The following is a 56,162-nucleotide window of genomic DNA, read 5'->3' as shown; positions in this document are numbered from 1 at the left end:
GCTGCCAGGTGCGCGACTCGTGGCCGTCCTCCGGCAGCCCGGGGCGTTCGATCTGCAACGGCGGTGGCGGGTTGCGGTTGATCGCGCGCAGCAACTCGAAGCTGCGCCTGGCCCGCTCCGGGTCGCGCTCCAGGCCATTGGCGCGGTAGCGCTCCAGGCGATAGGCGGCGTCCTGCACCAGCGCCTGGCGCTCGCGCGGCAGCTCGGTGAAGGCGGGGCTCTGCAGCTGCGCGGTGTCGGCGCTCACGGCCAGCACCTGCTGCTGTTCGGCATGGTCCAGCGGTTTGGCCCGCTCCAGCAGCTCGCGCTCGCGCGATGGGCGGTAGTCGGTACGCGCCACCAGCCCGGACTGTTTCACCGCCTTGACCGTGTCGGTGGGGATCGCCGTGAGCGGGAACTGCGAGGTCAGGTCCAGGCTCGGCCGTGCCACCTGCAGCAGTTCGAGCAGGCGATACGAGCAGTTTTCGTCGAAGAAGAAATAGTCGAACTGGATCTGCTTGAGTTCCCAGATGTGCTCGACCATGCGCCCGGTTTCCTCGGGCGTGAGGTTCAGCCGGTATTCCCACAGGTCGCGGTTTTCCAGGCTGCGGTATTCGGACAGCTTCTCCTGGTAGGGCACCAGCGCGAACAGGCCGGGGTAGCCGCCCATCAGGCCCTTCCAGGCATACAGGATGCTGTTGTCGTTGCCCTCGATGTAGGCGCCGAAGTTGATCGCGTAGCTCAGCAGTGCGGTGTTGTCGCTCTGCACGTCGGCCTGGTCGATACGCAGCAGCGTGTGCCCGAACATCGACGAGGGGCTGTTCAGGTAGGCCGCCGGGAAGATCATCACCGCGCTGTGCGGCGACACGTCCGAGTACCACTGGGTGTAGGCCTTGCAGTCCGGCGCCGGCAGGTCGGTGAGCTGCAACTGCTCGCGCAGCCAGCGGGTGCGCGCCGGGAATACGCATTGCGCGTGCTGGTCGCCCAGGCTGGCCGGGGCGTACAGCGCCTCATAGGTGGCGCGCAGTTCCTGGTCAGGGTGGTGCGCACCGTCCTTGGCCAGGAAGAATTTGGGGTCGTCCACGTAGCTGCGCCATCCGCCGAGCTTGGCGGTTTCGTAATGGCCCAGGGAGATCCAGTAGCGGTCGTTGGCCAGTGCGTGCAGACGAGCATCGTCCAGCACGGTGGCAGCGTGCAGCGGGGCGCAGGCACAGAGCGCCAGGTAGGCAAGGCGTTTGAGCATGTCGGGCAACTACGTCTGAATGATGCCGATAGAGGCGGGCAAACAAACCCGCCCCGTGGTCGGGGCGGGTGTGCCGAGCTTAGGCCGGGGTTGCGTATTTGGCCAGACGGGCGTCGCTTTTCAGGACGGCAAGGGTGTTGGTGTGAACATCTTCAGCGGTAGCGTCGGCTGTGGTGAAGATTTCCTGGAAGTGCTGGTGGGTCACGGCCGCGAAGTGCGCACGGTCTTCCGGTGCGACGCCCAGTACCACCGCGTAGGTGGTCAGTGCTTCGCCCTGGCCTTGCGCCATGTCTTCGGACAGCTCGTTCATCATGCCATTCATGGCGAACCAGGATTTGCCGCCATAGGTCAGCGACGCATTGGTGGAGCAGCCGTTGGTGCCCGAGGTCATGCCGAAGGTGGCGTTGCCCGAGGTACCGTTGGTGGTGGATGCGAGGAAGTGAGCCGGCGTGCCGCGTTGGCCCTCGAACAGCATGTTGCCCCAGCCGCAGTCCGGGCCGCCAGGCGCCTGGGCCATGGCGTTGAGCGAAACCGCGGTGAACAGAGTACCCAGAAGAATCCGTTTCATAGCATTGTTCTCTTTCTGATGTTCAAACCAAAGGTCAGGGTTATCTGGCATGTCTGTAGGACTAGTTGCCAGGACGGGTCGGTTGTTTACCCAGCCGCGCAGTTTGGAGTTTAGGCACGATCTAAGGGTTCCGTGATTAATTGCAAAAGATTGCTTGAAATAATTGACGCGGAGCAGGTTTTCGACCCTGCGCGCTAAAGCGTTGAAGAGCCTTGCAAGCCGGGCGCAGGCGGCGCCAGAATGCCGTCATCCGCCCCGCCGAAGTAAGGAAGCCCGATGCCCGATCCTGTTGCTGCGAGCCTGCGTCTTGCGCCCGAAGCCCTGACCCGGCCGTTTTCCGCTGAACAGTTCGATTTTTCCACCACCAATGATCTGGAGCCCTTTCGCGGTGTGCTAGGCCAGGAACGTGCAGTCGAAGCCTTGCAGTTCGGCGTCGCCATGCCACGCCCCGGTTACAACGTGTTTGTCATGGGCGAGCCGGGCACCGGCCGCTTCTCGTTCGTCAAGCGCTACCTCAAGGCAGAAGGCAAGCGCCTGCAGACGCCGTCCGACTGGCTGTACGTCAACAACTTCGACGAGCCCCGCGAGCCCAAGGCGTTCGAGCTGCCGGCCGGCAGTGCCGGGGCCTTCATCGCCGATATCGGGGGCCTGATCGACAACCTGCTGGCGACCTTTCCGGCGGTGTTCGAGCACCCGTCCTATCAGCAGAAGAAAAGCGCCATCGACCGCGCCTTCAACCAGCGCTACGACCGTGCCCTGGATGTGATCGAGCGCGCCTCGCTGGAAAAGGACGTGGCCCTGTACCGCGACAGCAGCAACGTCGCCTTCACCCCAATGGCCGATGGCAAGGCGCTGGACGAGGCCGAGTTCGCCCAGTTGCCTGAGGCCGAGCGCGAGCGCTTCCACGAGGACATCGCCGCGCTGGAAGAGCGCCTCAACGAAGAGCTCGCCAGCCTGCCGCAGTGGAAGCGCGAGTCGAACAACCAGCTGCGCCAGCTCAACGAAGAAACCATCACCCTGGCCCTGCAGCCCTTGCTGGCCCCGCTGTCGGAGAAGTACGCCGAGAACGCTGCGGTGTGCGCCTACCTGCAGGCCATGCAGGTCAACCTGCTGCGCACCGTGGTCGAGCAACTGGTCGACGACAGCAAGACCGACGCGGTGGCGCGCAAGATGCTCGAAGAGCAGTACGCCCCCAGCCTGGTGGTCGGCCATCACGCCAGCGGCGGCGCGCCCGTGGTGTTCGAGCCGCACCCTACCTACGACAACCTGTTCGGCCGCATCGAATACGGCAACGACCAGGGCGCGCTGTACACCACCTATCGCCAGTTGCGCCCGGGGGCGCTGCACCGCGCCAATGGCGGGTTCCTGATTCTGGAAGCCGAGAAGATGCTCGGCGAGCCGTTCGTGTGGGATGCGCTCAAGCGCGCCCTGCAATCGCGCAAGCTGAAGATGGAGTCGCCGCTGGGCGAGTTCGGTCGCCTGGCCACCGTGACCCTCACCCCGCAGATGATCCCGCTGCAGGTCAAGGTGATCATCATCGGCGCCCGCCAGCTGTACTACGCGCTGCAGGACCACGACCCGGACTTCCAGGAGATGTTCCGGGTGCTGGTGGACTTCGACGAAGACATTCCCATGGTCGAGGAGAGCCTGGAGCAGTTCGCCCAGTTGCTCAAGACCCGCACCAGCGAGGAGGGCATGGCCCCGCTGACCGCCGATGCGGTGGCGCGCCTGGCCACCTACAGCGCCCGCCTGGCCGAGCACCAGGGGCGCCTGTCGGCGCGCATCGGCGACCTGTTCCAGCTGGTCAGCGAGGCGGATTTCATTCGCCACCTGGCCAACGACGAGATGACCGACGCCGGGCACATCGAGCGGGCGCTCAAGGCCAAGGCCACGCGTACCGGGCGGGTATCGGCGCGGATTCTCGACGACATGCTGGCCGGGATCATCCTGATCGACACCGAAGGCGCGGCGGTGGGCAAGTGCAACGGCCTGACCGTGCTGGAGGTGGGCGATTCGGCGTTCGGCGTGCCGGCGCGGATTTCCGCCACGGTGTACCCGGGCGGCAGCGGCATCGTGGATATCGAGCGTGAGGTCAACCTGGGCCAGCCGATCCACTCCAAGGGCGTGATGATCCTCACCGGGTACCTGGGCAGCCGCTATGCCCAGGAGTTCCCCCTGGCCATTTCGGCCAGCATCGCGCTGGAGCAGTCCTACGGCTATGTGGATGGCGACAGCGCATCGCTGGGCGAGGCCTGCACGCTGATCTCGGCCCTGTCGAAAACCCCGCTCAAGCAGTGCTTTGCGATCACCGGCTCGATCAACCAGTTCGGTGAAGTGCAGGCGGTGGGCGGGGTCAACGAGAAGATCGAGGGCTTCTTCCGCCTGTGCGAGGCTCGTGGCCTGACCGGTGAGCAGGGCGCGATCATCCCGCGGGCCAACGTGGCCACGCTGATGCTCGACGAGCGCGTGCTGCAGGCGGTGCGCGCCGGGCAATTCCATGTCTACGCAGTCAGCCAGGCCGACGAGGCCCTGAGCCTGCTGGTGGGCGAGCCGGCCGGGCAGCCGAACGAGGAGGGCGAGTTCCCCGAAGGCAGCATCAATGCGCGGGTAGTCGAGCGGTTGCGGGTGATTGCCGAGATGATCAGCGAAGAGGACCTCAAGGAAGCCGAGAAGGAGCAGGCCGAAGAGGCGCTGGCGCAGGTGAAGCCTTCCTGACCGCGTTGGGTTCTTCGCCGGCAATGCCGGCTCCTACATGTGGGAGTCGGCATTACGGGCGAAGGGGGCAGTTCGGCGCATGGCACATGACCGCTCGGCGCCGACCGCTTGTCGCCGGCGGATTTCTTCTATCCTCAAGGCATGGACCGTCGTGCGCAAAAGGATCGAAACCAGCCTGGCCACAGGCTACGCAACGCCTCACCGAGGACCGTCGCCATGCCGCGTACCCTCAGCCTTACCCGTCAATGCCTGGGCCTGGTGACCCGCATTGAGTGCCGTATCCGCCCGCTGGCCGGTGACACCGGCATGTGGACACTGCTGTTCGCCGCCGGCATGGCCGGCGAGCAACCCTCCGCGATCAAGGCCCAGGGGCCGTTTCACGGGCCGTTCGTGGCCGAGTCGGTGCTCAGCGCGATTGTCGACAGCCTGACCCTGCACGGCTACCAGGTGGCCGACGACCCGCAGATCTGGTGCGTGCACCTGCAGGCGCAGCTGCGTCGCATCAACGGCGAACGGGTTCACCATGTGGGTGACCTGCAGTCCAACCCCGACACCTGAGCCGACCGTTCATCCTCCGGCCTGTGGCAGCGTGTCGCGGGCTTTTCCTGTCACAGGTGGCTGCTATACTCGCGCTCGTTTTTTTCCAGCCACCTGGTGATCTGCTCAATGGAACGCTTTATCGAAAATGCGATGTACGCCTCGCGCTGGCTGCTCGCACCCATCTATTTTGGCCTGTCCCTGGGGCTGCTGGCGTTGGCGCTGAAGTTCTTTCAGGAGATCTTCCATGTGCTGCCCAACGTCTTCTCGCTGGCCGAGTCCGACCTCATCCTGGTACTGCTGTCGCTGATCGACATGGCCCTGGTGGGCGGCCTGCTGGTGATGGTGATGATCTCGGGCTACGAGAACTTCGTGTCGCAGCTGGATATCGCCGAAGGCACCGAAAAGCTCAACTGGCTGGGCAAGATGGACTCTTCCTCGCTGAAGATGAAGGTGGCCGCCTCGATCGTGGCGATCTCCTCCATCCACCTGCTGCGGGTGTTCATGGACGCGCGCAACATCGAGACCCAGTACCTGATGTGGTACGTGATCATCCACATGACCTTCGTGGTCTCGGCGTTCGCCATGGGCTACCTGGACAAGATGACCAAGCACTGACCTGCGGGGTATCACGCCTTGTCAGCCGCCCGTCCGTTGCATAACGGACGGGCGGTTGCGTTTCTGGCTTGTGCTTTGGTCGATGCTGTACAAAAAATGAACGGCCTGTGGAATGTTCCAGTAGCGAGGTATCGCAATGAACCTGCATGAACTGAACAGCGAGGCCAGGGCCGGCCGGGTGGACGAACTGAACCTGATCGCCATCGAAGGGGGGGACTTCGTGCTCGAGGCCCGGGTCAAGGGCAAGGCGCACCCGTTGCTGGATGCCAAGGGTGTACGTCTCAAGGTGCACTCGGTGGTCGATGGCCAGCGCCTGCTCAATGGCTTGCCCGCCGTGCCGCTGCACCTGGTGCACTGGTCGGTGCAGGACGAGATGTGCGGCCTGCACGGCACCCCCGAAGAAGACCTCAAGGTGCCGATGCCGCGACGTACTGCCTGGTAGCTGAACTGCTTTGCCGCAGTGTGCTAGGCTGCTTGCCCTTTTCACAGCGGGCGCGGCTTTTGTGCGCCCTGTAGCGGAGCAGAAACATGTCCGAACTCAACCTGTCCACCGACGAAACCCGCGTCAGCTACGGCATTGGCCGTCAGCTGGGTGGCCAGCTGCGTGACAACCCGCCACCGGGCGTCAACCTGGACGCGATCCTGGCCGGTCTGACCGACGCCTTCAATGGCCAGGCCAGCCGCGTCAGCGAAGAAGACCTGTCGGCCAGCTTCAAGGTCATCCGTGAAATCATGCAGGCCGAAGCGGCTGCCAAGGCCGAAGCGGCCGCTGGCGAAGGCAAGGCCTTCCTGGCCGAGAACGCCAAGCGTGACGGCATCACCACCCTTGCCTCGGGCCTGCAGTTCGAAGTACTGACTGCCGGTGAAGGCGCCAAGCCAAGCCGTGAAGACAGCGTGCGCACCCACTACCACGGCACCCTGATCGACGGCACCGTGTTCGACAGCTCCTACGAGCGTGGCCAGCCGGCAGAATTCCCGGTCGGCGGCGTGATCGCTGGCTGGACCGAGGCCCTGCAACTGATGAACGCGGGCAGCAAATGGCGCCTGTACGTACCGAGCGAGCTGGCTTACGGCGCCCAGGGCGTTGGCAGCATCCCGCCGCACAGCGTGCTGGTGTTCGACGTCGAGCTGCTGGACGTACTGTAAGTACGTCGCAGGACCTTGCGGCCCTCATCGCGGGTCAAGCCCGCTCCCACAGGTACACTGCCAGTCTCATGATTGCAGTGATCCTTGTGGGAGCGGGCTTGACCCGCGATGCTTTCAGTTCCACTGCGCGCCACCCCCAGGGCGCAACGCCCGGGCATAGCAGAACAGGAACAGATTCCTCACCAGCTCCTTGAGCACCACAGGCTCGCTCGAATTCAACCCGTGAAGATCCAGGTCGCCCTGGTCGCGCAGTTCGCCCAGCGCGTCTTCTTCGAGCACGGCGCATACCTCGCCGGTTTCGCGGTGCAGGATGCGCAGGTACGGATGGGGGCGGTCAAGCCAGGCGTCTATCAGATAAGTCATGGCTATTCTCCTTGAAAGCGTTCAATGAGAATAATTCTTATTATCAAAATAGCAAGTGACTATTGGATTTTTCTTGCGATTACCGCCGGGCGGTAGGGTCGAGGCTGCGAGTGCAGCCCCGGGCAGGCAGGGGTCAGACCTTGCGCACGAATTCCGATTTCAGCTTCATCGGGCCGATGCCGTCGATCTTGCAGTCGATGTCGTGGTCGCCGTCGCACAGGCGGATGTTCTTGACCTTGGTGCCAACCTTGACCACCAGCGAGGTGCCCTTGACCTTGAGGTCCTTGATCACGGTGATGGTGTCGCCGTCCTGCAGGACGTTGCCCACCGAATCCTTCTTCACCGCTTCGTCGCTGGCCGCTTCGGCTTCACCGCTGGCCGACCACTCGTGGGCGCACTCGGGGCAGATCAGCTGGCTGGCGTCTTCGTAGGTGTATTCGGAGTTGCATTTGGGGCAGGGTGGCAAAGTGCTCACTACGGTTCCTCAGGACTACGTGCAGAAAACCCACATTGTATAGGGTTTTGCCGGCCAGAGGAAAAGCAGGCCCATCGAGCGATGGGCCGGGCAGGGGATCAGTGCGTGCGGGCGACGGCGAATTCGCTGAGTTCGACCAGCGCATCGCGGTATTCGCTGGCCGGCAGCACGTCCAGGCAGGCGATGGCACGGGCCACGTAGTCACGCGCCATCTGTGCGGTGTACTCCAGCGCGCCGGCGGCCTCCACTGCGTTGCGGATGCTCTCCAGGTCTTCAAGGCCACCTTTCTGGATGGCCTGGCGCACCAGCGCCGCCTGCTCGGGGGTGCCTTCGCGCATGGTGTAGATCAGCGGCAGGGTCGGCTTGCCTTCGGCCAGGTCGTCACCGACGTTCTTGCCCAGGGTCTCGGCGTCGCCCTTGTAGTCGAGCAGGTCGTCGACCAGCTGGAAGGCCACGCCCAGGTGGTCGCCGAAGGTACGCAGGGCTTCGCGCTGTTCGTCGCTGGCGCCGGCCAGTGCGGCGGCGCTGTGGGTGGAGGCTTCGAACAGCATGGCGGTCTTGCCGCGGATGACGTCCATGTAGACTTCCTCGGTGGTGCTGGCGTCGCGAATGCGCGACAGCTGCAGCACTTCACCCTCGGCAATCACTCGGGTGGCCTTGGAGAGGATCTGCATGACCGGCATCGAGCCCAGCTCGACCATCATCTCGAACGAGCGCGAGTACAGGAAGTCGCCCACCAGCACGCTTGGCGCGTTGCCCCACAGGGCATTGGCGGTAGAGCGGCCACGGCGCATGCCCGACATGTCGACCACGTCGTCATGCAGCAGGGTGGCGGTGTGCAGGAACTCGATGGTGGCTGCCAGCAGGCGCAGGTCGTCGCCTTCGCGGCCCAGTGCCTTGCCGCACAGCAACACCAGCAGCGGGCGCAGACGCTTGCCCCCGGCCGAGGTAATATAGTCGCCGATTTTCGATACCAGCGGCACACGCGAAGTCAGCTGCTTCTTGATGATCTCGTCAACGGCGCTGAAGTCGTCCGCTACCGCACGGTAGAAAGCTTGGGGTTGCATCGGCCACAGGTGCTCCATAAGGGTTGCGCGGCATGCTAGGTTGCGGGTCCCGGCGTGTCAAGGCGCACTGCCCGTGGGGTCAATGGCCACACTTGCAAGGCAAAGCTGGCTTGCGTACAATCGCGCACCCTGAACTTCCTGGGCAGCACCTGCCTTACGCAATTGCACTGGGCCGTTCCAGCCCTATGCAGCCATGCCAGCCAATACTCTTCCTATAAAGAGCTGGGTGAGCAGGATTATCGGAGAAATACCCATGTACGCAGTAATTGTTACCGGTGGCAAGCAGTACAAAGTCGCCGAAGGTGAATACCTGAAAATCGAAAAACTGGAAGTCGCCACTGGCGAATCCGTGACTTTCGACCGCGTTCTGTTGGTTGCCAATGGCGACGACGTGAACATCGGCGCTCCAGTCGTTGCTGGTGCCAAGGTTGTTGCTGAAGTGATCTCGCAAGGTCGTCACGACAAAGTGCGCATCATCAAGTTCCGCCGCCGTAAGCACCACATGAAGCGTATGGGCCACCGCCAGTGGTTCACCGAAATCAAGATCACCGGTATTTCGGCTTAATCGCCCAAATCCCCATTTCTGGAGAATTGAACCATGGCACACAAAAAAGCTGGTGGTAGTACCCGTAACGGTCGCGACTCAGAAGCCAAACGCCTTGGCGTGAAGATGTATGGCGGCCAGGCTATCATCCCGGGCAACATCATCGTGCGTCAGCGCGGCACCCAATTCCACGCTGGCTACGGCGTTGGCATGGGCAAGGATCACACCCTGTTCGCCAAGATCGCGGGTAAGATCAAGTTCGAAGTAAAAGGCGCCTTCGGTCGTCGTTACGTGAGCGTCGTTGCCGAGTAATCGCGCGATCGCTGGAAAAGCCCTGTCTCGCGACGGGGCTTTTTCGTTTGTGGGGTGAGTCTCTTGCAAAGCTGTTTGTATGGGCTGCCGGCGCTGGTGTTCTGGCCGTATCGGGGCCGCCGCGCTCACTTTTGCAAGAGCCTTATGTCTTTGTGTCACTCAGCTCGTCCAACTGACGAGAGGCGGTTTTTATGAAGTTTGTTGACGAAGTATCGATCAAGGTCAAGGCCGGTGACGGCGGTAACGGTTGCATGAGCTTCCGCCGCGAGAAGTTCATCGAGAACGGTGGCCCCAACGGTGGCGATGGTGGCGACGGCGGCTCGGTGTACATGGTTGCCGACGAAAACCTCAATACCCTGGTCGACTACCGCTACACCCGTCACTTCGAGGCCCAGCGCGGCTCCAATGGCGGCAGCACCGACTGCACCGGCAAGAAGGGCGACGACCTGATCCTGCGCGTGCCGGTCGGCACCACCGTGATCGACGCGGGCACCCAGGAAGTGATCGGCGACCTGGTCAAGGCCGGGCAGAAACTGATGGTGGTGCAGGGCGGCTGGCACGGCCTGGGCAACACCCGTTTCAAGTCCAGCACCAACCGTGCGCCACGCCAGACCACCCCGGGCAAGCCCGGCGAGCAGCGTGACCTGAAACTGGAAATGAAAGTGCTGGCCGACGTCGGCCTGCTGGGCTTGCCCAATGCCGGCAAATCCACCTTCATCCGTTCGGTGTCGGCCGCCAAGCCGAAAGTCGCCGACTACCCGTTCACCACCCTGGTGCCGAACCTGGGCGTGGTCAGCGTCGACCGCTGGAAGAGCTTCGTCATCGCCGACATCCCCGGCCTGATCGAAGGCGCTTCGGAAGGCGCCGGCCTGGGTATCCGCTTCCTCAAGCACCTGGCGCGTACCCGCCTGCTGCTGCACCTCGTCGACCTGGCCCCGCTGGATGAAAGCAGCAGCGCCGACGCCGCCGAAGTCATCGTCAACGAGCTGACCCGCTTCAGCCCGTCGCTGGCCGAGCGTGACCGCTGGCTGGTGCTGAACAAGACCGACATGCTGATGGACGACGAGCGCGACGAGCGCGTCAAGGAAGTGGTCGAGCGCCTGCAGTGGGAAGGCCCGGTGTACGTGATCTCGGCGATCTCCAAGCAGGGCACCGAGCAGCTCAGCCGCGACATCATGCGCTACCTCGAAGACCGTGCCGACCGCCTGGCGGCCGACCCGGCCTACCGCGACGAGCTGGCCGACCTCGACCAGCGCATCGAAGACGAGGCCCGTGCCCAGCTGCAGGCCCTGGACGACGCGCGCGCCCTGCGCCGTACCGGCGTCAAGAGCGTGCACGACATCGGCGACGATGATGACGATGACGACTGGGAAGACGACGAAGACGGCCCGGAAATCATTTACGTGCGCGACTGATTCGTTGCAGTACACTAAACGCCGCTTTTTCAAGCGGCGTTTTGGTATCTAAAGATCTCTATAGGTTGGAAGAAGATGCGGAGCAAGGTGACGGGTGCGCAGCGCTGGGTCGTGAAAATCGGCAGCGCGTTGCTGACGGCGGATGGCAAGGGCCTGGACCGCGCGGCGATGGGCGTGTGGGTCGAGCAGATGGTGGCCCTGCATGAGGCAGGGGTCGAGTTGGTGCTGGTCTCTTCGGGGGCCGTGGCTGCCGGCATGAGCCGCCTGGGCTGGAGCAAGCGACCGAGTGCGATGAACGAGCTGCAGGCTGCCGCCTCCATCGGCCAGATGGGCCTGGTGCAGGCCTGGGAGTCGAGCTTTGCCGAGCATGGCCGGCACACCGCGCAGATTCTGCTGACCCACGACGACCTCTCCGACCGCAAGCGTTACCTCAACGCCCGCAGCACCCTGCGCACCCTGGTGGAGCTGGGCGTGGTACCGGTGATCAACGAGAACGACACCGTGGTCACCGACGAGATCCGCTTCGGCGACAACGACACCCTGGCCGCACTGGTGGCCAACCTGGTGGAAGCCGACCTGCTGGTGATCCTCACCGACCGCGACGGCATGTTCGATGCCGACCCGCGCAACAACCCCGAAGCTCAGCTGATCTACGAGGCGCGCGCCGATGACCCGGCGCTGGACGCCGTGGCCGGCGGCACCGGTGGCGCACTGGGGCGTGGCGGCATGCAGACCAAGCTGCGTGCGGCGCGCCTGGCCGCGCGGTCGGGGGCGCACACCATCATCGTCGGCGGGCGCATCGAGCGCGTGCTCGACCGCCTCAAGGCCGGCGAGCGCCTGGGCACCTTGCTCTCGCCCGAGCGCGGCATGCTCGCGGCACGCAAGCAATGGCTGGCCGGGCACCTGCAGACCCGCGGCACCCTGGTGCTGGACGCCGGTGCGGTGCAGGCCTTGCGCCAGGCCAACAAGAGCCTGCTGCCGGTGGGCGTCAAGACCGTGCAGGGCAGTTTCCGGCGTGGCGAGATGGTCGTGTGCGTAGGGCCGGACGGCCTTGAGGTGGCCCGCGGCCTGGCCAACTACAGCGCGCTGGAAGCGCAGAAGATCATCGGCCAGTCATCCGAGGCCATCGAGGCCGTGCTGGGCTACAGCGCCGAGCCGGAACTGGTGCACCGCGACAACCTGATTCTGGTATGAGGAAATGAGCGTGATCAAAGGGATTTTTGCAGCCGCCTTGCTGGCCTTGCCGATGCTGGCCGGTGCCGAGGAAATCGGCCAGGTGTCGACGGTGTTCAAGTTCGTCGGGCCCAACGACCGCATCGTGGTCGAGGCGTTCGACGACCCCAAGGTGGAGGGCGTGACCTGCTACCTGTCGCGCGCCAAGACCGGCGGCGTGAAGGGTGGGCTGGGGTTGGCCGAAGATCGTGCCGAGGCGTCGATCGCCTGCCGTCAGGTGGGGCCGATTCGCTTCAAGGGCGAGCTCAAGGATGGCGATGAAGTGTTCAAGGAGCGCACCTCGCTGGTGTTCAAGACCATGCAGGTGGTGCGCTTTCTGGACAAGAAGCGCAACACGCTGGTGTACCTGGTGTACAGCGACCGCCTGATCGAAGGCAGCCCGCAGAACGCGGTGACGGCGATTCCGATTCTGCCTTGGGCAGAATAAGACCGCGTTTAATCCATCGCGGGTCGAGCCCGCTCCCACAGGTTCAATGGTGCCCTCTGTGGGAGCGGGCTTGACCCGCGATGGGGCCCAAAGGGCCCCCAAGGCCGTCAGATCGACGCCGGCTCAACCTCCACTTCCCGCACCTCGACCTTCACCTGATCGCGACGGCTGATGTACTTCCAGTCCGCCTCGTCGATGTAGATCCCGTTCGGCCCGCTACCGCCCTCCAGGTCGATTGCCACGTGCGCCGATACCTGCGGCTTCACGCTCGCCAGAATCGGCACGAAGCCCAACTGCAGGCTGGTCTCCAGCAATGCCGCCTGGTTGCGTTCGTCGATGTCGGCCGCCTCGTCCAGGTAGTACGGCAGGCGCACGCGCCCGGCCTGGTCGCGGTCCATCAGGTGCAGCAACAGGTACATGTTGGTCAGCGCCTTGATGGTCATGGTGGTGCCGTTGGAGGCCGCGCCATCGATGTCGGTATGGATGATCGGCTGGCCGCCCACCTTGGTGATCTCGAACGCCAGCTCGAACAGGTCCTTCAGGCCCAGCTGGTTGTGGTTGGCTGCCACCAGCCGCGCCAGGTACTCCTTGGCCTCTTCGTTCTTGTTGTCCTGCTCGGCGCTCTGGCTCAGGTCGAACACCGACAGGGTCTCGCCTTCCTCGTACTGGCCGGCACTGTGGATGATCTGGTCGATGTGCTTGAGCGCTTCCTTGTTCGGCGCCAGCACGATGCGAAAGCTCTGCAGGTTGGATACCTGGCGCTTGTTGATCTCGCGGTTGAACAGTGCCAGCTGGTGCTCGAGGCTGTCGTAGTCGCTGCGGATGTTGCGCAGGGTACGCGCGATGTCGGTCACCGCCGCGCGCCGCGCCTTGCCCAGGGTCAGGGCTTCGTCGGTACGGTGCGCATAGGCGTTGATCAGCAGCTGCAGGCGGCGCTCCATGTCGTCTTCGCTGTCGAACTTGGCCACGCCCTTGAGGCGTACCTGGGCGTACAGCGCCTCGATCTGGCCATCCACCCGCAGCAGGCCCTGCCAGCTGTCCTGGTAGTCGTTGAGCAGCGGCAGCAGGTTGTCCATGGAGTCGTCGACCGGGTCCATGAACGGCGTGCCGAACGGCAGGTCGGCCGGCAGCAGCTGGCGACGGCGCAGGGCGTCGTCGAGGGTGCGCTGCTTGGCCTCCATGTCGGCGATCTGGCGACCGACCAGTTGCAGCTTGGCCGACAGTTGCTGCACGCGCTCGGTGAACGCGTCGCTGGAGCGCTTGAGCTCGTCCTGGGCCGCCTCCATCTGCGCCAGCTGCTCCAGCTTGTCGCCTTCCTCGGCCGACAGGGTCTGGGTACGGCGGTAGTCTTCCAGGGCCTTTTGCGCATCCAGCACCTGCTGGTAAAGCGCTTCGGTCTGGGTCTTGCTCGCGGCGCGGTCGGCGGCCACGGCTTGCTGGGTCTTGAGCTGCTTGAGCTCTTTTTCCAGGCGCTCCTTCTGGTCGCGCAGCGCGGCGCGGTCGGCCAGAGCCTGCAAGGCCGGCGGCTCGATATGGCTGAGGTCGATGGACAGCCCCGGCGCCTCGAAGCGCTCGCCCTTGAAGCCGTCGAGTACCGCTTCCAGGGACTTGACCCACACGTCGCTGTCATCCAGCTCGATGCCGCGCTCGCCCAGCGGCAGGCTGAACAGCGCACCGTTGAACAGGCGCATCAGGCGCTCGACGTCCTGCTGCGAGAACTCTTCGCGCAGGCGTGCATAGCTGTTGTTGTCGGCATGGTCGAGCTGCTGCTTGACCGACTTCAGGCGTTTCTCCAGGTCGCGCAGGCGCTCTTCCAGGTCCTCGGCGCTGAACTGGCGCGACTGCGCCAGGGCACCGGCCAGTTCGTCGTGGGCGTCCTTGGCGGCCAGCAGCTGCTGCTCCAGCACCTTGACGTCATCCACCAGCGCGAAGCGGTGCTTGAGCACCGACAGTTCGCCCAGCCAGCGCTGGATACCGGTCATTTCGCGTTCCAGGCGCATCAGCTCCTGGGTGCCGCCGCGCTGGTTGTTCTGCAGCGCGTCCTGCTCGTGGCTGTAGTGCTCGGCCTGCAGCACCAGTTCTTCCTTGCGTGCGCCGGCGTAGTCCTGCCAGGTGCCGAGCAACTGGTCGAGCAGCGGTGACAGGCGGTGCAGCTTGCCGCGCAGGATGTCGCGCTGGGCCACGCCATTGGCCAGGGCCTCGACCAGCGGGCCGGCGGCTACCAGCGAGTTGTAGTCCTGTTCCATGCGCCGCACGTCGCGGAAGGCTTCTTCGCAGGCGGCGATGTAGTCGACGCTGCCCGAGCGCAGGCTGTGCTCGAACGCATCGAGGAACAGCTGCTTGAGCTTGGCCGCGGTAATCTCGCGCATGTGCAGCAGGTTGATGAACAGGGCGCGGAAGGTCTTCAGGCTCTGCTCGCTGGTGGAGCGCAGCGGAATCAGGGTCAGGTCCAGCGGCACCGAGGTGTGCCCGCCCACCAGCAGCCGGCGCAGTTCGTCGGGCTTGAGCTCGTAGGCTTTCAGGCCGTTGCGCTCCAGGTTGGTGAACAGCTCCTTCTGGCGCAGGCAGGTGTCGTTCTTCTGGTAGTGGCCCAGGTCCAGCTCGCCGGCATAGGCGAAGAACTGGTGGCCGAAGCCGCCGCCAGGACCGCGCCCGACCACGCCGATCACGTGCGGGCCGTGGGGCAGGTTGACCTCGCAGAGGATGTAGCTGGTGTCGCTGGCGAAGTAGAAGCGGCGTGACTGCTCCAGGCTGTACTTGCCGAAGCTCATGTCCGACATGCGCGCCAGGATCGGGAACTGCAGGGCGTTGATCGACGCACTCTTGCCCAGGTTGTTGGCGCCGTACACCGACAGCGGGTGCTCCAGCGGGAACAGGCCCAGGCTGTAGCCGGCGGTGTTGAGCAATGCAAAGCGGCGAATGCCGTAGCGGTCCTGGCTCATGCGTCAATCTCCTGTTGCTCTTGGGCAATGGCACGGGCCAAGGCGTCTTCTTCGCTTTCCTCGAACGGGCTCAGGTCGAGCGGGTCGTCGGTCCTGTTCAGCTCTTCAGGGGTTTCTTCCACCACCAGCACCGGGGTCGGCAGCGGCAAGGCACTGTGCAGGCTGGCGGCCAGGTCGCGGTCCTGCTGCACCGACAGGCACACGTCGAGGAAGCGGTGCATCGGCGGCAGGAAGCGGTAGATACCGTTGTCTTCGCTGGCAAAGCCGAGCTGGGTCATGCGGCGCATGATCTTCTCTTCCAGCTCGTCGGGGGTCTGCACCTCGGCCTGCAGGAACAGGTCGCGGTACTTTTCCAGCAGCGAGGGCAGCTCGTCGCGCCCCAGGCTGCCGCCGTCGAGCACCGACATCGGGTCGCGGCCCTGGTCGGCCAGGTGCTCCACCAGGATGAAGGTGAACAGCGACAGGCGCTGGGCGGTCTTGTTGACCTGGGCAGCAGCCAGTTCCGGCACGAAGTAGTAGAAGCCGCGGGTGTCGCACACCAGTTCGAAGCCCAGGGCCTTGAACAGGCCGCGGTACTGGTCCTGGAAGTTCGACAGCTGGGCGTACAGCTCCGGGTCGCGCCGGCTGATGTGGAAGCCCTTGAACAGCTCGCGGAAGATCGGTGCGAGCTGGGACAGTTCGGAAAGATCAAGATGCATGGGTAGGGCTCGCAGTAGGCTCGGGCGACGGTTCGCGGCTTGAAGTCAGGGCGAACGAGCGCAGGCTGACCAGGTGTTCCTGAGTGGTGTACTCGCGGCGCTCCAGGCGCGCGCGGGTAAAGCGTTTTTCCCGCGACAGGCGCGAGAACCAGTACAGCAGTTCGTCGGTGGCGCCTTCGGGCTCCTGCTCCAGCAGCCACACCATCAGGTCGGGCAGCGGCAGGGCGTCTTCGCAGCGCTCGAGCATTTCCTTGACCGTGCGCGGTGCACGCGGCGCGGCGCCCTTGTGGCTCTTGTGCGCCTTGGGGAACTGCGCCGGCTTGGCTTCGAAGCGGGCCAGGGCATACACGTAGGCCTCGACCTGGCTGGCGCTGCCGAGGAAGGTGCTCTGCGGGCGGGTGAACAGCGGCATGGCCGCCTGCGGCACGGCGTCGATGCCCTTGCGCCGGATCACCGACAGCGCCAGTGCGGCGCCACGGGTCACGGCGTTGTGCCGGCGTGCCTCTTCACGCAGCGGCAGCAGCAGCTCGCGGGCGTGGCGCAGGGTCAGCTGGGCGCTGGTCTGCATCTCGAGGATGCGTGCGTGGGTGCGCAGCAGCATGTCGTCGTCGACCAGGTGGCCCAGTCGCGCCTGCTCGCCCAGCAGGCGCAACAGCACGGTCTCGACCTTGCGCACGCCCTGTTCGAAGGCGCCGTCGGCGTTCACCAGCTGGATCATCGGCTCGACGTATTCGTCCCAGGTGGCCAGCACTTCGGCGTAGCGCTGGCGCAGCGGGATCTGCCGGTCGCTGGTCTTGGCCCGCTCGGCCACCGCCACCAGCGCCTGCTCGTCGTTGTCGAGTTTTTTCAGCACGTCACGCACGCGCATGTCGAGCAGACGCAGCTGGCGCGCCAGGTCGTTGCCGTCGCGGATGTCGAAGGCGTCCTGGATATGCCCGGCCAGTCGCTCGAGGTGGCGCAGGTAGGCTTCGATCTCCAGGCACAGGCCCAGGCGGTGCTCGCGCCGCAGGTAGGCCAGGAAGTCGTGGATCTGGGCGTTGAGCTCGAAGCGGTTCGGGCTCTTGGCCACCGGGACCAGGATGTCCAGGCGAATCCACACGTCCAGCAGGTTGGTGATGTCCTGGGGCGTACTGTCGAGCTGTTGTGCGGCCAGTTGCCCGCGCAGCTCGGCCAGGCTCAGGGTGCCCCCGTCGAAGCGCTCGCACAACGGCTCGAGCAGGGCCCAGTGTTCGGCTAGGGCGCGCAGGACGCGCTTGGGTTCGATCATTGGCGGGTCGACTCGCTGCCAAGTAAAAGCGCCGATTGTACTGCATCAGGGGGGGATCGATTCACCCCCTGATCGTTTGCCGGTGTTGTCGGGCGGTTTTGTGCCTGCAACGGCGGCGTAACGGCGGTAGAATGCTCGCCCCGACTTCTCCACAGATGGCCGCCCTTTGCTTACCGAGTCCCGCCGCCGCGCCTACCTGAACGCCATGCAAGTGGTGCACTGGCTGCCGCGCGCCGAACTGCCGTTCGCCGCGCCATCGCGTCCCGAGCTGCTGCGGGTACCCGAACCGCTGGTCGAGGCGCCGGTGGTGCTGCCGGCAGTGGTGGCCAAGGCGTCTGCACCGGCTGCCAAGCCGGCCGAGCGGCCAAAAATCGAGATTCCGCGACCGACGGTCAGCGCCAAGCCGGCCAGCAAGCCGGTGCTCGATGCCGAAGAAACCGCCGCCGTGGTCAAGCCGGTGCTGGTACCGCCGCCCCGCTTTGCCTTGCAGTTGCTGCGTGCCGGCGATTGCCTGGTGCTGGTGGAGCTGGTCACCGGCCAGCCGTTCCAGAGCCGCGACCCGTCCTACCTGCTGCTCAAGGACATGCTGCGCGCCGCCGGCCTGCCCGACAGCCCGCAGATCATCGGCGAGCCGGTACGCTGGCCGTTGCTGGTGCGCGGCACTCTCGACCAGGGCCCGCTGGCGGCGCGTGATTTTGTCCAGGGTTTCATCCAGGCCCGCCTTGAAGAGGCGCCCTGCAGCTGCCTGTGGCTGGTCGGCCTGCCGGCGGTGCGCTTTGCCGGTGAAGCCGACGAGCAGGCGTACTACCGCGAATTGCCGGTGGAGGGCCTGGGCAACTGCTGGGCCTTGCCTGGCCTTGAACTGTTGATGGACGAGCCCGCCCGCAAGGCGCACGTCTGGCAAGCCATGCGCCGGCTGATGGCGCGCTGGAAACCACGCAATGAGTGACAACATCAGTTTTCGCCGCATGACCGAGGCGGATCTGGATGCCGTGCTGAAGATCGAATACGCCGCCTTCAGCCACCCGTGGACCCGGGGGATCTTTCTCGACGGGCTGAAGAACTACGAAATCTGGCTGATGTTCGAAGGCCAGCAGCAGGTGGGCCACGGCGTGATCAACGTGATCATCGACGAGGCGCACCTGCTCAACATCACCGTCAAGCCCGAAAGCCAGGGCCGTGGCCTGGGCCTGCGCCTGCTCGAAGAGCTGATGAAGCGCGCCTACGCCAGCAACGGCCGCGAGTGCTTCCTCGAAGTGCGCGCCAGCAACCAGTCGGCGTATCGCCTGTACGAGCGCTTCGGCTTCAACGAGATCGGCCGGCGACGCGACTACTACCCGGTGGCAGGTGGCCGCGAAGACGCGCTGGTGATGGCCTGCACGCTGTTCGAAGAATAACCCTTCAGCGCTCGCGCTTGCCGTCCAGCGGGTCGCGACGCGCCAGTTCGGCCTCGTCCAGGCCGTTGCCGCCGCCAATGTCATCTTCGTCGACTACGCTCAGGTCCCAGTCGGCCGGGTGGTCGCCGCCGACTTCATCGGCTGAGCGGGCGCCGTCTTCGGGGATCAGGGTTTCGGGCGTCAGGTCATCGTCGCTGGGGTCGTAGTGCGTGTCGGTCACCGGTGGGTCTTGATCGAAGTCCAGCGGCTGCACCGAGCCCATCTGGTCCTCGATGGTATCGATCGGTGCGGGTTCCGGGGCATGCGGCGGGCGATGTGATTCGGTCATGTCTATTCTCCTGCGGGTGGCCTGTAAGGGGTGGACCGGCCACTGGCGGGAAGATTCAAAGGCGTGACCCGAACGGGGTGGCGCCAGTCACACATGCGCATTCCCATGAGGCTTGACCATGCACGATCTACAAGAACTGATTGATAACAACGCGCGCTGGGCCGATGCGATCAAGCAGGAAGATCCGGACTTCTTCGCCAAGCTGGCGCGTCAGCAGACTCCGGAATTCCTCTGGATCGGCTGTTCGGATGCGCGGGTGCCGGCCAACGAGATCGTCGGCATGCTGCCGGGCGACCTGTTCGTGCACCGCAACGTGGCGAACGTGGTGCTGCACACCGACCTCAACTGCCTGTCGGTGATCCAGTACGCGGTGGACGTACTCAAGGTCAAGCACATCCTGGTGACCGGGCACTACGGTTGCGGCGGCGTGCGGGCCTCGATGCAGGACCGTCAGCTGGGCCTGATCGACGGCTGGCTTCGGGCGATTCGCGACGTGTACTACGAGCATCGTGTGGAGTTGTCCAAGCTGGCGACCGAGGAAGAGCAGGTCGACCGCCTGTGCGAGCTGAACGTGATCCAGCAGGTGGCGAACGTGGGGCACACCAGCATCGTGCAGAACGCCTGGCATCGCGGGCAGAGCCTGTCGATCCATGGGTGCATCTACGGGATCAAGGACGGCCTGTGGAAAAGCCTGAACACCACCATCAGCGGGTTCGAGCAGCTGCCGCCGCAGTACCGGTTGCGTCCGCAGGACTGACCGCCCATTGGCTGTTGCAGGAGCCAGCCTGGCTGGCGAAGGCCGCGCTACCTGTCCGTGGTGCGGCCTTCGCCGGCAACGCCGGCTCCTACAGGTTGCGTAACGCCCGCGTCATCACCCCCGTATTGCACTTGGCATGGGCCTGCTCCGGCGTCATCTGGCGTACCGTGCGGAAAAACAGCCCGCAGGTCTGCTTCTTCTCCTTCACCTGCCATTTTTGCGTGCATGCCCCCAGCGTGGCACTTGCATCCGCCTTCGGGTTGCGCCCCATTCCCGCCTGCCAGCACGCCGCGCTCAAGTCCTGCCCCATCATCCGCAAACCCGCCGCATCTGCCTTGTCCGGGTCGTTGTCGTTGTTCTTCGGGTCGGCGGCGTACCAGATCGCGCTCGGGTGATTCGCGCCCAGCACCGGCACGTTGCGCCCAGGCACCGGGCTGATGCTCACCAGCCCCAGTACCTTCACCTCTGGCCCGTACTGCTGCTGCACCCAGCTGCGCACCGGCGCACCGAACGCCACCATCGGCAGGCTGGCGCCGTCAGCGGCCGCAGTCATGTCCCTGACCATGCGCACCTGGTAGTCGGTGAAATACCCGTACACCCCTTCAAGGTCCTTGCCGGCACTGGCTGGCGCGGCAATCGGCGCGATGTCCACGATGGTCTGGTAGGCCGGGGTGTGTTGCGCCGGCACGCCGTTGAAGGGCAGCAGCTGGGCCCAGCGGTCGGTGGTGTTGGAGCGCAGGTAGTCCTGGGCCTGGGTCAGCGAGTAGTCCGGCGGAAAGTGCAGCAGCTCGATGCTGCGCCGGTTCTCCAGAGCCATGCCCAACGGCAGGAACAACGCCCAGTTGTACGCCCACTTGCCCTCGCGATTGAGCCGGTCGGCACCTGCATAGGCCAGTTCGCCGCTGTCGAGCAGGGCCTTGAGCGGGGCCGCGTAGGTGGTCGGTACGCCGCTGATGTCGGCATGCAGCTGGTCGTGCTCGCGACGCACCGTCACCGTGGCGGTCGGGTAGCCATCGCGCTGCACGCTCTGGGTCAGGTAGTGCTCCACGGTGCGCTCCAGCGACCAGTCGCGAAAGCAGATCACCCCGCAGTTGTTGGGGTAGGCGAATAGGCGGGTCACGCGCTGCGCATCGCCCAGCGGTACGCGGGCGTCGGCCAGCACGGCGCTGCTGGCGGCAAGGGCGATCAGGCCCAGGGCAAAAGGTGTACGCATGTTCAACTCCTTGTCGATGAACTCCCGATGTGCGGAAGGCTTGCCATACTGGGGTAGTTCTCAGGACGAGGGGAAGGGGGCAGGACCATGAAGGGGTATCCGGGCATTGCACTGTTCGCCGGGCTGTTGAGCGTGTTGCCGGCCCATGCCGACGAGCGCGACCTGTGGTCGTTCGCGCAGTGGACGGGCAGCCACGATACGCGCGCGTTTCGCGAAATGCTGGTGCAGGCGCGGCTGTATGGGGTAGTGCCGTTGTACCAGCTGCTGCGCTCGGCCAGCGACTGGCGCCTGTGCAACGCCGAGCCGTTCGCCGTGGCGCCGCCCGACCAATGGCCGGCGGTACGCTCGACCCTGCACTTGCTCAAGACCCTGGGCGAGCAGCAGCGCCTGAAAACCTACGAAGTGGTCTCGGCCTATCGCAACCCCACCCTCAACCGCTGCGCCGGTGGTGCCCGCGACAGTGCGCATACCCGCGCCTTCGCGGTCGACCTGCTGCTGCCGGCGTGGGCCGATCCGCGACCATTGTGCGAGTTCTGGCAGACCCAGGGCCAGGCCTGGAACATGGGGCTTGGGCGCTACCCGTCGGGGCGCATCCATATCGACACCGCCGGCTACCGCACCTGGGGCGGCGACCTGAGTGCCGACTCGTCGTTTTGCCCGCGCCTGGCGCCCAGCTCCTGAACAGCTCGGCGATGGCGGGGCGAGGAACTCCTGGGCCCCGCAAGGTACGGAAGTAGTTCACCCCCTGCACATCAACCCGCCCCGAGGAACCGCCCAATGCTCGAATCGACCTGGACTGCGCTCAAGCATCATCAGCGTGTGCGCGAGATCGTCGTGGTGCTGGCCAACTTCGGCGCCCAGGACGTGTTGTTCCGCCTGGGGCTGGGCAGGCTGCTGGGGGAGGCCGAAACGGTGGCCGGCCTGCCCGCCGACGAAGGCATCCCGCAACGCGTGCGGCGGGCGCTGGAGGCGCTGGGCCCGACCTTCGTCAAGCTCGGGCAGATCCTCTCCAGCCGCAGCGACATATTGCCGGCGGCATGGATCGACGAGTTGCAGGCCCTGCACAGCAGCGCCGCTACCTTGCCCTGGGCGCAGCTGCAGGCCCAGGTGCTCGAAGACCTGGGCGCCGAACTGGACCAGGTATTCGCCGAGTTCGACACCACCCCGCTGGCGGCGGCGTCCATGGCCCAGGTGTATCGGGCACGCCTGCTCGGGGGCGAGGAGGTGGTGGTCAAGGTTCAGCGTCCGGGGCTGCGGCGCAAGATGACCGCCGACCTGCAACTGCTCGAAAGCGTTGCGCAACTGGTCGAGCAAAACACCGCCCTGGCCGACTACCAGCCGCGCAAGATGGTGCGGCAACTGGCCCGGGCCATGCTCGAAGAGCTGGACTTCACCCAGGAAGGCAGCCACTGCGACGCGGTGGCGGCCAATTTCGCCAGCCAGCCGCACATCGTCATTCCGCGCATCTACTGGGCCCACAGCAGCGAGCGGCTGCTGGTGCAGCAGTACCTGCCCAGCCATACCCCGCTGGAGCGCGAGGCGCTGATCGAGCAGGGCCTGGACCCGAGCCTGCTGGCCAGCCGCGGCGCCGTCGCGTTCATCAAGATGCTGCTGGAGGACGGGCTGTTCCATGGCGACCCGCACCCGGGCAACCTCAAGGCCATGGACGACAACCGCGTGGGCTTCATCGACTTCGGCATGGTCGGGCGCCTTGGCGAGCGCCGTCGGCTGGAGGTGATGACGTTCATGCGCGCCCTGACCGAGGGCAACAGCGATGCACTGGTGACGGTGCTGGTGGACTGGAACGACGACGGCGTGCGCAACATGCCCGCCATCGAGCAGGCGGCCGGCGAGTACATGGCGCGTCACGGCGGCAAGGCGCTGAAGATGGGCGCGCTGATCGAGGATTTTCTGGGGCTGATGCGCGAATACCGCCTGCTGCTGCCGCCCGACCTGCTGGTGCTGTTCAAGGCCCTGGTGACCGCCGACGGCGTACTGACCCGGCTGGACCCGCAACTGGACCTGGTGGCCACCGCCAGACCGGCGATCAGGGCTCAGCTCAAGGCGCAGCTGAGCTGGAAGATTGCCAGGCGCCTGGGGCTCGATGGCCTGGAACTGGGACGCGGCCTGCTCGGCGAATTGCCGCAGCTGACACGGCTGCTGGTGAACCGCTTCAAGCATGGTGTGCTGGAGATGCGCGTCGATGTGCCGGGGCTGGAGCGCCTGGAGCGTTCGTTGCGCCTGGCCTCGACGCGGCTGTCGCTGGCGTTGCTGATCAGTGCGCTGGTGATTGCCTTCGGCCCGCAGATCGCCGCTGCCGGGCCGGTGTGGCTGGGCTTGCCCGCCGTCAGCTGGCTGGCGGCGATCGCCACCCTGGGCGGCTTGCTGGCGTTTTTGCGCAGCCTGTTCAAGAGCCCGTGAGCCAGTCGGCAAAGCGCCGCTGCGCCGTGCCGGCAGCGAAGGGCTCGGGGCTCAGCAGGTAGTAGGCCGAACCGTCCTCGGTGAACCCGTAGGGCGCCACCAGTTGCCCGCTGTCGAGTTCGTCCTGCACCATCATGCGCGAGGCCAGCGCCACGCCCAGCCCGGCCAGGGCTGCCTGGATGCACAGGTAGAAGTGTTCGTAGCCGGCGCGGCTGCTGCCCCTGGCCGACTGGCCGCTCAGGCGCAGCCAGTGCTTCCAGGCGTCGGGACGGGTGGCGCTGTGCAGCAGGCGGGTACCGGCAAAGCCCTTGTCGGGCAGTGCCAGGTCGGCGCGACACACCGGCCCTACTGCCTCGTTGCAGAGCTTGAGGCTGTGCAGGCTGGCATCCCAGTGGAAGTCGTCGCGGCGCAGCGCCAGGTCGATGCCGCTGCGGGCAAAGTCCACCGGCCCGCCGGCGGCCACCAGGTGCAGCTGGATGTCCGGGTGCGCGGCATGGAACGCCGGCAGCCGCGGGATCAGCCACTTCATCGCGATGGTCGGCTCGCATGACAGCACCAGCACGTTGTCGCGGGCCTGCTGCAGGCGTTGCACGCTGGCGTGCAGCTGCTCGAACACCGACAGGGTGGTGTCGTGCAGGGCGCGCCCGGCCGGCGTGAGGAAAATGGCGCGGTTGCGCCGCTCGAACAACTGCACCCCCAGGGATTCTTCCAGCAGACGCACCTGACGGCTCACCGCACCGTGGGTGACGTTGAGCTGTTGGGCGGCGCGCACGAAGCTTTCGGTCTGGGCGGCGACGTCGAAATAGCGAAAGGCGGCGAGGGCGGGCAGTTTCATATGTGTGAGGAAAACTAGCGGATTTGCGCCACTATAAATCGCTTTTTTGCCGTGCTGAAGCTTTCGATAATGGCGCTGCGCAGAATCATCTGCGTCATTTCATGGAGTATCGACGGTGGGTGAATTGCTGGCGGTGGCCTTGATTACCGTGTTGGCGGTGATCAGCCCGGGGGCGGACTTTGCCATGGTGACACGCAGCAGCTATGCGTTTGGCAGGCGCAGCGGATTGCTCGCCGCCCTGGGGATTGCCTGCGGCGTGCAGGTGCATGTGGTGTACACGGTGCTGGGGGTGGCAGTGCTGATCAGCCAGTCGCCGGGGCTGTTCATGGCCATGAAGGTGGTGGGGGCAGGGTACCTGATCTACCTGGGGTATCGGTCGCTGCGCACTCGTGCGCCGGTGGCCCTGGAGGGCGCGGCGGGGGGGACGGGGCGCGGTGCATGGGGGGCGTTCGCATCGGGCTTTCTGACCAATGCGCTGAACCCCAAGACCATGCTGTTCGTGGTCAGCGCCTACAGCCAGGTGGTGCAGCCGGGGGCCTCGCTGGGGCTCAACTTTGCCTATGGGGCGTTCATGTCGCTGGCGCATTGGGTGTGGTTCAGCCTGGTGGCGCTGTTCTTTTCGCGGGAGGCGTTGCGCCAGGCGATGCTGCGCCGCCAGCGCATGGTGGACCGGGTGATCGGGGTGGCGTTGATCGGCCTGGGGGTGGCGGTGGTGTTCGTGAATGTGCGCTGAGCGCCTGGCCGCTGCGCTGGCTTGCCAGCGAAAGGCGCACCACCGATCCCGCCATTGCATCTCCCACCAGCGGCGCCATAAGATATAACCATTCTCATTTAGTGCCGCCGACATGAAAGCCACCCCACCCGCCGACAGTCTCGCTTCGTTGTACAAGGGCTACCACGGCTGGCTGCTGGTGTGGCTGCGCCAACGCCTGGACTGCCCGCACAACGCTGCCGACACGGCCCAGGACACTTTCATGCGCCTGCTCAGCGCCGGCAGCTATGTGGCCCCGCGCGAGCCGCGGGCGTTCCTGGCTACCGTGGCGCGGCGTCTGCTGATCGACCGCGGGCGCCGGCAGAAGCTCGAACAGGCCTACCGCGAAGCGCTCGCCCGGCATGTCGAGTACCTCGACCAGGCACCTTCTCCCGAGCAGATGCTGGCCGCCCTCCAGGCCCTGGAGCACATCGCCCGCGCCCTCGACCTGATGAGCGTGCGCGCCCGCGAAGTGTTCATCCTGCGTCACCTCGAAGGGCTCAGCCATGCCGAGATCGCCGCACGCCTGAACGTCTCGACCAAGACGGTGCAGAACCACCTGGTGCAGGCCCTGCTGCACTGCCACGCTGCCACAGATCCTGCCCTGTGAACCTGCCTGCGGCCACGCTGCGCAAGGCTGCCGAATGGCTGGTGCGCCTGGACGACAGCGCCAGTGCCGGCGACCAGCAGGCCTTCGAGGCATGGCTGGCCAGCGACCCGCAGCACCTGGAGGCCGTGCGCCAGTTGCAGGGCAGCCTCGCGCCACTGCGTGAACTGCCCCGTGCGCCGGCCCGCGCGGCGCTCAAGCGCATTGCGCCGCAACCCCGTGGCAAGCGCGCGCTCAAGGCGCTGGCAATCAGCCTGGGCCTGCTGCTGCCGGCCGGCCTGGTGCTGCAGCACTATCCGCCGGCTTATCTGATGGCCGATATCCGTACCGGCAGCGGCCAGTGGGCTACACAGCAATTGCCGGACGGCAGCCGCATCAGCCTGGATGGCCGGTCGGCGGTCGACCTGCAGTTCGACGCCCAATCGCGCACCCTGCGCCTGCTCAGCGGCGAGATCCTGCTGGATGTGGCCAAGGACGCCAGTCGCCCGTTCCGCGTGGTCACCGAACACGGCAGCATCCGTGCCCTGGGCACCCGCTTCATGGTCGAGCGCAGCGAGCACAGCACACGCCTGGCCATGCTCGAGTCGAGCACCGAGGTCAAGAGCGCCGGCAGCAGCCGCACGGTCAGCGCCGGCCAGCAGGTGCGCTTCGACGCCACTGGCATCCAGCCACTCCAGGCGGTCGACGCCGCCGGGCTGGAGCAGGCCTGGGCCAGCCACCAGATGATGGTCAAGGAGCAGCCGCTGGGCGAGGTGCTGGAGCGCCTGGCACGCAATCACGGCGGCTACCTGCTGTTCGATGCCAAGGCGCTGGCGCACCTGAACGTGACCGCCGTGTTGCCCGCCGACGACAGCGAGCGGGCGTTGCGCCTGCTGGCGCGCAGCTTCCCGATCCGGGTGCAGCACTACACCCCGTGGGTCACGCGAGTCACTCTTGAATAGAAATCCTTATCAAACGCTTCCAGTTCCCGTTACCTGTGCGTCCTTGTATTAGCCAATACATCGGAGAGTCGGGAACATGCCTTCACACAAGCCCCTCAAGCCCAGCCGCGCCCTGGCGCTGGCGGTTCATCTAGCCCTCGGCACGCTGCCGCTGCTGGCCCTGCAGCCGGCGCATGCGCAGCAGCAGGTGCAGCGCTATGCCATCCCGGCCGGGGCGCTGGGCGACGTGCTGAGCCGTTATGCCCGCGAGTCGGGGGTGGCCATTTCGTTCAATGCCGGCCAGGTCGCCAACCTGTCCAGCGCCGGGCTGCAGGGCAACTATGCCCTGCAGGACGGCTTCGCCGCGCTGCTGTACGGCCACGGCCTGCAGGCCCAGGCCAGCAGCGACGGCTACGTGCTGGTGGCGCTGCCGGCGGCCAACGGCGCGGTGGAGCTGGGCGCCACCAGTATCAACGGGCAGGTGCTGGGGAGCACCACCGAGGGTACCGGCTCCTACACCACCGGGCCGATGCAGACGGCCACCAAGCTGCCCCTGAGCATCCGCGAAACCCCGCAGTCGGTGAGTGTGATCACCCGCCAGCGCATGGACGACCAGGACATGCAGAGCCTGGAAGATGTGCTCAAGAACACCCCCGGCATGTCCATGACCAAGGACGGCCCGCAGCGCCCGACCTTCTATGCTCGCGGCTTCACCGTCGAGAACCTGATGAACGACGGGCTCTCCAACGACCTGTCGCATTACCTCTCGCGGGACATGAACTCCACGCCCGACATGGCGATCTACGACCACGTCGAGGTGGTGCGCGGCGCCACCGGCCTGATGCAGGGCTCGGGCACGCCGTCGGCGGCGATCAACATGGTGCGCAAGCGCCCCACGGCCGACCCGCGCCTGAGCATCACCGGCAGTGCCGGCAGCTGGGACAACTACCGTACCGAGGTCGACGGCTCCGGCGCGCTCAACGACAGCGGCACCCTGCGCGGCCGGATGGTCACCGCCTACCAGACCCGCAACAGCTTCCAGGACGTGGCCGATACCGAGCGCTCGGTGTTCTATGCCATCGGCGAGGCCGACCTGAGCGACAACAGCACCTTCACCCTGGGGCTGTCGAACCAGAGCGTCAACAACACCTCCACCTGGGGCGGCCTGCCCACTGGCATCGACGGCAGCGACCTGCACCTTTCGCGCTCCACCTACCTGGGCAACGACTGGGAATACTGGGACCAGGACAACACCACCCTGTTCAGCCGCCTGGACTATCGCCTGGACAACGACTGGAAGCTGCTGCTGGCGGCCAGCCGCACCTGGTCGAAGCTCAAGATGCTCGGCAGCATGACCGAGCGCATGGGCGATGAGGGCGAGGTGTTCGGCCAGTACCTGGGGCAGTACCACTACGACGACGAGCAGAGCAGCTATGACGCCTATGCCACCGGGCCGTACCAGTTGCTGGGGCGTACACACGAACTGGTGGTGGGGGCCAGCCGCCGCGAGCTGACCTTCGAGGGCAAGGGCAACTACAGCGACGACCTGATCGGCATGAACATCCATGCCTGGGACCCCGGCAGCCTGCCCAAGCGTCGCCTGGACCTGAACTACTGGCACCAGGACCGCGAAACCTCGCAGACCGGCACCTACGTCACGTCGCGCTTCAACCTGGCCGACGACCTGAAGCTGATCGTGGGCGGGCGCCTGGACTGGTACGACAGCGAATCCCAGACCCGCAACGGCACGCGCCTGGGCAAGCCTGTCAACGTGAGCGTCACGCGCAACCTGACCCGCTACGCCGGGGTGATCTACGACCTGGATGCGCAGCATTCGGTGTACGTGAGCTACACCGACATCTTCAAGCCGCAGTCCGAGCAGGACGCCAGCGGCAGCGAACTCAAGCCGATCGAGGGCAAGAACTACGAGGTGGGGATCAAGGGCGAGTACTTCGACGGCGCATTGAATGCCAGTGCCGCGGTGTTTCGCATCGACCAGGAGAATCGCGCCAAGACCCTGGAGCGCTACCAGTGCTCCGACCTGGTGCCCAGCTGCTCCGAGGCGGCGGGCAAGCTGCGCAGCGAGGGTATCGAGCTGGAAGTGAACGGCACCGTGCTGCCGGGCTGGGAACTGGGCGCGGGCTACACCTTCGCCCAGGTCAAGTACGTGAAGGACGGCGATCCGGCCAACGAGGGGCGGCTGTTCGACACCGACATCCCGCGGCACGTGTTCAAGGCGTTCACCACCTACCAGCTGCCGGGCGAGTTCGAGCGCTGGAAGGTCGGCGGCGGGGTGTACCGGCAGAATGCGATCTACAACAAGGGTGACAACTGGTACGCCACCGACAGCACCTACCGCATCGAGCAGGATGCCTACACCTTGGTCGACCTGATGCTCAGCTACAAGGCCTCCGAGCACCTGGACGTGCGCCTGAACGTGAACAACGTGTTCGACACCAGGTACTACCAGAGCATTGCCACCAACACGGTGTATGGCGGCAACTTCTACGGTGACCCCCGCAATGCGATGCTGACGTTGCGCTGGTCGCTCTGAAAGGATCAGGCCGGCTCCTGCGGGCGTGCAGGGGCCGGCCTTGCCGGCGAAGCGGTCGGCACTTTTCTTCAGGCATGAAAAAAGGGCCTACCTTTCGGTAAGCCCTTTTTAGTACTTGGTGGCTACACAGGGACTTGAACCCCGGACCCCAGCATTATGAATGCTATGCTCTAACCAACTGAGCTATGTAGCCAAGTGGCGCGCATTATTCGCTCGAAACGATGTTGTGTCAACACCCAATTTCAAAAAATTTAACGCCCGATCAACCGCTTAGCCAAAAACCCCTCAGAACCTGTAGGTGAAGTTGGTCATCACGTTGCGTGGTGCGCCGTAGGTGCCGTACAGGCCGGCCATGCTGTAGTACTCGCGATCGAACAGGTTGTTCAGATTCACCGAGGCTTCCAGGTGCTCGGTGATGTCGTAGCGCGCCATCAGGTTGGCGATGGCATAGCTGCCCTGGGTGAAGGTGTGCAGGTCGTTGCCCACCTTGCTCTGCCAGTTCACGCCACCGCCCACGGTCACCTTGTCCAGCACCCCCGGCAGGCGATAGCTGGTGAAGGTCTTGAGGCTGTGACGCGGCAGCACGGTGTTGATGCGCTCGTCCTGGTTGTCGGTGGTCAGGGTATAGGCATACCCCGCCGACGCCTGCCAACCCTCGGCCAGTTCGCCGTTGATCTCCATCTCGATGCCTTTGGAGGTGGTGTCCTGCTTGGCCTCGTACACGTTGTCGTGCTGCCAGATCGCCAGGTTGTCCTGTTCGAGCTTGAACACCGCCACGCTGGAGTTCAGCTTGCCGTCGAAGTGGCTGCCCTTGATGCCCATCTCGTAGCCGATGCCCTGCATCGGGTCGATGGGCTTGAATTGCGCGTCCTGCACCCACGACCCCTGCGGGTTGAAGATCTTGGTGTAGCTGGCATACAGCGACCAGGTGTCGTTCAGGTCGTACACCACCCCGGCATAGGGGATGAACACGCCGGTTTCCTTGCGGTCGGTGTTGCTGCTGGCCGCGCCATAGGGGCGGTCCTCGGTCTTGCGCTCCCAGTCGATCAGGCGGCTGCCCAGGATCAGGTTCAGGTCGTCGCTCAGGTGCAGGCGGGTGGTGAGGTAGGCGGCGTACTGGTTTTCTTCCTGTGACGACTTGCCGCTTTCGGTAAACGGCGGCTTGGGCTGCTTGCCGTCCCAGTCGAAGATGTTGTCGATCGACGCACCCGGGGTGGCGTTGTAGTCGTAGCGCCAGCCGCCCCACTCGGGCACGCTCTGGCTGAACTGCGACAGGGTCACGCCGCCGATCAGTTCGTGCTCGCGCTCGAACAGGCTGAACGGGCCGGTCACGTACAGGTCCAGGTTGTCCTGGCGCGGGGTGCCCGAGAAGCGCACCGGCAGCTGGCTCATGCCGCTGCCGTCCGGGTTCAGATCGCCCATGACGAAGCCGAACAGCTCATCGAACTTGTTTTCCGAGTGGCTGTACTCGAGCTTGCCGCTCCAGCCGTTGCCCAGTTGCTGCTCCACCGAGGCGAAGTAGCTGGTCTGTTCGTGGTCGTTGTACGACCAGGTGGGTGCGCTGTTGATCGAGCGGCTGAGGTTGCTGCGCTCACCGTTGCTGAACCGGGTGGGCAGGCCGCTGCGCAGCGGCGAGTCGACGTCGGTGCGCAGGTAGCTCAAGCCCAGGGTCAGCAGGGTGTCTTCGCTCAGGTCGAATTCGGTGATGCCGTACAGCAGCTGGGTGTCCTGCTTGTAGCGGTCGACCCAGGCCTTTTCGGTCTTGTAGTCGGCCACCAGGCGGCCGCGCACATTGCCGCTTTCGGTCAGCGGGCCGGACACGTCGAAGCCGCTGCCGTAGCGGTCCCAGGTGCCGGCCGAGCCGGTGATGCTGGCCTGGCCCTCGTAGGTGGGGCGCTTGCGGATCAGGTTGATGGTCGCCGACGGGCTGCCCATGCCGCTGATCAGGCCGCTGGCGCCGCGCACGATCTCCACCCGGTCGTACATCGCCATGCTTTGGGTGTAGTTGTCCATGCGCGTGGTGGTAGGCACGCCGTCCACTTCGTAGTTCTGGATCACGAAGCCGCGCGAATAGTAGCTGTCGCTCTCGGCGCCCAGGCCGTCACGGGTGACGATGATGCCCGGGGTGGCTTCCAGGGTGTCGGTCAGGGTGCTCAGGCGCTGGTCGTCCAGGCGCTGGCGGGTCATCACCGTCAGCGCCTGCGGGGTTTCCCTGGGCGTGAGGTTCAGGCGCGTCGAACTGCTGGAGGAGTAGGTGGTGTACAGCCCGGTGCCTTCGGTGGTCGAGCCTGGCGCCTTGCCCGAAATGCTCACGGCATCCAGTTGCAGGCCGCTGCCCAGATCCACCGGCAGCTCGATCAGGAAGCTGTTGGGGTTGGGCTGGCTCAGCCGTGCGCTGCTGCCGGTGAGGGTGCGCAGCGCCTGTTCGGCGGTGTAGTGGCCCTGCACCTCGGGGGACACGATGCCCGCTACCTGGTTGGCGTCATAGATCACCTGGTAGCCGCTTTGCGCGCTGAACAGCTCGATGGCATCGACCAGCGACTGCGTCGAGATATGGAAATCGATGCGTTGCGTCTGGGCCTGAGTGGCCTCGGCGGCCTGCACGGCGGCGCCTGGCAGCAACGCCAGCAGGCTGGCGGCCAGGATCGCGCTGGCCAAGGGTCGACGGGTGAATGCGACGTCACGTGGGTACTGCATGGTTCCTCCCCCAAGAAGGTGCAAATGGTAATGCTTCTTATGTTGGGGGTGTGACGCAGCAGAAACGGGAATTACCGTGCCGCCGTCAAAATATTTTCAGCGCACGATCAGCCAGTGCCCCAACACGGCATCGGCACGCAGTTTCTGGCTGCTGAGCAGGGCATCGAGGGCGCTGTCGGCCTGGTCCAGGTTGAAGCTGCCGCTGACCCGTCGCTGGCCGGCGGCCTCGTTGAGCAGCACCAGGCGGGCGCCCTTGTAGGTGGCCAGCTGTTCGAGCACCTGCTGCAACGGCACATCGCGCACCCGCAGCTGACCGTCGCGCCAGGCCAGCAGGCGTTCGGCATCCACCGTCTGCGGCGCATCGAGCCGTTCGCCGTGCAGGGTCAGGCGCTGGCCGGGGCTCAGGCGCTGGCGCTGGCTGGCGGTGCTGACCTCGACGCTGCCGCTGAGCAGCACCACGTCATCGTGCTCGCCACGGCTGACCGAAAAGCGCGTGCCCAGCACCTGCACCCGGGCCTGGTCGACCTCCACCACGAAGGGCCTGCCGTCGTGCACCACGTCGGCGAACACCCGGCCCTGGCGCAGGCGCACGGTGCGGGTGTCGCCGTCGAGGTCGATGTCCACCGCGCTGGCGCTGTCCAGGCGCAGGCGCGAACCGTCGGCCAGTTGCACCTCGCGGCGCTCGCCGGCGGCGGTGGCGTAGTCGCTGCCCAGCGTGTGCAGCGAGGGCACCAGCAACCAGCTCAGGCCGGCGCCCAGCAGCAGGCTGGCGGCGGCCGCATACAGCGGCCAACGGCTTTTCTTGGCGCGGTGCCGGTCGGCCTTGCGCACCCGGTGGGCGGGCAGCTCCAGGGTCTGCCAGAGCTGTTCGACGGCGGCCAGCGCGGCGGCGTTCTGTGCGTCGTGCACCCAGGCGTCGAAGGCGTCGCGTTCGGTGGGCGTGAGGTCATCGGCACGGCGCCGGGTAAACCAGTGCAAGGCCTGCTGTTCGCGTTCAGCGCTGGGGGAGTGATCGGGCGTCATTCGGCTTCGTTCGGCTGGCGCGCGTGCAGGGCGGCGGCCGCGCAGTGGCTCAGGGCTTTGTTCAGGTGGCGCTCCACGGCGCGGGGCTCCAGGCCCAGGCGTGCGGCGATGTCCTTGTAGCTCATTTGCTCGACCCGGGCCAGCAGAAACACCTCGCGGGTGGGCGAGGGCAGGCCGTCGATCAGGCGCTCCAGATGGTCGAGGGTATTGCCGGCCACGGCGCTGCGCTCGGGGCTGGTGTCGGTGAGCAACTGGTCGAGGGCCTGCTCGTCGCTGACCCCGCGCACCTGGTTGCGGCGCGCGTGGTCGATGCTCAGGTTGCTGGCGATGCGGTAGAGGAAGGCGCGCAGGTTGCCGACCTCGCTGCGCTCGCTGTGCATCAGGCGCACGAAGGCGTCCTGCAAGAGGTCGCGCGCGGTCTCCCGGCAGCGCACCCGACGGGTGAGAAAGGCCAGCAGCTCGTTGCGGTGACGCTGGTAGAGCAGCGTCAGGCTTCGGTCTTCCTGATTGTCGGGCATGGAGTGGTCTGGGGCTCGCTATAGGTGTGGGAGCGGGCTTGACCCGCGATGCAGTCACCGCGCATGTGCCTGGCTCCGCGGCGATGCAATCGCGGGTCAAGCCCGCTCCCACAAGTGCTCGCGATGCTAGCGTTACTGAGAATTATTAACAAGTAGCCCACTCACTGAAAAGAATAGTGCGCTTGCTAACGAATTCTGGATAATTGGATCCCGACCACCCGATGGACGTTTTCCCATGGCCTTGAGCACCGCCCCGTCAAGTACGCACGCCAGCACCGGCGCGCCCAGCCAGAGCAGCCCGCTGGTGATGCGCATCATCGCTGCCTGTGCGCTGGCGCACCTGATCAACGACCTCATCCAGGCGGTGCTGCCGTCGATCTACCCGCTGCTCAAGGCCAACTACGGGCTGAGCTTCACCCAGGTGGGGCTGATTACCCTGACCTTCCAGATCACCGCCTCGCTGCTGCAACCGGCCGTCGGTTTCTATACCGACCGCAAGCCGATGCCCAACCTGCTGCCCCTGGGCACCCTGTGCACCCTGGTGGGCATCGTGATGCTGGCGTATGTCGGCAGCTTCCCGATGATTCTGCTGGCTGCGGCACTGGTGGGCATCGGCTCCTCGACCTTCCACCCGGAAACCTCGCGCATCGCGCGCCTGGCCTCGGGCGGGCGCTTCGGCCTGGCGCAGTCGACCTTCCAGGTCGGCGGCAATGCCGGCTCGGCGTTCGGGCCGCTGCTGGCTGCCGCCATCATCATCCCGTTCGGCCAGGGCAACGTGGTGTGGTTCGGCCTGTTCGCGCTGTTTGCAGTGATCGTCACCTACGGCCTGAGCCGCTGGTACCGCGGCCACCTGGCGCTGTTCAAGGCCAAGGCCGGCCAGGCCGCCACCCACGGCCTGAGCCGCAATCGGGTGATCGGCGCGCTGGTGGTGCTGGGCCTGCTGGTGTTCTCCAAGTACTTCTACATGGCCAGCCTGACCAGCTACTTCACCTTCTACCTGATCGAGAAGTTCGACCTGTCGGTGGCCAGTTCGCAGCTGTACCTGTTCCTGTTCCTGGGGGCGGTGGCTGCCGGGACCTTCTTCGGCGGGCCGATCGGCGACCGCATCGGGCGCAAGGCGGTGATCTGGTTCTCGATTCTGGGCGTGGCGCCGTTCACCCTGGCGCTGCCGTATGCCGACCTGTTCTGGACCAGCGTGCTCAGCGTGATCATCGGCTTCATCCTGGCTTCGGCGTTCTCGGCGATCGTGGTGTACGCGCAGGAGCTGGTGCCGGGCAACGTGGGCATGATCGCGGGGATCTTCTTCGGCCTGATGTTCGGCTTTGGCGGTATCGGCGCGGCGCTGCTGGGCTACCTGGCAGACATTCACGGCATCGAGTACGTGTACACGTTGTGCTCGTACCTGCCGCTGTTCGGGCTGCTGGCGATTCTGCTGCCGTCCACGCGCAAGCGCTGACAGCGCCCCGGCCAGGCGTCGATGCGATTGACGCCTGGCCGGGGTTTCACCTAGAGTGCCGGCCTTCCTTTTCCTGTAGTCGACCCATGAAACGTTTCTCCCGTCCTTGCGCAGCAAAGCCGCCGGTAGTCCAGGCCCTGCTGTGCGACTGGCCGTGCGATACGGTGCTCAAGCGTCGGCGCAGCGTCCTGTTCGCCTTCACCTTTTCTCCTCCGCGCGCCTGAACTGACCGTCGCTTTCAGAACACAGTCATGTTGATGCCTGCGCGCATGTGCGCGTCGGCGGGTTTCGGAGTTGTAGATGAACACGCGTTTGCTGGCGGGCCTTCTGTTCGCCGTTTCGATCGTAGGGTTGAGCCTGGGCGCCACCCTGCCACTGGTTTCCCTGCGCCTGCTCGATGCCGGGGCCAGCACCCTGCACATCGGCATCCTGTCGGCCGCGCCCGCTGCCGGCATGATGCTCTCGGCGTTCCTGGTGGACGCCTGCTGCCGCCACCTCACCCGGCGCACCATCTACCTGCTCAGCTTCGGCCTGTGCGCCCTGAGCGTGGGGCTGATCGAGTGGGCGTTCGACTCCACCTGGCTGCTCGGCCTGCTGCGCCTGGGCATGGGCGTGGGCATGGGGATCGCGATCATCCTGGGCGAATCCTGGGTCAACGAACTGAGCGAAGAGCACAACCGCGGCAAGGTCATGGCGCTGTACGCCACCGCCTTCACCGGTTGCCAGATGCTCGGCCCGACCATGCTTGCGCTGTTCGGCACCCATAGCCCTTGGGTGATCATCGTGGTCAGCGGCTGCTATGCCCTGGCCCTGGCGAGCATCGTGTGGACAGTGCCCAACGACTATGTGGAGCACGGTGACGACGGCGAGAAGAGCTTTACGCTGGGCGGCTTCTTTCGTGTGGCACCGGCCCTGTGCATGGGCGTGCTGTTCTTCTCGTTCTTCGATGCGGTGATTCTCTCGCTGCTGCCGGTGTACGCCACCAACCACGCCTATGCGGTGGGCGTGGCGGCGCTGATGGTCACGGTGATCCTGACCGGCGACATGCTGTTCCAGTTGCCGCTGGGCTGGCTGGCCGACCGCTGCGAGCGCACCACGGTGCACCTGGTGTGCGGCGTGGTGGCGATGCTGATCGGCCTGGCGCTGCCGTGGCTGATCCAGGTGCAGTGGCTGCTGTGGCCGGCGCTGGTGCTGCTGGGGGCGGTGGCGGGCGGGGTGTATACCCTGGCGCTGGTGCTGATCGGCCAGCAGTTCAAGGGCCAGGACCTGGTCACGGCCAATGCCAGCGTCGGCCTGTTGTGGGGTGTGGGCAGCCTGGTGGGGCCGCTGGTCAGTGGCGCGGCCATGGACGTCGCCCCCCATGGCCTGCCGATGGCACTGGCGGCGATGGCCGCGCTGTTCGTGTGCTTTGCCCGTAGCTCGCGGCGCAAGGCCTATGCGGCCCGCACCGCGCAGTAGCGGCCGGCCTCAGAAGCTTGCGCGCAGGGTCAGCGAGACGTTGCGCGGGTCGCCGTAGTAGTACCCCGTGGCCGTGGCGCCCACCTTCTTGTAGTAGTGCTTGTCGAACAGGTTGTTGGCGTTGAGCTGCAGCGAATAGTGCTGGTTGAAGCGGTAGCCCAGCAGCGCGCTGTACACCGCATAGCCGCTTTGCGAGGCCACGGCATTGCCGTTGCGCGAGTAGATGTCGCTTTGCGCACTGACCCCGCCACCCACGGTCCAGGCGTCGTATGCCCCCGGCAGGCGGTAGCTGGTGAACAGCTTCAACTGGCGCTTGGGGTCGGTGGGGCGCAGCACGTTGCCGGTGTTGCTGAGGGTGTCCTTGAGGTACTCGGTGGTGGTGTAGGTGTAGCCCCCCGACACCTGCCAGCCGGGCAGCACTTCGCCGGTCACTTCCAGTTCGAACCCTTCGCTGCGGTTCTTGCCGGCGGCCACCTTGCAGTGGCCGCTGGTGTAGTTGGGCAGGCACGGGTCGGGGCTGCCCAGGTCATCCAGGGCGTTGCCCACCTGGTAGATGCGGAACACCGCCAGCGAGGTGTTGAGCCTGCCATCGTAGAACTCGCCCTTCACGCCCAGCTCGTAGGCTTCGCCAGTGACCGGGTCGAGCACCGCGTTGGACGCATCGGTGGCGCTTTGCGGGTTGAAGATCTCGGTGTAGCTGCCGTACAGGCTCAGGTTGTTGTTCAGGTCGTAGATCAGCGCCGCATACGGCACGATCTCGCGGTCGACGCTGTACTTGCCTGAGGTCTTGAGGTTGTTTTCCTGCTCGTAGTCGTACCAGTTGATGCGCGCGCCGATCACCGCGGTCAGCGGGTCGGCCAGCGAGATGCGCCAGGTGGCGTGCGCCGCCTGCTGGGTGGTGCGGGTCATCACCGGCTTTGCGCTGATGTTGATCGACGGCTCGGGCAGGCTGGTCTTGGGGTCCCATTCGCGAATGTCGAACACCCCGGAGGCCGTGAAGTTGGTGGCCGAGGCAGTGGAGTCGTTGCGGATGCGCTCCACGCCCACCATCAGTTCGTGCTCGCGGTCCAGCAGCTGGAAGGGGCCGTTGAGGGTGGCGCTGAGGTTGGTCTGCTCGCTTTCGCCGCCGTCGCCCTCGGTCACCTGGTAGTTCATCAGGTAGGGGTTGGTGGTGCTGGCGCGGGTGAAGTAGGTCTGCTTGAAGCCGTGGTCGTCGAGGCGAAACTGCGTGCGGGTGCCCGATACCTTGAGCGTCCAGTCGTTGTCGAACACATGCTCGAGTTCGGCGAAGGTCTGCAGGTTGCTGCGGTTCCAGCGGTTCCAGTCGGCGCCCAGGTAGGTGCTGCGCGAGAGCTTCAGCGGCGAGCCATCGAAGTTGGCCGGCAGGCCGCCCCACGAGCCGGTGGCCTCCAGCTCGGTGTATTCGATGCCACCGGTGAGTGTGGTGCGTTCGCCCAGGTCGGCGGCCAGCACGCCGTAGAACACGTTCTTGCGCTCCATGCGGCTGTCCTGGAACGAGTCCTTGTCATCGTGCACGGCGATCATGCGGCCTCGGATCGCGCCGTTGTCGGTCAACGCGCCCGACAGGTCGGCCACGTAGCGCTGCGCATCCCAGGAGCCGGCAGTGACGCTGGCCGAGGCCTGGAAGTCCCGGGTAGGGCGCTTGCGCACCAGGTTGACGGTGCCCGAGGGGTTGCCCGCGCCGCGCAGCATGCCGGTGGCGCCGCGCAGGATCTCGGCGCGGTCGATGATCGCCGAGTCACTCTGGATGAACGAGCCGCCGCCACTGCCTTGCACCACGGTGGCGCCGTCATACTGGATGGCGTCGATCTGGTAGCCGCGCGAGTAGTAGGTGACGCGCTCGCTGTCGACGTAGTCGACCACCACACCCGGGGTCTGCTCCATCAGGGTGGTGAGGTTGGTGATGTTCTGGTCGTCCAGGCGCTGGCGGGTCAGCACCGACACCGATTGCGGCGTGTGGCGCAGGGTCTGGGGCATCTTGCCGATGGTCACCGCACCGGTGGTGTACGAGCCGCTGTGCTCGGTGGTTTCGCCCAGGCGGTCGCTGGAGATGCTGGTGGCGCCCAGCTCCAGGGCGTCGCCGATGTCCACCGCCGGCAGCAGCAGGAAGCTGTTGGCCGACTTCTGCTGTACCTGCACGCCGCTGCCCTGCAACAGCAGCGCCAGGGCCTGGGCGTTGTCGTGGCTGCCGGACACGCCGGCGGTGGTCTTGCCCTGCAGGCTGGCGGCGTCATACGACAGGTTCAGCCCACCCTGGCGGGCCATCTGCTCAAGCGCTGCGTCCAGGGGCCCTGCGGGAATGTTCCAGCGTTGCACCTGCTGGGTGGCCGCAGGTGCGGCAGCGCCCAGCAACGGCGCAGCGGCGGCGCTCAGGGCCAGGCCGAGCAAGGCGCCACGCACGGCGCGCTGAAGGGGATCGGGGCGGGCAACACTGGGGTGGATCATTCGGGGCTCCTGAGAAGAGACAGACGTTTCGCCTTTATCCCTACAGGCCGAAGCTGAATGAGAAACCACCTCATTTATTTTTCAAACAGATTCAAGCCGGGCTGACACTGACCCAGTAGCGGGTGCGGTAGTCGATGCGAATCGGCAGTGCCTCGGCCACCAGCGCCAGGATCTGGTCGGTGTCGGCCAGCTGATAGGTGCCGAACACCTTCAACCCGGCCACCGCCTCGGCGCAGCGCAGCACGCCGGGGCGGTAGCGCGACAGCTCGGCGATGAACTCGCCCAGGGGCATCCGCTGCACGCTGAGCACGCCTTCGCGCCAGCCCCACGGGTCGGCGTGAGTCACGGCCGGGCCGACCTGGCCGCTGGCGCTGAACAGCAGTTGCTCGCCGGGGCGGGCGATGCGCGGCGCGGTGCCGTTGCCGGGGTACAGCGTCACACTGCCCTGGCGCACCGCCAGCAGGGTGCCGTCGGTACGTTCGCGTACCAGCAATTGCGAGCCTTGCGTTTGCAGTACACCGTCACGGGTGGTCACGCGCAGTGGGCGTGGGTCGTTGCCGGTATCGATGGACACCTCGCCCTGGATCAGGCTCAGCGCGCGCAGGTCGGCCGCGAAGCGCAGGTCGATGGCGCTGGCGGTGTTGAGCTGGATCACGCTGCCGTCGTTGTTGTGGAAGGTGCGCCGCTCACCGGTGGCGGTGTGCTTGTCGGCCAGCAGGGTGGGCAGCCCGAGCGGCTCGCGACCGACCCAGCCCAGGGTGCCGGCGGCGCCGAGCAGGCCCAGCAGCTTGAGGCTGTCGCGCCGGCCGATGCTGCGTCGCTGCGTGCCCTCCAGGGTGCGCCGACTGAGCTCGCGGGGCAGGCTGCTGAACTCCTCGCTCATGGCCTGGACCTGGGCCCAGGCCAGGGCGTTGTGCGGGTGCTGGTCGAGCCAGCGACCAAAGGCCTGTTCGGCCTGTACGGTGGGCGTGTTGTAGCGCAGTTGCACCAGCCATTCGATGGCCTGGTCGACGTGGGCCTGGCCCGGTGCTGGCTCAGCCTCGGGCATGGCGCAACCGATAGCAGACGCCCATGGCCTTGGCCAGGTCGCGCTCCACCGTGGCGCGGGACACACCCAGCTGTTCGGCGATTTTCGGGCAGCTCATGTCGTCCAGTTGCGCGTGCAGAAACACCTGGCGCACCCGTGGCTTGAGCTGCATCAGCAGGCGGTCGAGGCGTTGCAGGGTATCGAGGATCATCCAGCGCTGTTCTTCGCTGGGCGCGTGCGCGGCGGGCAGGTGGGCCAGGCTTTCGAGGTAGGCCTGTTCCAGCGCGCGGCGGCGGAACTGGTCGATCATCAGGCCGCGGGCGATGCTGCTCAGGTAGGCACGCGGCTGCTTGAGCGGGTGCGCGTGGCGAGCCTTGAGCAGGCGCACGAAGGTGTCCTGGGCCAGGTCGGCGGCGTGGGCGTGACAGCCAACGCGGCGCTGCAGCCAGGTGTTGAGCCAGGAGTGGTGGGTACGGTAGAGCAGGTCGACCTCGGACGGAGGGAGCGTGTCGCTGGTGGGCATCGTCGGTCGGGGCCTGCGCGCAAGAAGTGATTGTGAATCGTTCGCATTCTATGCGGGGAGCAGGGCGCGATGCAATTGGTGGGCGTGCGGGCCTCTTTGCCAGCCGTTCTTCAGCCAGCCACCCGCAATCCCGAGCTCGCCCGCACCTGCAACTGCGGCGCCAGAATGATCGACTCCACCGCTTCACCCTTGATGCGCTTGAGCAGCAACTCCACTGCATGCCGACCCATCTCGGCCAGCGGCAGGCGCACGCTGGTCAGCGGCACGATCAGTTCGTTGGCCAATGGTGTGTCGTTGAAACCCACCACGGCGATGTCCTTGCCCGGCTCCAGGCCCTTGTCCCGCGCGGCGCCCATCAGGCCGATGGCCAGAAAGTCGTTCACCGCGAAAAACGCCTGGGGGCGCGGGTTCAACCCCAGCAGGTACTCGCCCTGCTTGTGCCCGGTGAGGCTGTCGAACGGGCCATTGAGCGTCCATTCCGGGCGCAGGGTAATGCCCTGTTCGCGGTAGTACCGGGTAAAGCCGCGGGTGCGGTCGGCACCGGTGGAGGCGTGCCGCTCGCCCGCCAGGATCGCCACGTCGCGACAGCCCAGGCGGTACAGGTGCTCGGCCGCCAGCCAGCCGCCCAACTCGTCATCGCTGCCCGCCGTGAGGTGCCCGGCAATCTGCCGGCTGACCAGCACGTAGGGGATGTGCTTGCGCCCCAGCAGCTCCAGCAATGGCTGCTGCTCGCCCACATGCGAGTCGCCCACGATCAACCCCGCCACCGAGCGGCGCAGGGCATGCTCGGCCCGCGCCAGCTGGCGGGGTTGCTGATCGTCGGTATTGGACACGAAGGTCAGGTAGCCAGCCTGTTCGGCGGCGGCGTCGATGCTGTCGTAGATGGTCGCCATCACCAGGTCGGTAAGGCGCGGCATGAGCACGCAGATCTCCTGGCTTTTGCGCAACTTCAGGTTGGATGCCTGCGTGTTCGGCCGATAATCCAGCTCTTTCGCCAACGCGCGAATACGCGCCACCACCTCGGCCGATGCCGCGCGCTCGACCCCGGCAGGGTCGCCATTGAGCACCCGCGACACGGTGGAAACGTGCACCCCGAGGGCGGTTGCCATGGACTTCAAGGTGGCAGGGCGTGATGGAGTGGGCATGTTCGAGGGGCTTCCAACCGTGGCTGATTTCGGGGCGCGATTCTAACCCAATCGACGGCTTGTCTCGGCAAACAACCTTTACCCAAACGATTGACTAAATGTTTTTGTGTGAATACATTCGCTCAACCCAAACGTTTGGGCAACACAATAAAAATACGCCGGACGCGGCCGCATTTTTGACTTCTGCCATCACTTGAAGAGTCAGATCCCTATGAACAACCCACCCGTTCCGCGCTTTCGCTACCAGATTTTCTTCCTGATCATGCTGATGGCGCTGCTCAACTACATCGATCGTGGTGCCATTTCGTATGCCTCGGCCAGCATTCTCCCCGAGTACGGTTTCGACAAGGCCGACTGGGGCAACGTGCTGGGCTATTTCGGTTACGGCTACATCGTCGGTGCGTTGATCGGCGGCATCCTGGCCGACCGTTTCGGCGCCAAGCGCGTATGGCTGATCGCCGGCGGCACCTGGTCGATCTTCGAGATCGCCACCGCCTTTGCCGGCGACATGGGCCTGGCCTTCATGGGCGGTTCGGCCATGGCCGGCTTTGCCACCATCCGCGTGCTGTTCGGCTTTGCCGAAGGCCCGGCGTACTCGGTGATCAACAAGAGCGTGGCCAACTGGGCCACGCCCAAGGAACGCGGCTTCGTGGTCTCGGTGGGCCTGCTCAGCACACCGCTGGGCGCCTTGCTCACCGCCCCGGTGGCGGTCGGCCTGCAGACCCTGACCGGCGACTGGCGCAGCATGTTCGTGGTACTGGGCGTGGTCAGCCTGGCGCTGCTGATCTTCTTCATGACCCGCTTCACCAACACCCCGGATGAAAACCCGCGGGTGTCCGAGGCCGAGCGCGAGTTCCTGCGCCAGGAGCGTGCCGCTGCCGCCAACGCCAGCACCCCGACCACCAGCGTTGCGCCGATCTGGCACTTCTTCAAGAACAAAGACCTGCTGCTCAATGCGGTGGGCTACTTCTCGTTCGTGTACGTCACCTTCCTGCTGCTGACCTGGACCCCCAAGTACCTGCAGGACGAGTTCCACTACAACCTGTCGTCGCTGTGGTACATGGGCATGATCCCGTGGACCGGCGCCTGCTTCACCGTGCTGCTGGGCGGCAAGATCTCCGACCTGCTGCTGCGCCGCACCGGCAACCTGAAGGTGGCGCGCAGCTGGCTGGCCGCAACCTGCCTGCTGCTGACCACGCTGTGCTTCATGCTGGTGTCGCAGGCCCAGACCGTATGGGGCGTGATCGCCCTGATGACCCTGGCCAACGCCCTCAACGCGCTGCCCAACTCGGTCTACTGGGCCGTGGTGATCGACACCGCGCCATCCAACCGCGTCGGTGCCTACAGCGGCATGACCCACTTCATCGCCAACACCGCCTCGTTCATCGCGCCGATGCTCACCGGCTACCTGACCGTGCGCTATGGCTACTCGTCGATGTTCGTGGCCGCCGCCGTGGCCACGGCCCTGGGCATGAGCGCGATGCTGATGGTGCGCCCCGGCAGCCGGCAGGTTGTCCCTTCCCCTACACCTGCAACGGTTTGATGGAGTTGCCTGTATGAACCTGGCCAAGCCAACCCACACTGGATACTTTTTTGGCCTGTCGGTCGGCGACCTGGCGCGGCGCCTGCGCGCCGGCAGCCTGACGAGTGTCGAGCTGACCCAGGCCGCGCTCGACAGCATCGAGCGCCTGAACCCGGCACTGAATGCCTTTGTCGCCGTGGATGCCGAAGTGTCGCTGGCGCAGGCGCGCAAGGCCGACGAACTGTTTGCCCAGGGCCTGGACCTGGGCCCGCTGCACGGCATACCGGTAGCGATCAAGGACAACATCGACACCTTCGACCACGTGACCACCTATGGTTCGGCGCACTTCGAAGGCTTTCGCCCCACGCAGGACGCCCTGTGCGTGCAGCGCCTGCGCGAGGGCGGCGCGGTAATCGTGGGCAAGACCCTGACCCACGAGTTCGCCTATGGCCCCACCGGCGACCGCTCGCTGCAGGGCGCGGCGCGCAACCCGTGGGATGCGCGCTGCATCACCGGCGGTTCGAGCGCTGGCAGTGCAGCGGCGGTGGCCAGCGGCATGGTGCCGCTGGCACTGGGCACCGACACCGGCGGCTCGATCCGCATTCCGGCGGCGTTGTGCGGCGCGGTCGGCTTCAAGCCGTCGTTCGCTGCCGTGCCGCTGGACGGGGTGTTCCCGCTGTCGTCGAGCCTCGACCACGTGGGCCCGATTGCCAACCATGTCGACGATGCCCGGGTAGTGTTCGAAGTGATCGCCGCGCGTACCTGCGCGCCGGCCACGCTGCGTCGCCCGCTGCGTGTAGGCTGGATCGAGCCGGGCACTTTCGGGCCATTGGACGCCGACGTTCAGGGGCAGGTGTACCAGGCTGCGCAGCAGCTGTTTGGCGATGCACTGGAGCAGACCGGCGAGCTGGAGCCGTTGGTGGCGCAGCTCAAGGACACCTTGCTCACCCTGCAGCGCGCCGAGGCCTACGACGTGCATGCCGAGCGCATGCAGACGGCGCCGCAGCTGTTCGAGCAGGAGGTGCGCGAACGCCTTGAGCTGTCACGCGAGGTCAGGGGCTGGCAGTACATTCGCGCCCAGGCCGGCCAGGCTCGGCTCAAGGCGGCGATGGCGCGGCTGTTCGAGCGTTATGACTTCCTGGTCTCGGCCAGCGTGCCGATCACCGCGACGCCGGTGGATGCACGCGAGGTACAGGTGGGTGAGCAACGTATCGACGTGCGTGCTGCAGTGCTCAGTTACACCAGTGCCTGGAACCTCACCGGCCTGCCGGCCATCAGCCTGCCGGCAGGGCAGGTGCGGGGCATGCCGGTGGGGCTGCAGGTGATCGGTGCGGCGGGTGCCGACGATCAGCTGCTGCAGTTGCTGGCGCAGCGCTACGTTCGCACTTGATGCAGCCTCAGAACGTCCACTTGGCATTCACCATGGCATTGCGCGGTTCGCCGTAGGAGCCTGAGTTGAAGGTGCCCAGGCCGTCGTAGTAATGGGTGTCGAACAGGTTGTTGAGGTTCAGGCCGACCGTGAGGTGTTCATCCACCGCATAGTTGGCCAGCAACCCGACCACCCCGTAGTCACCCTGGTGTGCCTTGGTGCCGTAGGTGCCGTTGACCGCGTAGATGTCGCTCTGCCAGACCAGGTTGCCGCCCACGGTCAGGCGGTTCAGCTGCCCCGGCAGGCGGTAGGTGGTGCCGAGCTTGAACAGGTTCATCGGCTGGTTGGTTTCGACCCGATTGCCGTCCTTGTCGTGGGATTCACGGTAGGTATAGCCGCCGATGATGTTCCAGCCCGGCAGCACTTCGCCGGACACTTCGGTTTCGATGCCGCGCGTGGTGGTACCGGCAATGGCCCGGTAGATTTCGCGCCCTTGGGGGGACTCGCCGACGTACTGCGGGGTGTTCTTCTGCTGCACTTCGAACAGTGCCAGGCTCGCATTCAGCGCACCGTCGTAGAACTCGCCCTTGATGCCCAGTTCGTAGTTGTCGCCTTGCAGCGGCTCCAGCGAGGTGTTGCTGGCAGTCTTGTAGTAGGTCTGCGGCTGGAAGATGTTGGTGTAGCTGGCGTACACCGAGAAGGTGTCGTTCAGGTCCAGCACCACACCGGCATACGGGGTGACCACGCCGGATTTTCTGGTACGGTCGCGGCTGGTGCTGGCGCCGGTCGGTTCGTCGCTGCTGTCGTCTTTCTGATCCCACCAACTGACCCGGGTGCCGAGGATGATCGACAGCGGGTCATAGGGTTTGAGGCGCAGGGCCGTGTAGGTGCCCGACTGGCTCAGGCGGGTCAGGCTTTCTTCGGTCTTGGACAGGTGCGGCTTGCCGCCCGGGTTGCCATCCCACTGGTTGATATCGTCGACCGCCGGGTTGGCACGTTGATAGGTCGGGTAGTTGAGGTGGGTGTAGGCGATGTTGGCACCCACCACCAGTTCATGCTCGCGCCCACCCAGCTCGAACGGGCCGCTGGCGTACAGGTCGGCGTTGTCCTGGGTCTGGTAGCTGTCCAGGCGGTTGATGTACATCGACACGCCGGTGCCGGTCTGCGGGTCGGGCGCCCCGGCACTGGCCGAACCGGTCACGCCGCGGCGGTAGGCGTACTGGTGGCTGTAGGACGCCTTGAGGCTCCAGTCGTTGGCGAGTTTCTGCTCCAGCACGCTGGTGAAGTTGTACTGGGTGTTGTCCAGGTAGCTCCAGCGGGCTCCGGGGTTGAACGAGCGGGAAAAGTTCGTCGCGCTGCCATTGTTGTTGAACAGCGGAATGTGCCCGAAGCTGACCCCGTCGGAGTTGTTGTTCTGGTAGTCCAGGCTCACGCGTAGCAGGGTGCTTTCGCTCAGGTCGAAATCCAGTGCGCCGTAGATCACGCGCTTGTCGGTCTTGTACCAGTCGACGAACGAGTTGGCGGTTTCATAGGCGCTGACCAGGCGGCCGCGCACCGCACCCGAGTCGGTCAGCGGGCCGGCGACGTCGAATTCGCCCCGGTAGCGGTCCCAGGCCCCGGCTTCTCCCGAGACGTAGCCCTGGAAGTCGGCCGTGGGCCGCTTGCGCACCAGGTTCAGGGTGGCCGAGGGCGAGCCCGCACCGCTGAGCAGGCCGGTGGCACCGCGCACCACTTCGACACGGTCGTAGATCGCCATGTCCGACAGGGTGCTGGTGAATTGCTGCGACTCGTTGGCCACCTGGGTCGGGATGCCGTCGTAATGTATGTTCTGGATCTGGAAACCGCGCGAGTAGAAGGTATAGCGGTCGCTGTCGCGGTGGTTGCTCGACAGGCCGGGGGTGAACTTGACCACATCGTCGAGCGAGGCAAGCTTGTGGTCGTCCAGTACCTGGCGCGGGATCACGGTGACCGACTGCGGGGTTTGGCGCAATGACAGGCCGAGCTTGGTGGCGGTGCGGGTCTGGCCGGTGGTGTAGGCGCCGGTGTTCTCGGTGGTCTCGCCCAGGCCTGCGCCGTTGATGCTGGTGGCGCCCAGTTCCACGGCGTTGCCGGTGGGGGCGGTGATCAGCTGGTAGCGGTTTTCGCCAGTGCGCACCACGCTCAGGCCCGTGCCGGCAAGCATGCCGTGCAGGGCCTGCTCAGGGGTACTTGCACCGGTCACGGGCCGGCTCTGTTTGCCGGCGGTCAGGGCGGCGTCGCTGGCCAGGTAGATACCGGCCTGGCTTGCCAGCTGGTTCAACTGGCTGGCCAGGGGGCCGGCGGGGATGTCCAGTGGCGCGGCGGTGGCGGCGCCGCTGGCGAGTGCAATGAGCAGGGCCAGGGGGCGTTTCAACAGGGCAGGGGAAGAGGCGAGTGGCATGCAGAATCCTTCGGGCGCGCAGGGGTGAAAGGGTGTTCTCCTCTAATTCGAATGAGCCGCAAAAACCGGAAGCACCTGACGCTTTTTATTTTTCGGCAGGCTCCAGGGTCACCCACCAGTCGAAGCGTCGTGACACTCGCACCGGCAAGGCGCTTTCGAGCATGGCAAGCACCTGGTCGGTATCGTTGAGCGGGTAGGTGCCCATGACCCTTAATGATGCGATCAGCGGGTTCACCGCCAGGTGCCCGCGCCGATGGTCGGCCAGCTCTGCAATGAAATCCCCCAGTGGCATGTCCTGCGCCACCAGCAGGCCTTGGCTCCAGGCCTGGCGTTGGGCGCAGGCCGGCGTGGTGGCGGCCATGGTGCTGGCATCGAAGCCCAGGCCCTGCCCCGCATTGGCCACCCGCTGTATTGCGCTGGCGGCACAGGTGGCGCGTACCGCGCCGTCGTACACGTTGAGCAGGGTGCGGGCGCCCTGCTGGCGCACGCTGAAGCGCGTACCCAGGGGCACCAGGCTGCCGGCCCGGGTCTGCACCTGGAAGGGCCGCGCCTCAGCGGCGGTCTCGATCAGCACTTCACCGCTGTACAGGGTCAGCAGCCGGCGCTGCCCGTCCAGTTGTACATCCAGGGCGGTGGCGCTGTTGAGCCACAGGAGGGTGCCGTCGGCCAGCACCTGGCGACGTACCTCGCCCACTGCGGTGGTGGTGCCGGCAGTGAGCGCTTGCAGGTCGTCCACCCAGTGGCGTTGCCAGCCCAGCCAGCCCAGCGTCGCCCCACCGCTGAGCACGCACAGGCTGCTTAGCACCTGGCGGCGGGAGCGTTGCATGCGCCGCAGGCTGGCGAGCGTCTGATGCGCCGCCCCGGCTTGCGGTTGCAGGCTGTCGAAGCGCTGGCTGATGCGCTCCACGTAGGTCCAGGCGATACGGTGCTGTTCCTGTTGTTCCAGCCACTGTTGCCACTGGCCCCGCAAGGCCGCATCGGCTGGCGCGGCGCGCAGGCGTGCGAACCAGTCGGCGGCCTGCTCCAGGGTGGCAGAGTCCAGGGCCGCGCTCACAGCAAGGCCCCGTCCAGTTCCACTTCCAGCAGCAGGCATTGGAGCATGGCCTGGGCCATGTACTTGGTGACCGTGCGTTCGCTTACACCCAGCTGCGTGGCGATCTGGCGATAGTTCAGGCCCTGCAATTGCGCCAGGCAAAAGGCTTCGGCCACAGGTGCCGGCAAGCGTTCGAGCATGGCCTGCAATTGGCCCAGAGTCTCCAGGATCAACGCCTGGTGCTCTTCGGAGGGGGCGATGCGTTGCGGCTGGTTGGCCAGCGTCTGCTGCCATGCACGCTCGACCTGCTTGCGGCGCTGGAAATCCACATACAGGTGTTTGGACACCGTACTCAGGTAGGCCCGCGCATGCCCGTCGCTACTGAACTCGCGCGGTTGCGCGAGCAGGCGCAGGAATACGTCGTGGGCCAGCTCTGCGGCATCGTGCACGTTGCCCAGACGCCGCGCCAGCCACTGCTGGATCCAGCCGTGATTGTCGCTGTAGAGGCTGGCCACGTTGGTACGGTAGCCGCAAGGAGGGGAGGTCATCGTGTGGCGCCCGTACCGAATGAGAATAGTTATCAAGTATATTCAGCCGGCGGGCATTGGGCAATCAGCGCAAGCAAGGGGCTGGCTTGCGCTGATGGGGGTCAGATACGTGCGAGTGCCTGGGCCAGGTCTGCGCGCAGGTCATCGAGGTCTTCCACGCCTACCGACAGGCGCACCAGGGCGTCGCCAATGCCCAGTTGCGCGCGCGTCTGCTCGGGGATGGTGGCATGGGTCATGATCGCCGGGTGCTCGATCAGGCTTTCCACACCGCCCAGGCTTTCGGCCAGGGCAAAGATCTGTACCTGCTCCAGGAAGCGTCGGGCACCGGCCAGGTCGGTAGCCAGGTCGAGCGAGATCATCCCGCCAAAACCGTGCATCTGCTGGCGCGCCAGGGCGTGCTGCGGGTGCGAGGGCAAGCCGGGGTAGTACACACGCGCCACCTGCGGTTGCTGTTCGAGCCACTGCGCCAGTGCCAGGGCATTGCTGCAGTGGCGCTCCATGCGCAGGGCCAGGGTCTTGACCCCGCGCAAGGTGAGGAAGGCATCGAACGGGCCGGCGATGGCGCCCACCGCGTTCTGTATGAAGCCCAGGCGCTCGGCCAGCTCGGCGTTGTCACCCACCACGGCAATGCCGCCGATCACGTCCGAATGCCCGTTGAGGTACTTGGTGCTCGAGTGCACCACGATGTCGAAACCCAGTTCCAGCGGGCGCTGGATCCATGGGCTGGCAAAGGTGTTGTCGGCCACGCAGAGGATGCCGCGTGCACGGCAGAGGCGTGCGATGGCCGCCAGGTCGCTCAGGCGCAGCAGCGGGTTGCTCGGGGTTTCGATGCACACCATGCGCGTGTCGTCCTGCAACGCTGCCTCGAACGCGGCAAGGTCGGACAGGTCGACGAAGCTGAAGCGGTGCCCGGCGCTGCGTCGACGCACCCGTTCGAACAGGCGGAAGGTGCCGCCGTACAGGTCATTGCCCGAAACGATGTGGGAGCCGGCATCCAGCAGTTCGAGCACCGCCGAGATCGCCGCCAGCCCGGAGGCGAAGGCGAACGCCTGGGTGCCGCCCTCCAGATCGGCCACGCAGCGCTCCAGTGCCCAGCGCGTGGGGTTGTGCGAGCGCCCGTAGTCCAGGCCCTTGTGCACGCCGGGGCTCTGCTGGATGTAGGTGGAGTTGGCATAGATCGGCGGCATCAGCGCGCCGGTGGACGGGTCGGGCGATTGCCCTGCATGGATCACGCGGGTGGCGAAGGCGGTCTTGTCGTGCTGGGTCATGGGAGTGCTCTGCGCAAGTGGTTAAGCATATCGACACGGGTGATCAGGCCGTGAAAGCCCGAGGCGTCGGCAATGATCGCCACCAGGCCACGGTCCAGTTCGGCCTGCAGCGCCGCCAGGCTGGCAGACGGCGGCAGGGTTTCCAGCTGGTCGGTCATGGCGCTGGCTACGCTCAGGGAGAAGTGCGACGGGTCTTCATGCATGCCCAGCAGGATGTCGGATTCATCGATCACGCCCACCAGGCGCTGGCCGTCGACCAGCACCGGCAATTGCGACACGTCGGCCAGGCGCATGCGCTGGAAGGCAGTGAGCAGGGTGTCGTCGGGGCGCACGCTGATCACCCGGCCATCCTCGAAGCGCCGCGCGATGAGGTCGCGCAGGTCGCCGTAGCGGGTGCGCTGCAGCAGGCCCTGGTCGGTCATCCACTGGTCGTTGTAGACCTTGGACAGGTAGCGCGTGCCGGTGTCGCACACAAAGCTGACCACCCGCTTGGGTTCGGTCTGCTCGCGGCAGTAGCGCAGCGCGGCGGCCAGCAGGGTGCCGGTGGAGGAGCCGCCCGGAATGCCTTCGGCGCGCAGCAGCTGACGCGCATGCTCGAAGCTTTCTTCGTCGCTGATCGAGTAGGCCTGGCGCACGCTGGAGAGGTCGGCGATCGAGGGCACGAAGTCCTCGCCGATGCCTTCCACTGCCCACGCCCCAGGCGTGATCAGGGTGCCGCTGCGGCTGTACTCGGCCATCACCGAGCCCACCGGGTCGGCCAGCACCATGGCCAGGCCCGGCTGCACGCGCTTGAAGAAACGGGTCAGCCCGGTAAGGGTGCCGGCCGAGCCCACGCCGACCACGATGGCGTCCACATCGTGCTGGGTCTGCGCCCAGATTTCCGGGGCGGTGCTGGTCTCGTGGGCCAGCGGGTTGGCGGGGTTGTTGAACTGGTCGGCGAAGAACGCATCGGGGATGTCCGCCGCCAGCCGTGCGGCCACGTCCTGGTAATAGTCGGGGTGGCCCTTGCCGACGTCGGAGCGGGTGATGTGCACCTCGGCGCCCATGGCCTTGAGGTGCAGCACCTTCTCGGTGGACATCTTGTCGGGCACCACCAGCACCACTCGGTAGCCCTTGGCCCGCCCGACCAGCGCCAGGCCCAGGCCGGTGTTGCCGGCGGTGGCCTCGACGATGGTGCCGCCGGGGCGCAGGCGCCCGTCGCGCTCGGCGGCATCGATCATGGCCAGGCCGATGCGGTCCTTGATCGAGCCGCCGGGGTTCTGTGATTCGAGTTTGAGGAACAGTGTGCAGGGGCCGGTATCGAAGCGGCTCACCTGCACCATCGGGGTGTTGCCGATCAGGGCAAGTACGGCGGGGTTCGAGGCGTTGGGCATGACGTCATCTCGCTTCGGGGTCGTTTGACCTTAGGCGCAGATCAGGGGCCTCGCAACCCTGTCCGGCCAGCCGGTTGCGCCTCCAGGCGCAGCGCTGTCGATGTCTTTACATGAGCAGAACTTGATTTGATGTGAAATTAAATGAGTTTGTCTCATTCTGCGGCCCTGACGACAATGGCTGCCATCACCCCCTAAGGAGAGCATTGTCATGGCACTGGCCCACTCACTCGGATTCCCCCGTATCGGTCGCGACCGCGAACTGAAAAAGGCGCAGGAAGCGTTCTGGAAAGGCGAGCTCGACGAGGCGGGCCTGCGTGCTGTGGGCAGCGAACTGCGCAAGGCCCACTGGGCCCTGCAGCGCCAGGCCGGCATCCAGTTGCTGCCGGTGGGCGATTTTGCCTGGTACGACCAGGTACTGACCCATTCGCTGATGTTCGGCGTGGTGCCCGAGCGCTTTCGCCCGCAGCACGGCAAGGCCATCCTGCAGACCCTGTTCGGCATGGCGCGTGGCGTCAGCGACAGCTGCTGTGGCGGTGCGCATGCCCAGGAGATGACCAAGTGGTTCGACACCAACTACCACTACCTGGTGCCTGAATTCAGCGCCGACCAGCAGTTCGGCCTGGGCTGGGAACAATTGTTCGAGGAAGTGGCCGAGGCCAGGGCCCTGGGCCACGACGTCAAGCCGGTGGTGATCGGCCCGCTGACCTACCTGTGGCTGGGCAAGACCAAGGGCGGCGACTTCGACAAGCTCGAGCTGCTCGAGCGCCTGCTGCCGCTGTACGGCGAGATTTTCCAGCGCCTGGCTGCACAGGGTGTGGAGTGGGTGCAGATCGACGAGCCGATCCTGGCGCTGGACCTGCCGCAGGCGTGGAAGAACGCCTTCGAGCGTGCCTACAACCTGATCCAGCGCGACCCGCTGAAAAAGCTGGTTGCCACCTACTTCGGTGGCCTGGAGGAGAACCTGGGGCTGGCGGCCAACCTGCCGGTCGACGGATTGCACATCGACCTGGTGCGCGCCCCCGAGCAGTACCCGACCATTCTCGACCGCCTGCCGGCCTACAAGGTGCTGTCGCTGGGTGTGGTCAACGGCCGCAACGTGTGGCGCTGCGACCTGGACAAGGCCCTGGCCGTGCTGCAGCACGCCCATGAGCGCCTGGGCGAGCGTCTGTGGGTGGCGCCGTCGTGCTCGTTGCTGCACAGCCCGGTAGACCTGGGCCGTGAAGACACGCTCGATGCCGAGCTCAAGAGCTGGCTGGCCTTTGCCGTGCAGAAGTGCGAGGAAGTCGCGATCCTGGCCCATGCCCTCGACCAGCCCGAGGCGGCCCCGGTGGTGCAGGCCCTGGCCCGCAGCCGTGCGGTGCAGGCCAGCCGCGCTGCCTCCACGCGCATCCACAAGCCGGCGGTGCAGGCCCGTGTGGCAGCCATCAGCGAGAAGGACAGCCAGCGCCACTCGCCCTTTGCCACGCGAATCGCCCGCCAGCGTGCCCGCCTGGACCTGCCGCTGTTGCCGACCACCACTATCGGTTCGTTCCCGCAGACCGGTTCGATTCGCCTGGCACGCCAGTCGTTCAGGCAGGGCAAGCTGAGCGAGGGCCAATACGTGGAGGCGATGCACAGCGAGATTCGCCACGCCGTGCAGGTGCAGGAGCGCCTGGGCCTGGACGTGCTGGTGCACGGTGAAGCCGAGCGCAACGACATGGTCGAGTACTTTGCCGAGCAGCTCGATGGGTACGTGTTCACCCGCTTCGGCTGGGTGCAGAGCTACGGTTCGCGCTGTGTGAAACCGGCGGTGATCTTCGGCGACCTGAGTCGACCGCATGCCATGACGGTGGAGTGGATCCGCTACGCACAGGGCCTGACCGACAAGGTGATGAAGGGCATGCTGACAGGGCCGGTGACCCTGCTGATGTGGTCGTTCCCGCGTGAAGATGTGTCGCGCGAGGTGCAGGCGCGGCAACTGGCGCTGGCCATCCGCGATGAAGTGGTGGACCTGGAGGCGGCCGGCATCAAGATCGTGCAGATCGACGAGGCGGCGTTTCGCGAGGGCCTGCCGCTGCGCCGGGCGCAGTGGCAGCAGTACCTGGACTGGGCTACCGAAGTGTTTCGCCTGTGCGCCTCGGGCGTGCGCGACGAAACCCAGATCCACACCCACATGTGCTACAGCGAGTTCAACGATGTGATCGAATCGATTGCCGCCATGGATGCCGACGTGATCACCCTCGAAACCTCGCGTTCGGACATGGAACTGCTGGAGGCATTCGAAGCCTTCCACTACCCGAACGAGATCGGCCCGGGGGTTTACGACATCCACTCGCCCCGGGTGCCGGAGGCTTCGGAAATGGCCGAGCTGCTGCGCAAGGCTGCCCGGCGCATTCCGGTCGAGCGCCTGTGGGTCAACCCGGACTGCGGCCTGAAGACCCGCGGCTGGCCGGAAACCGAGGCGGCGCTGGCGAACATGGTGAGTGCTGCCCGCTTGTTGCGCAACGAACTGGGGTGATCGCTTGAGGCTTGTTGGCCGCCACCGCGACCTGTTGGCGAACGAACAAGCCTGGCAACGCCGATCCTGCAGGCCATGGCCTGCAGGATCGGCGTTGTATCAGCGTGTGCCCGCTACCGCACGGGCACGTGCCGCGTGCAGCTTCTTGTAGCTGTCGATCAGGCGCAGGTGACGGTCCAGACCTTCGAGCTTCATGCTGGTGGGGGTCAGGCCGTAGAAACGCACGCTGCCATCCACCGAGCCCAGTACGGCATCCATGCGCTCGTCCCCGAACATGCGCCGGAAGTTGACGGCGTAGTCTTCAAGCGCCATCTCGTCGTCCAGCACCACTTCCAGCACCACGTTCAACGCCTGGTAGAACAACCCGCGCTCGACGGTGTTGTCGTTGTACTGCAGGAAGGTCTCCACCAGCTCCTTGGCCTCCTCGAAACGCTCCAGCGCCAGGTGAATCAGCAGCTTGAGCTCCAGGATGGTCAACTGACCCCACACCGTGTTGTCGTCGAACTCGATGCCGATCAGCGTGGTGATGTCGGTGTAGTCGTCCAGTTCGCTGTCTTCTAGGCGCTCGACCAGCGCTTGCAGGGCGTCATCGTCCAGGCGGTGCAGGTTGAGGATGTCGGCACGGAACAGCAGCGCCTTGTTGGTGTTGTCCCACACCAGGTCGTCGACCGGGTAGATCTCCGAGTAGCCTGGTACCAGGATGCGGCAGGCGGTGGCACCCAGGTGCTCGTACACCGCCATGTACACTTCCTTGCCCATGCCTTCGAGGATGCCGAACAGGGTGGCAGCTTCTTCGGCGTTGGAGTTTTCACCCTGGCCGGAGAAGTCCCACTCGACGAACTCGAAGTCGGCCCTGGCACTGAAGAAGCGCCACGACACCACGCCGCTGGAGTCGATGAAGTGCTCGACGAAGTTGTTCGGCTCGGTCACCGCCTGGCTTTCGAAGGTCGGCTGCGGCAGGTCATTCAGACCCTCGAAGCTGCGCCCTTGCAGCAGCTCGGTGAGGCTGCGTTCCAGCGCCACTTCAAGGCTTGGGTGCGCGCCGAACGAGGCGAACACGCCGCCGGTGCGCGGGTTCATCAGGGTCACGCACATTACCGGGAACTCACCGCCCAGCGACGCATCCTTGACCAGCACCGGGAAGCCCTGGGCCTCCAGGCCCTGGATGCCGGCGAGGATGCCGGGGTACTTGGCGATGACGTCCTGCGGCACGTCGGGCAGGGCCAGCTCGCCTTCGAGGATCTCGCGCTTGACCGCGCGCTCGAAGATCTCCGACAGGCACTGCACCTGCGCCTCGGCCAGCGTGTTGCCGGCGCTCATGCCGTTGCTCAGGTACAGGTTTTCGATCAGGTTGGACGGGAAGTACACCACCTCGCCATCGGACTGGCGCACGAAGGGCAGGGCGCAGATGCCACGCTCGGTGTTGCCCGAGTTGGTGTCGTACAGGTGCGAGCCACGCAGTTCGCCGTCGGGGTTGTAGATGTCGCGGCAGTGGGCGTCGAGGATCTCGGCCGGCAGCGCGTCCTTGCGGCCCGGCTTGAACCAGCGCTCGTCGGGGTAGTGCACGAAGTCGGCGTTGGCGATGTCTTCGCCCCAGAACTGGTCGTTGTAGAAGAAGTTGCAGTTCAGGCGTTCGATGAACTCGCCCAGTGCCGAGGCCAGTGCGCCTTCCTTGGTCGCACCCTTGCCGTTGGTGAAGCACATGGGCGAATGCGCATCGCGGATGTGCAGCGACCAGACGTTGGGCACGATGTTGCGCCACGAGGCGATCTCGATCTTCATCCCAAGCCTTGCGAGGATGCCCGACATGTTGGCGATGGTCTGTTCCAGCGGCAGGTCCTTGCCGGCGATCACGGTGCGCGTCTGCGCCTGGGCGTCCAGCATCAGCAGGGCCTGGGCGTCGGCATCGAGGTTGTCGACTTCCTCGATCACGAACTCGGGACCGGTCTGCACCACCTTCTTCACGGTGCAGCGGTCGATGGAACGCAGGATGCCCTGGCGGTCCTTGGCCGAGATGTCGGTCGGCAGCTCGACCTGGATCTTGAAGATCTGGTTGTAGCGGTTTTCCGGGTCGACGATGTTGTTCTGCGACAGGCGAATGTTGTCGGTGGGGATGTTGCGCGTTTCGCAGTACAGCTTGACGAAGTAGGCCGCGCACAGGGCCGAGGAGGCCAGGAAATAGTCGAACGGGCCGGGTGCCGAACCATCGCCCTTGTAGCGGATGGGTTGGTCGGCCACCACCGTGAAGTCATCGAACTTGGCTTCAAGTCGAAGGTTGTCGAGAAAATTGACCTTGATTTCCATGCGGGAATACCGTGCTGAAAGTGCGAAACGAATTGGCCGCCATTATCCGGCTTTTTGCCCGGAAGTCTTGGCATGTCACCCGAAGGCGTGACCGACACCGGTAAAAACAAAACCCCCTGAGGCGTAAACGCTCAAGGGGTTTGGTGTGCGTCGGGCGTCGTGGCGACCCGGCTCGGGGCTTAGA

Annotated in this window: 49 protein-coding genes and 1 tRNA gene (2 of these 50 only partly in view); 24 read left to right on the top strand and 26 right to left on the bottom strand. The window is 65.6% G+C overall.

Going from position 1 to position 56,162, the window contains the following annotated elements; genetic code table 11:
* Both DN387_RS21365 and DN387_RS21360 read right to left on the bottom strand, forming a co-directional pair.
* A protein-coding gene (locus DN387_RS21365) for a DUF4105 domain-containing protein (RefSeq protein ID WP_054916264.1) crosses the window boundary here: on the bottom strand, positions 1-1,222 show its 5' portion. Its footprint begins 632 nt before the window's first position; only the first 1,222 of its 1,854 coding nucleotides appear in the window; the start codon lies at positions 1,220-1,222; its stop codon lies beyond the left edge, outside the window.
* Positions 1,223-1,301: 79 nt separating this feature from the next.
* Complete coding sequence (locus DN387_RS21360; RefSeq protein WP_043860212.1) at positions 1,302-1,790, bottom strand: DUF3015 domain-containing protein; 489 nt, start codon at positions 1,788-1,790, stop codon at positions 1,302-1,304.
* A 276-nt stretch (positions 1,791-2,066) separates the two neighbouring features.
* Between DN387_RS21360 and DN387_RS21355 the strand changes: the two genes are divergently transcribed.
* From DN387_RS21355 to DN387_RS21335, 5 genes are all read left to right on the top strand, one after another.
* On the top strand, positions 2,067-4,505 hold the full coding sequence (locus tag DN387_RS21355; RefSeq protein WP_043860213.1) for a Lon protease family protein: 2,439 nt from the start codon (positions 2,067-2,069) through the stop codon (positions 4,503-4,505).
* Positions 4,506-4,721: 216 nt separating this feature from the next.
* Complete coding sequence (locus DN387_RS21350) at positions 4,722-5,063, top strand: hypothetical protein (RefSeq protein WP_043860214.1); 342 nt, start codon at positions 4,722-4,724, stop codon at positions 5,061-5,063.
* 108 nt (positions 5,064-5,171) lie between these two features.
* A complete protein-coding gene (locus DN387_RS21345) occupies positions 5,172-5,660 on the top strand; it encodes a TIGR00645 family protein (protein ID WP_043860215.1) in 489 nt (162 codons plus the stop codon).
* Positions 5,661-5,796: 136 nt separating this feature from the next.
* Positions 5,797-6,102, top strand: coding sequence for a DUF6482 family protein (locus DN387_RS21340; protein ID WP_043860216.1), 306 nt, complete (start codon positions 5,797-5,799; stop codon positions 6,100-6,102).
* An 86-nt stretch (positions 6,103-6,188) separates the two neighbouring features.
* Positions 6,189-6,806, top strand: a complete 618-nt coding sequence (locus DN387_RS21335) for an FKBP-type peptidyl-prolyl cis-trans isomerase (RefSeq protein WP_043860217.1) — start codon at positions 6,189-6,191, stop codon at positions 6,804-6,806.
* A 114-nt stretch (positions 6,807-6,920) separates the two neighbouring features.
* On the opposite strand, the gene DN387_RS21330 is transcribed toward DN387_RS21335, so the two are convergent.
* The 3 genes from DN387_RS21330 to DN387_RS21320 form a co-directional block, all read right to left on the bottom strand.
* The gene (locus tag DN387_RS21330; protein WP_043860218.1) at positions 6,921-7,169 is read right to left on the bottom strand and encodes a hypothetical protein; all 249 of its coding nucleotides are present in this window, start codon (positions 7,167-7,169) and stop codon (positions 6,921-6,923) included.
* Positions 7,170-7,302: 133 nt separating this feature from the next.
* Positions 7,303-7,644, bottom strand: a complete 342-nt coding sequence (locus DN387_RS21325) for a zinc ribbon domain-containing protein YjdM (RefSeq protein WP_043860219.1) — start codon at positions 7,642-7,644, stop codon at positions 7,303-7,305.
* Positions 7,645-7,742: 98 nt separating this feature from the next.
* Entirely contained in the window at positions 7,743-8,711 is a 969-nt protein-coding gene (locus tag DN387_RS21320; RefSeq protein ID WP_054916263.1) for a polyprenyl synthetase family protein, read from the bottom strand.
* Between the two features lie 253 nt (positions 8,712-8,964).
* Here DN387_RS21320 and rplU point away from each other — a divergent pair, with 253 nt between their 5' ends.
* The 5 genes from rplU (at position 8,965) to DN387_RS21295 (ending at position 12,642) form a co-directional block, all read left to right on the top strand.
* Entirely contained in the window at positions 8,965-9,276 is a 312-nt protein-coding gene (gene rplU, locus DN387_RS21315) for a 50S ribosomal protein L21 (protein WP_038614793.1), read from the top strand.
* A 33-nt stretch (positions 9,277-9,309) separates the two neighbouring features.
* Positions 9,310-9,567, top strand: coding sequence for a 50S ribosomal protein L27 (gene rpmA / locus DN387_RS21310; protein ID WP_010225698.1), 258 nt, complete (start codon positions 9,310-9,312; stop codon positions 9,565-9,567).
* Positions 9,568-9,758: 191 nt separating this feature from the next.
* The gene (gene cgtA, locus DN387_RS21305) at positions 9,759-10,982 is read left to right on the top strand and encodes an Obg family GTPase CgtA (RefSeq protein WP_043860221.1); all 1,224 of its coding nucleotides are present in this window, start codon (positions 9,759-9,761) and stop codon (positions 10,980-10,982) included.
* 75 nt (positions 10,983-11,057) lie between these two features.
* Complete coding sequence (proB, locus tag DN387_RS21300; protein ID WP_043860222.1) at positions 11,058-12,176, top strand: glutamate 5-kinase; 1,119 nt, start codon at positions 11,058-11,060, stop codon at positions 12,174-12,176.
* A 4-nt stretch (positions 12,177-12,180) separates the two neighbouring features.
* The gene (locus DN387_RS21295) at positions 12,181-12,642 is read left to right on the top strand and encodes a CreA family protein (RefSeq protein WP_043860223.1); all 462 of its coding nucleotides are present in this window, start codon (positions 12,181-12,183) and stop codon (positions 12,640-12,642) included.
* 107 nt (positions 12,643-12,749) lie between these two features.
* On the opposite strand, the gene mksF is transcribed toward DN387_RS21295, so the two are convergent.
* Genes mksF through mksB form a run of 3 tightly spaced genes read right to left on the bottom strand, consistent with a single transcriptional unit; the run spans position 12,750 to position 17,549 of the window.
* Entirely contained in the window at positions 12,750-15,584 is a 2,835-nt protein-coding gene (gene mksF / locus DN387_RS21290; RefSeq protein WP_054916262.1) for an Mks condensin complex protein MksF, read from the bottom strand.
* Positions 15,581-16,282 carry an Mks condensin complex protein MksE gene (gene mksE / locus DN387_RS21285; RefSeq protein ID WP_043859813.1) on the bottom strand — a complete coding sequence of 234 codons (702 nt, stop codon included), beginning with the start codon at positions 16,280-16,282 and terminating at the stop codon, positions 15,581-15,583. The genes mksF and mksE overlap by 4 nt, the downstream gene beginning before the upstream one ends.
* Positions 16,272-17,549, bottom strand: a complete 1,278-nt coding sequence (gene mksB, locus DN387_RS21280) for an Mks condensin complex protein MksB (protein WP_043859814.1) — start codon at positions 17,547-17,549, stop codon at positions 16,272-16,274. Before mksB ends, mksE begins: the two co-directional genes overlap by 11 nt.
* Before the next feature lie 166 nt (positions 17,550-17,715).
* On the opposite strand from mksB, the gene DN387_RS21275 reads away from it, so the two are divergent.
* Positions 17,716-18,498: a hypothetical protein gene (locus DN387_RS21275; protein WP_054916261.1), complete on the top strand. Its 783-nt coding sequence runs from the start codon at positions 17,716-17,718 to the stop codon at positions 18,496-18,498.
* Positions 18,491-18,946: a ribosomal protein S18-alanine N-acetyltransferase gene (gene rimI, locus DN387_RS21270; protein WP_043859816.1), complete on the top strand. Its 456-nt coding sequence runs from the start codon at positions 18,491-18,493 to the stop codon at positions 18,944-18,946. The genes DN387_RS21275 and rimI overlap by 8 nt, the downstream gene beginning before the upstream one ends.
* Positions 18,947-18,950: 4 nt before the next feature.
* Here the strand turns inward: rimI and DN387_RS21265 are convergent, their stop codons facing one another.
* Positions 18,951-19,274, bottom strand: coding sequence for a hypothetical protein (locus tag DN387_RS21265; protein WP_054916260.1), 324 nt, complete (start codon positions 19,272-19,274; stop codon positions 18,951-18,953).
* A gap of 118 nt (positions 19,275-19,392) precedes the next feature.
* On the opposite strand from DN387_RS21265, the gene can reads away from it, so the two are divergent.
* The gene (can, locus tag DN387_RS21260; RefSeq protein ID WP_043859818.1) at positions 19,393-20,031 is read left to right on the top strand and encodes a carbonate dehydratase; all 639 of its coding nucleotides are present in this window, start codon (positions 19,393-19,395) and stop codon (positions 20,029-20,031) included.
* An 88-nt stretch (positions 20,032-20,119) separates the two neighbouring features.
* Here the strand turns inward: can and DN387_RS21255 are convergent, their stop codons facing one another.
* Positions 20,120-21,244: a hypothetical protein gene (locus tag DN387_RS21255; RefSeq protein WP_254506289.1), complete on the bottom strand. Its 1,125-nt coding sequence runs from the start codon at positions 21,242-21,244 to the stop codon at positions 20,120-20,122.
* A gap of 87 nt (positions 21,245-21,331) precedes the next feature.
* Between DN387_RS21255 and DN387_RS21250 the strand changes: the two genes are divergently transcribed.
* Together DN387_RS21250 and DN387_RS21245 are read left to right on the top strand one after the other, a co-directional pair.
* Positions 21,332-21,925, top strand: a complete 594-nt coding sequence (locus tag DN387_RS21250) for a D-Ala-D-Ala carboxypeptidase family metallohydrolase (RefSeq protein ID WP_054916259.1) — start codon at positions 21,332-21,334, stop codon at positions 21,923-21,925.
* Between the two features lie 96 nt (positions 21,926-22,021).
* Positions 22,022-23,665 (top strand): AarF/ABC1/UbiB kinase family protein, encoded by a 1,644-nt coding sequence (locus tag DN387_RS21245; RefSeq protein WP_054916258.1) that lies wholly within the window; start codon positions 22,022-22,024, stop codon positions 23,663-23,665.
* Here the strand turns inward: DN387_RS21245 and DN387_RS21240 are convergent.
* Complete coding sequence (locus tag DN387_RS21240; RefSeq protein ID WP_043859822.1) at positions 23,652-24,500, bottom strand: LysR substrate-binding domain-containing protein; 849 nt, start codon at positions 24,498-24,500, stop codon at positions 23,652-23,654. The genes DN387_RS21245 and DN387_RS21240 overlap by 14 nt on opposite strands.
* A 115-nt stretch (positions 24,501-24,615) precedes the next feature.
* Between DN387_RS21240 and DN387_RS21235 the strand changes: the two genes are divergently transcribed.
* The 4 genes from DN387_RS21235 to DN387_RS21220 all read left to right on the top strand — a co-directional run bounded on the left by DN387_RS21235 (position 24,616) and on the right by DN387_RS21220 (position 29,332).
* Entirely contained in the window at positions 24,616-25,233 is a 618-nt protein-coding gene (locus DN387_RS21235) for a LysE family translocator (protein WP_054916257.1), read from the top strand.
* 112 nt (positions 25,234-25,345) lie between these two features.
* A complete protein-coding gene (locus DN387_RS21230; RefSeq protein ID WP_043864306.1) occupies positions 25,346-25,861 on the top strand; it encodes a sigma-70 family RNA polymerase sigma factor in 516 nt (171 codons plus the stop codon).
* Positions 25,858-26,799 carry a FecR family protein gene (locus tag DN387_RS21225; RefSeq protein WP_054916256.1) on the top strand — a complete coding sequence of 314 codons (942 nt, stop codon included), beginning with the start codon at positions 25,858-25,860 and terminating at the stop codon, positions 26,797-26,799. Before DN387_RS21230 ends, DN387_RS21225 begins: the two co-directional genes overlap by 4 nt.
* 76 nt (positions 26,800-26,875) lie before the next feature.
* Positions 26,876-29,332, top strand: a complete 2,457-nt coding sequence (locus DN387_RS21220) for a TonB-dependent receptor (protein WP_043864307.1) — start codon at positions 26,876-26,878, stop codon at positions 29,330-29,332.
* Between the two features lie 116 nt (positions 29,333-29,448).
* Here the strand turns inward: DN387_RS21220 and DN387_RS21215 are convergent.
* The 4 genes from DN387_RS21215 to DN387_RS21200 form a co-directional block, all read right to left on the bottom strand.
* Positions 29,449-29,525: transfer RNA gene (locus DN387_RS21215), tRNA-Met, on the bottom strand.
* A gap of 92 nt (positions 29,526-29,617) precedes the next feature.
* Entirely contained in the window at positions 29,618-32,029 is a 2,412-nt protein-coding gene (locus DN387_RS21210) for a TonB-dependent receptor (protein ID WP_054916255.1), read from the bottom strand.
* Between the two features lie 96 nt (positions 32,030-32,125).
* Positions 32,126-33,052, bottom strand: coding sequence for a FecR domain-containing protein (locus tag DN387_RS21205; RefSeq protein ID WP_054916254.1), 927 nt, complete (start codon positions 33,050-33,052; stop codon positions 32,126-32,128).
* Complete coding sequence (locus DN387_RS21200) at positions 33,049-33,570, bottom strand: RNA polymerase sigma factor (protein ID WP_054916253.1); 522 nt, start codon at positions 33,568-33,570, stop codon at positions 33,049-33,051. The genes DN387_RS21205 and DN387_RS21200 overlap by 4 nt, the downstream gene beginning before the upstream one ends.
* Positions 33,571-33,805: 235 nt before the next feature.
* Here DN387_RS21200 and DN387_RS21195 point away from each other — a divergent pair, with 235 nt between their 5' ends.
* Together DN387_RS21195 and DN387_RS21190 are read left to right on the top strand one after the other, a co-directional pair.
* On the top strand, positions 33,806-35,026 hold the full coding sequence (locus tag DN387_RS21195) for an MFS transporter (RefSeq protein ID WP_043864311.1): 1,221 nt from the start codon (positions 33,806-33,808) through the stop codon (positions 35,024-35,026).
* Between the two features lie 300 nt (positions 35,027-35,326).
* Complete coding sequence (locus DN387_RS21190; protein ID WP_043864312.1) at positions 35,327-36,484, top strand: MFS transporter; 1,158 nt, start codon at positions 35,327-35,329, stop codon at positions 36,482-36,484.
* 9 nt (positions 36,485-36,493) lie between these two features.
* On the opposite strand, the gene DN387_RS21185 is transcribed toward DN387_RS21190, so the two are convergent.
* From DN387_RS21185 to DN387_RS21170, 4 genes are all read right to left on the bottom strand, one after another.
* The gene (locus tag DN387_RS21185; protein WP_054916252.1) at positions 36,494-38,950 is read right to left on the bottom strand and encodes a TonB-dependent receptor; all 2,457 of its coding nucleotides are present in this window, start codon (positions 38,948-38,950) and stop codon (positions 36,494-36,496) included.
* 91 nt (positions 38,951-39,041) lie between these two features.
* Positions 39,042-39,998 carry a FecR domain-containing protein gene (locus DN387_RS21180; protein WP_054916251.1) on the bottom strand — a complete coding sequence of 319 codons (957 nt, stop codon included), beginning with the start codon at positions 39,996-39,998 and terminating at the stop codon, positions 39,042-39,044.
* Positions 39,985-40,500 carry a sigma-70 family RNA polymerase sigma factor gene (locus DN387_RS21175; protein ID WP_043864315.1) on the bottom strand — a complete coding sequence of 172 codons (516 nt, stop codon included), beginning with the start codon at positions 40,498-40,500 and terminating at the stop codon, positions 39,985-39,987. Before DN387_RS21175 ends, DN387_RS21180 begins: the two co-directional genes overlap by 14 nt.
* Positions 40,501-40,610: 110 nt before the next feature.
* The gene (locus tag DN387_RS21170; protein ID WP_229589130.1) at positions 40,611-41,609 is read right to left on the bottom strand and encodes a LacI family DNA-binding transcriptional regulator; all 999 of its coding nucleotides are present in this window, start codon (positions 41,607-41,609) and stop codon (positions 40,611-40,613) included.
* A 247-nt stretch (positions 41,610-41,856) separates the two neighbouring features.
* On the opposite strand from DN387_RS21170, the gene DN387_RS21165 reads away from it, so the two are divergent.
* Both DN387_RS21165 and DN387_RS21160 read left to right on the top strand, forming a co-directional pair.
* Positions 41,857-43,188 (top strand): MFS transporter, encoded by a 1,332-nt coding sequence (locus tag DN387_RS21165; RefSeq protein ID WP_043864317.1) that lies wholly within the window; start codon positions 41,857-41,859, stop codon positions 43,186-43,188.
* A 13-nt stretch (positions 43,189-43,201) separates the two neighbouring features.
* On the top strand, positions 43,202-44,557 hold the full coding sequence (locus DN387_RS21160; protein WP_054916250.1) for an amidase: 1,356 nt from the start codon (positions 43,202-43,204) through the stop codon (positions 44,555-44,557).
* Between the two features lie 7 nt (positions 44,558-44,564).
* On the opposite strand, the gene DN387_RS21155 is transcribed toward DN387_RS21160, so the two are convergent.
* From DN387_RS21155 to DN387_RS21135, 5 genes are all read right to left on the bottom strand, one after another.
* Entirely contained in the window at positions 44,565-46,955 is a 2,391-nt protein-coding gene (locus DN387_RS21155; RefSeq protein WP_236171989.1) for a TonB-dependent receptor, read from the bottom strand.
* 85 nt (positions 46,956-47,040) lie between these two features.
* Positions 47,041-48,009: a FecR domain-containing protein gene (locus DN387_RS21150; protein ID WP_229589133.1), complete on the bottom strand. Its 969-nt coding sequence runs from the start codon at positions 48,007-48,009 to the stop codon at positions 47,041-47,043.
* Positions 48,006-48,536: a sigma-70 family RNA polymerase sigma factor gene (locus tag DN387_RS21145; RefSeq protein WP_043864320.1), complete on the bottom strand. Its 531-nt coding sequence runs from the start codon at positions 48,534-48,536 to the stop codon at positions 48,006-48,008. The genes DN387_RS21150 and DN387_RS21145 overlap by 4 nt, the downstream gene beginning before the upstream one ends.
* Before the next feature lie 101 nt (positions 48,537-48,637).
* Positions 48,638-49,804 (bottom strand): PLP-dependent aspartate aminotransferase family protein, encoded by a 1,167-nt coding sequence (locus tag DN387_RS21140; protein ID WP_043864321.1) that lies wholly within the window; start codon positions 49,802-49,804, stop codon positions 48,638-48,640.
* Positions 49,801-51,177: a cystathionine beta-synthase gene (locus DN387_RS21135; RefSeq protein ID WP_043864322.1), complete on the bottom strand. Its 1,377-nt coding sequence runs from the start codon at positions 51,175-51,177 to the stop codon at positions 49,801-49,803. The genes DN387_RS21140 and DN387_RS21135 overlap by 4 nt, the downstream gene beginning before the upstream one ends.
* 208 nt (positions 51,178-51,385) lie before the next feature.
* Here DN387_RS21135 and metE point away from each other — a divergent pair, with 208 nt between their 5' ends.
* Positions 51,386-53,674 carry a 5-methyltetrahydropteroyltriglutamate--homocysteine S-methyltransferase gene (gene metE, locus DN387_RS21130; protein ID WP_054916248.1) on the top strand — a complete coding sequence of 763 codons (2,289 nt, stop codon included), beginning with the start codon at positions 51,386-51,388 and terminating at the stop codon, positions 53,672-53,674.
* A 99-nt stretch (positions 53,675-53,773) separates the two neighbouring features.
* On the opposite strand, the gene DN387_RS21125 is transcribed toward metE, so the two are convergent.
* Together DN387_RS21125 and ychF are read right to left on the bottom strand one after the other, a co-directional pair.
* Positions 53,774-55,978, bottom strand: coding sequence for an OsmC domain/YcaO domain-containing protein (locus tag DN387_RS21125; protein WP_054916247.1), 2,205 nt, complete (start codon positions 55,976-55,978; stop codon positions 53,774-53,776).
* Positions 55,979-56,157: 179 nt separating this feature from the next.
* Positions 56,158-56,162: the final stretch of a redox-regulated ATPase YchF gene (gene ychF, locus DN387_RS21120; RefSeq protein WP_054916246.1), read on the bottom strand. It continues 1,096 nt past the right edge of the window; only the last 5 of its 1,101 coding nucleotides appear in the window; the start codon falls outside the window, past its right edge; its stop codon occupies positions 56,158-56,160.

The organism is Pseudomonas sp. FBF18, assembly GCF_024261405.1.
GTDB classification, from domain to species: Bacteria; Pseudomonadota; Gammaproteobacteria; order Pseudomonadales; family Pseudomonadaceae; genus Aquipseudomonas; species Aquipseudomonas palmensis.
This window is presented reverse-complemented; position numbering and strand designations above follow the sequence as displayed.

Excerpts from the sequence above, each read along its gene's own strand:
- DN387_RS21230 (WP_043864306.1), top strand. The coding sequence starts at position 25,346 with ATGAAAGCCACCCCACCCGCCGACAGTCTCGCTTCGTTGTACAAGGGC.
- DN387_RS21145 (WP_043864320.1), bottom strand. The coding sequence starts at position 48,536 with ATGACCTCCCCTCCTTGCGGCTACCGTACCAACGTGGCCAGCCTCTAC.
- mksE (WP_043859813.1), bottom strand. The coding sequence starts at position 16,282 with ATGCATCTTGATCTTTCCGAACTGTCCCAGCTCGCACCGATCTTCCGC.
- DN387_RS21330 (WP_043860218.1), bottom strand. The coding sequence starts at position 7,169 with ATGACTTATCTGATAGACGCCTGGCTTGACCGCCCCCATCCGTACCTG.
- DN387_RS21360 (WP_043860212.1), bottom strand. The coding sequence starts at position 1,790 with ATGAAACGGATTCTTCTGGGTACTCTGTTCACCGCGGTTTCGCTCAAC.
- DN387_RS21140 (WP_043864321.1), bottom strand. The coding sequence starts at position 49,804 with ATGACCCAGCACGACAAGACCGCCTTCGCCACCCGCGTGATCCATGCA.
- DN387_RS21195 (WP_043864311.1), top strand. The coding sequence starts at position 33,806 with ATGGCCTTGAGCACCGCCCCGTCAAGTACGCACGCCAGCACCGGCGCG.
- DN387_RS21185 (WP_054916252.1), bottom strand. The coding sequence starts at position 38,950 with ATGATCCACCCCAGTGTTGCCCGCCCCGATCCCCTTCAGCGCGCCGTG.
- DN387_RS21155 (WP_236171989.1), bottom strand. The coding sequence starts at position 46,955 with ATGCCACTCGCCTCTTCCCCTGCCCTGTTGAAACGCCCCCTGGCCCTG.
- DN387_RS21335 (WP_043860217.1), top strand. The coding sequence starts at position 6,189 with ATGTCCGAACTCAACCTGTCCACCGACGAAACCCGCGTCAGCTACGGC.
- DN387_RS21350 (WP_043860214.1), top strand. The coding sequence starts at position 4,722 with ATGCCGCGTACCCTCAGCCTTACCCGTCAATGCCTGGGCCTGGTGACC.
- DN387_RS21175 (WP_043864315.1), bottom strand. The coding sequence starts at position 40,500 with ATGCCCACCAGCGACACGCTCCCTCCGTCCGAGGTCGACCTGCTCTAC.
- DN387_RS21240 (WP_043859822.1), bottom strand. The coding sequence starts at position 24,500 with ATGAAACTGCCCGCCCTCGCCGCCTTTCGCTATTTCGACGTCGCCGCC.
- DN387_RS21125 (WP_054916247.1), bottom strand. The coding sequence starts at position 55,978 with ATGGAAATCAAGGTCAATTTTCTCGACAACCTTCGACTTGAAGCCAAG.
- rpmA (WP_010225698.1), top strand. The coding sequence starts at position 9,310 with ATGGCACACAAAAAAGCTGGTGGTAGTACCCGTAACGGTCGCGACTCA.
- DN387_RS21170 (WP_229589130.1), bottom strand. The coding sequence starts at position 41,609 with ATGGCAACCGCCCTCGGGGTGCACGTTTCCACCGTGTCGCGGGTGCTC.
- metE (WP_054916248.1), top strand. The coding sequence starts at position 51,386 with ATGGCACTGGCCCACTCACTCGGATTCCCCCGTATCGGTCGCGACCGC.
- rimI (WP_043859816.1), top strand. The coding sequence starts at position 18,491 with ATGAGTGACAACATCAGTTTTCGCCGCATGACCGAGGCGGATCTGGAT.
- DN387_RS21345 (WP_043860215.1), top strand. The coding sequence starts at position 5,172 with ATGGAACGCTTTATCGAAAATGCGATGTACGCCTCGCGCTGGCTGCTC.
- DN387_RS21340 (WP_043860216.1), top strand. The coding sequence starts at position 5,797 with ATGAACCTGCATGAACTGAACAGCGAGGCCAGGGCCGGCCGGGTGGAC.
- DN387_RS21180 (WP_054916251.1), bottom strand. The coding sequence starts at position 39,998 with ATGCCCGAGGCTGAGCCAGCACCGGGCCAGGCCCACGTCGACCAGGCC.
- DN387_RS21250 (WP_054916259.1), top strand. The coding sequence starts at position 21,332 with ATGAAGGGGTATCCGGGCATTGCACTGTTCGCCGGGCTGTTGAGCGTG.
- DN387_RS21320 (WP_054916263.1), bottom strand. The coding sequence starts at position 8,711 with ATGCAACCCCAAGCTTTCTACCGTGCGGTAGCGGACGACTTCAGCGCC.
- DN387_RS21200 (WP_054916253.1), bottom strand. The coding sequence starts at position 33,570 with ATGCCCGACAATCAGGAAGACCGAAGCCTGACGCTGCTCTACCAGCGT.
- can (WP_043859818.1), top strand. The coding sequence starts at position 19,393 with ATGCACGATCTACAAGAACTGATTGATAACAACGCGCGCTGGGCCGAT.
- DN387_RS21220 (WP_043864307.1), top strand. The coding sequence starts at position 26,876 with ATGCCTTCACACAAGCCCCTCAAGCCCAGCCGCGCCCTGGCGCTGGCG.
- DN387_RS21355 (WP_043860213.1), top strand. The coding sequence starts at position 2,067 with ATGCCCGATCCTGTTGCTGCGAGCCTGCGTCTTGCGCCCGAAGCCCTG.
- DN387_RS21205 (WP_054916254.1), bottom strand. The coding sequence starts at position 33,052 with ATGACGCCCGATCACTCCCCCAGCGCTGAACGCGAACAGCAGGCCTTG.
- DN387_RS21295 (WP_043860223.1), top strand. The coding sequence starts at position 12,181 with ATGAGCGTGATCAAAGGGATTTTTGCAGCCGCCTTGCTGGCCTTGCCG.
- DN387_RS21210 (WP_054916255.1), bottom strand. The coding sequence starts at position 32,029 with ATGCAGTACCCACGTGACGTCGCATTCACCCGTCGACCCTTGGCCAGC.
- mksF (WP_054916262.1), bottom strand. The coding sequence starts at position 15,584 with ATGAGCCAGGACCGCTACGGCATTCGCCGCTTTGCATTGCTCAACACC.
- mksB (WP_043859814.1), bottom strand. The coding sequence starts at position 17,549 with ATGATCGAACCCAAGCGCGTCCTGCGCGCCCTAGCCGAACACTGGGCC.
- proB (WP_043860222.1), top strand. The coding sequence starts at position 11,058 with ATGCGGAGCAAGGTGACGGGTGCGCAGCGCTGGGTCGTGAAAATCGGC.
- DN387_RS21245 (WP_054916258.1), top strand. The coding sequence starts at position 22,022 with ATGCTCGAATCGACCTGGACTGCGCTCAAGCATCATCAGCGTGTGCGC.
- cgtA (WP_043860221.1), top strand. The coding sequence starts at position 9,759 with ATGAAGTTTGTTGACGAAGTATCGATCAAGGTCAAGGCCGGTGACGGC.
- DN387_RS21265 (WP_054916260.1), bottom strand. The coding sequence starts at position 19,274 with ATGACCGAATCACATCGCCCGCCGCATGCCCCGGAACCCGCACCGATC.
- rplU (WP_038614793.1), top strand. The coding sequence starts at position 8,965 with ATGTACGCAGTAATTGTTACCGGTGGCAAGCAGTACAAAGTCGCCGAA.
- DN387_RS21160 (WP_054916250.1), top strand. The coding sequence starts at position 43,202 with ATGAACCTGGCCAAGCCAACCCACACTGGATACTTTTTTGGCCTGTCG.
- DN387_RS21165 (WP_043864317.1), top strand. The coding sequence starts at position 41,857 with ATGAACAACCCACCCGTTCCGCGCTTTCGCTACCAGATTTTCTTCCTG.
- DN387_RS21135 (WP_043864322.1), bottom strand. The coding sequence starts at position 51,177 with ATGCCCAACGCCTCGAACCCCGCCGTACTTGCCCTGATCGGCAACACC.
- DN387_RS21255 (WP_254506289.1), bottom strand. The coding sequence starts at position 21,244 with ATGCGTACACCTTTTGCCCTGGGCCTGATCGCCCTTGCCGCCAGCAGC.
- DN387_RS21190 (WP_043864312.1), top strand. The coding sequence starts at position 35,327 with ATGAACACGCGTTTGCTGGCGGGCCTTCTGTTCGCCGTTTCGATCGTA.